Source organism: Flavobacterium sp. (assembly GCF_028689845.1).
Lineage (GTDB): Bacteria > Bacteroidota > Bacteroidia > Flavobacteriales > Flavobacteriaceae > Flavobacterium.
Genome location: NZ_JAQVCH010000002.1, coordinates 115,343 through 167,095 on the forward strand (window position 1 = coordinate 115,343; position 51,753 = coordinate 167,095).

A 51,753-nucleotide genomic window follows, 5' to 3' on the forward strand; every position below is an offset into this window, starting at 1 on the left:
AATCATGAAGATTATCTCTTAACTGAATTACATTGACCACACGTACCGAGCATAGCGAACTGACGAAGTAATCCTTTCATGCGGTTTTAGCTAATAAAGAAAGTTTTTTACTATTTTTGAATTAAAAGAACAACAGGAGTGGGAACTCTAAATTTTAAACCGGAAAGGATTTATTTACTTTGAGGCCAAACGAAAGGATTCGGGAGACAGCGGGGGAAAGTAAATTAAAAATACGATAACCATCCAAACCGCGTTACTAGTAAACAGTATAACCGTTTTTTGATTTTTAAACCACATCAAAAATCAAATCCTAAAATGCTTATATTTGACAAACCCATAAATACCGTTTAATGAAGTTGTTTCCGTTAAAAATTAGTACAAATTTATGTTGTTACGGAATAACTTTGGTTATGGCTTTCGTTTTAATGACCAGCTGCACCACCTACAAATCCAAAATGGGGAGTTCGGCAACTTCTTTTTATGATAACCAATCCCTAGATACGACTACGATTGTTTACTCTGTTTTTCTGACTGGCAATGCCGGAAATTCTTTAAATGATCTGGCGACTCCTTCTTTACAAAACTTTAAACGAAGGCTAGACAAAGCTTCCAAAAATAGTAGCGTTTTATTTTTGGGCGACAACATTTATCCGCTTCATGGATTTGGTGAAAACCGCATGAAAGCAGAAGAAAAAATCAACAAACAACTTGATTTAATTCCTTCTTTTGGTGGCAACGTGTTTTTTATTCCTGGTGATTATGATTGGCAGAATGGCATTCCTGGTTTAATGACTCAAGAACAATTTATTGCTAATTACAAAAAAAAGAAAAGTCAACTATTGCCTCAAAATGCCTGCGGAATGGAGTCTGTTTCGCTGAGTAAGAATGTGGAATTAATCGTGGTCGATTCGCAATGGTTTTTGGAAGACTGGGACGTTCAACCTGAAATCAATAAAGGCTGTGCGATTAAAACTAGAGAACAATTTTTAGAAGTTTTAGATAAGCATTTGTTGGAAAATCAAGAGAAAACTGTGCTTTTAGCCATGCATCATCCGCTCCTTAGCAATGGCGTTTATGGCGGGCAATATTCGTTAAAGCAGCAACTTTATCCTTTTGACAATTCTATTCCGCTCCCCATTGTGGGAAGTTTTGTGAACTTGTTTAGAAAAGCCAGCGGTTATGACACGAATGATTTGCAAAATAGTCGGTATCGCGAAATGGCGAATCAAGTGAAGTCGGTGATTCAAAAATACAATCATGTGGTAGTGGTTTCTGGACATGAACAAAACTTGCAATACATTCAAACAGACGGAATTCAACAAATTATTAGCGGAGCGGGTGCTCATTATTCGCCAGCACGAGCTGTTAATCCAAAGGATTTTAGTTTTGGTGGCAACGGTTATGCTGTGTTTGATGTGTTTGACAATGGTGCTTCAACGGTTTCGTATTATACCACTATCAACCGAAAAGAAGTACTGCTGTTTAAACAAATAACGAGAGAACCGGACGCATCTTATCAAACAAAAAAGTATCCGAAAGAAGTGGAGACGGAAGTTCGAAAATCCATCTTTGGGCGTCCGATTAGTAGCAACGGCATCTTTTATGAATTTCTATGGGGAAAGCATTATAAAAAATATTATCAAAAGACGATTGCGGTTAAAACGGCCTCCATTGACACCCTTTATGGCGGTTTGAAACCGATTGGATTGGATAAAATGAACACCAATAGTTCGCTCATTTTATCAGATAAAAAAGGAAAGGAATTTATTTTGACACCCTTAGAAAAAGATGCTGCTTCTTTTTTTAAATCAATCGCTTATAAAAATCAACCTTTTTCTTCGCAAGATGAGAATGAAATGACAGAAGAGTTTTTGCGAGATTATTTTACAACTATTCATCCGTTTACCCCGCTTGTGATTCCAAGTTTATCCAAAGCAATTGGTCTTCGTTCTACCGAGCCAAAATTATATTATTTGCCCAAACAAAATCAATTAGCTTCTTACAATGTCGACTTTGGGAATGCGTTTTATTATTTGACAGAACAACCTTCGAGTGCATACAAAAATAAAAATGAATTTGGAAAAGCAACGACTATCATCAGCACTGATGAAATGCTTAAATTAATTCGTTCTGATAAAAACCATCGGGTGGATACCGACAATTATATTCGGGCTCGTCTTTTTGATATGTTGGTTGGCGATTGGGATAGAGGGGCAAACAATTGGCAATGGGCCGCTTATGAAGAAAACAACAAAACTATTTACCGTCCTATTTCTTCTCAAAGAGATCAAGCTTTTGCTAAATATGATGGTCTTTTTTTAGGATTGTTAAAAAGTATTCCCGCAATGGGACAAATGCATTCGTATCGCTATAATTTCTCAAATGTAAAAGCTTTTAATCAACAAGCATATGCCTTAGATTTGGCTTTGCTTCCTGATACCGAAGAGAAAAATTGGGTTAAACAAGCTAATTATATTCAAGAACAACTGACCAACGACCTCATCAATGCTTCGTTTTTAAAAATGCCTTATGAATTGCAAGATGAGACGACTTCAAAATTAAAACTTCATTTTAGAAATCGCCTAAAAAAATTAAACGAAACTGCTCGTAGCTATCATAAACTACTAGAGAAAAAAGCGATTGTGGTTGGCACTCAAAAAAATGACGTCATTGTAATTACACGTTTAAACAAAGGAAGAACGGTAGTAGTGGTTTATAACGGCATGAAAACGCCAAAAAATATTGTTTTTGAAAAAACATTTTACAAAAAGAACACCAAGGAAATCTGGCTGTTTGGACTAGAAGGCAACGACGAGTTTAGCGTTGAAGGAAATCAGAAAAAAAATATTCGTATTCGGTTGATTGGTGGGTTAAACCAAGATTCGTATGTAATTGAAAATGGTAAAAACATCAAAATTCATGATTTTTTATCCAATTCAAAGACAATTACTGCCGATGGAAAAACGAAGGTTTTACTTTCTAATAATTATGAAACAAATACTTACAACTATAAAAAACCAAAGTTTAATTCGTTTTCAGCCATACCGATAGCTGGTTATAATCCCGATGATGGTTTGCGATTAGGAGCTCGTTTCAATTTTACTCAAAATGGTTTTTTAGGAAATCCATACACCCAAAACCATCTTTTAATGGCCAATTATTATTTTGCCACGAGCGGTTATGATGTTAGTTATTCGGGTAATGCAAAGAAAATATGGGATAATTACGATTTGATTGTCGATGCTTCTGCCACGAGTTCTAATTTTGCTCAGAACTTTTTTGGCTATGGAAATGAAACCGTTTATAATGAAGAGGAATTTGGCATTGATTATAATCGGGTTCGAATTGCCTCTTTAAAACTGAGTCCCGGTTTGGTTTGGCTAAGAAGCAATGGCAGTTCTATAATTGGGCGGATGAATGTAGAATCTTTTCAAGTAGAAAATACGCCAGACCGCTATATTTCAGAAAGCGAACAAGATTCTAGGTTTTTTGAATTTCAAAACTTTGCAGGTATTGGTTTAGAATACCATTTTAAAAATTATGACAATGCTTTTATTCCAACACTAGGTTTCGGATTAAAAGCCGTTGGGAAATGGTCAAGCAATTTGGGCGATTTTTCAAGACAAATTCCGTTTATAGAAACGGTGGTAAACTTTGTTTATAAACTCGATCCAAAAGCCGATTGGGTTTTGCAAACAACTATTAAAGGAAAAACAATATTTACTTCGGATTTTGAATTTTATCAAGCCGCATCTTTAGGTGGCGATGCCGATTTGAGAGGATTTCGAGATAATCGTTTTACGGGAAAATCTGCTTTGTATCAAGGTTCCGATTTGCGATATAGCATCGGTCAAATTAAAAATCCGTTTGCCCCTATTCAGTACGGAGCTTTTCTTGGATATGATTACGGACGGGTTTGGTTACCTTCTGAAAGTTCATCAAAATGGCACCAATCAACAGGGTTTGGGCTGTGGTTAAACAGCAGTAATATGGTGTCTTCTGAAATCACCTATTTTCACTCGAGTGATGGCGGACGAATTGCTTTTGGGATGAAGTTTAATTTTTAGAATTAACCTTAGCAGTACTTTTTACTTAAGTTTGTTTAGAATAACGCCTATTATTAAAAAAAATACGAATTTTAATATCATTTTCATTCGTGTATTTATACGTTTGGTGGCATCTTTAAACTGATAAATCGCTGTTTTACCATTCAACTATTTAACTATATTTGAAACGAATAAATAAAGGTTTTTTCTCGAACAGCCTTTAGCGATAAATTTTAGCGAAGGCAAAAAGTAATCTCTTTTATTCTAGAGCAACTAATAGATCATCAAGAAAGGAATGACGGCAAACAAAGACGTTGAAAATAATTTTACAGCAAAAACAGCTTCATTAGTAGCTATATTATTAAAAGGTTTTGGACAAATAATGCTTCAAGAAAATTCTATTACTGGTTTTCTCTTGTTGTTTGGTATTTTCTATGGCTCATTCATAATGGGTGTTGCTGCACTTTTAGCAGTAATAGCTGGAACGGCCACTGCAATGTTGCTTAAATACGACAAATCAGAAATTGACAAAGGATTATATGGATTTAGTGCTGCTCTAGTAGGTGTAGCTGTGCTTCTGTTTTTAAAGCCCGTCATTTTAAGCTGGCTTTTAATAATTCTTGGTTCGTCATTAGCAACCATAATCCAACACTTTTTTATAAAAAGAAAAATACCCGTATTCACGCTTCCGTTTGTTTTGGTTACTTGGGCAATAATTTTGTTTGCCCGCACTTATTTCACTGAAACCATGTTATTACCGTCAACTTCAATTAACTCAACCCACGATTATTTTACGTTCGGTTTCAAAGGCTTTGGGCAGGTAATATTTCAAGACAATTTAGTGTCTGGAATATTATTTTTTATCGCAGTCTTTATCAGTTCACCCATTTCTGCATTGTATGGTCTTGCTGGAGGAATAGTGTCTGCAATTATTGCATTCAAATTCTTTGTTCCTATCCATGATATAAGCATGGGACTATTTAGTTATAATGCTGTATTATGTACTATTGTATTTACAGGTGGTCAACTTAAAGATGGCATCTGGGTTTTGTTTTCCGTCTTGTTCTCTCTTTTAGTAAGTTTATTCTTGGCAGCTTTTGCTATTATACCACTTACATTTCCATTTGTTTTAGCATCTTGTATTACGCTCTTTTTAAAAAGAAAGCTTATCAAAAACAGACAAGTTATAGCACTAGAAAAGTAGTTTTTAAAAAAGTTGTCCGTAATCCGATTGCATTTAACTAAATTTGAATCAAATAAAAACCTAAAAATAGTCAACGCGTTTTAAGACATGTCAAAGACTTAAATAAACTCACGTAAACTCGAATGAAAACAAGCCGATTAGAAGCATTTAGTGATGGTGTTTTAGCAATAATTATAACTATAATGGTTTTGGAACTTAAAGCTCCCGACGAAACCGATTTCAATTCTCTAATCGCAAAAACGCCAGTGTTTTTAAGTTATGTTTTTAGTTTTATCTATGTAGGTATTTATTGGAATAATCACCATCATCTTTTTCAAATTACACAAAAAGTAAATGGTAAAATACTTTGGGCAAATCTACATTTGCTTTTTTGGCTATCCTTAATTCCTTTTACTTCAGCTTGGATAGGCAAAAACTTTAACGAGAAATTACCCGTCATTGCTTATGGTGTAATATTATTATTCTGTGCAATTGCTTATTTTATCTTACAATCAGAAATTATAAAATCACACAACGATGAATTTGCTTTAAGAAAAGCTATTGGTTCTGATACAAAAGGAAAAATATCCATCGTTTTTTATATTCTCGGAATCGGGTTTGCTTTTTTAAACACATGGATAGCAATAGCTTTTTACGGCATTGTAGCCATTATGTGGCTAATACCAGACAGGAGAATAGAGAAAAGTGTTTAATTAATTTTACAAAAAAATGCTTGCAGCCAGCTGCCTTTACAACATTATAAAAACAGTTGTCGAGGCGGCATTTTTGGAAACGTATTTTCATTATTGGAGAGGTAATTATTAAAAAATGATAAAAGCAATTTAAGATGTGCACCGTTAAAACATACAAAAAAGTAGACGCCGAAAAGGAAAGTGTTAGTTTTGGAATTTCCAAAATGGAAGATATTTACTCCAAACGAAACGGAAAAGCTGACGAACCGCATAGACATAACTACTATACGGTTTTAATTATTAACACCGCAAAAGGACTACATAAAATCGATTTCAACACCTATGCGTTAAGTAACAATCAAATCTTCTTTGTGGCACCTGGACAAGTGCACCAAGTGATAGAAACAGAGAAATCTTTTGGCTATGCTATGACTTTTTCTAATCTGTTTTTAGTCGAAAACTTCATTCCATTATCATTTATTGATAGTTTAAATCTTTTTCAAAATTATGGTCAAAGCCCACCTTTATTACCCAATAAAGCACAATTTGATTCCATAAAGGATTTTGCAGACCAAATCTTTAACTTATTCAACAGTGATGCAACCATGAAGCATTTGTCTATCGGTTCCTTTTTAAAGCTTTTGCTGATTGAATGTAATAACATTTGCTCCATTAATCCAATCGAAACAGACATTGATACTACTGGCGACAACTTAATTAGAAGTTTTAAAAGTGCTGTGAATGCCAATTATAAAAAAGAACATTCTACTACTTTTTATGCCAACCAACTTTTTATCACACCAGATCATTTAAACAGAACCGTTAAATCAAAAATTGGTAAAACAGCAAAAGACTATATTCAAGCAAGAATTATAACCGAAGCCAAAAGACTACTCTATTTTACAGATTTAACCAACAAAGAAATTGCGTATGAACTTGGCTTTAATGAACCGGCCAACTTTAGTGCTTTCTTTAAAAAAAACACCAAAGTTTCTCCTTCAATCTTTAAAAAAAACGAGTTTAAGTCCTAATTATCAATCACAGATCGGATTTTCATACGTTTCTCCCTCTTTTTCATATTCCACAGTGGTTTAAATAGTTGCACCTTTGTAGTATACTTTTAAAGCATGGATATGAATCGTAAAAAGTTTATTAGAGCTCTATTTTTAACAGGTGTTGCGGGCACAATTGCTCCACAAATACTGAAAGCAAAAAACAATAAATCAATAAAATCGACTTATGATTCATTACTGCAACAAGTAGGATTTAATCATTTACCTAATAAAGAAAATATAACGATGAACACCGTAATTCACAAAGCAGCAACAAGAGGAAGTGCAAATCATGGTTGGTTGAACTCACACCATACCTTTAGCTTCGCAAATTATCACAATCCAGAACGAATGAGTTTTGGAGTACTTCGCGTCTTGAATGACGATATCGTTCAAGCAGGAATGGGTTTTGGAACACATCCACATGACAATATGGAAATCATATCCATTCCACTCGAAGGCGATTTAGAACACAAAGACAGCATGGGAAATATAGCTGTCATTCAAGAAGGAGATGTACAAGTTTTAAGTGCAGGAACAGGAGTCACACACTCTGAGTACAACAAAAACAAAGATAAAGAAGTGAAGTTTCTTCAGATTTGGATTTTCCCAAAAGAAAAAAATGTAGCACCTCGTTATGACCAAATCTCTATCAGAGACATTGCAAAAAACAATGAATTCTACCAAGTACTTTCGCCTAATCAAGATGACCAAGGTGTTTGGATAAATCAAGACGCTTGGTTCCACTTAGGGAAATTTGAAAAAGGAACTTCCGATATTTACAAAATCAAAAAAGAAGGAAATGGCGTTTACGCATTCATTCTAGAAGGCGACGTAGAAATTGATGGTGAAAAACTATCCAAAAGAGATGGCATGGGCGTTTGGAACACCGATTCCATCCAAGTAAAAGCAATCGAAAATGCCCGTGTCCTTTTAATGGAAGTACCAATGTCTATGTAATTAGACTTGTTTAATCATGATATAATCAACTAAAAAACATATAAAATGGAAATAATAATAAAAGAAAGAGAAAACAAAGGCTTTGCCATGGCTACAGAAAATCACATGAAAGCCGGAATGATGACCTATTCTGTTGCAGGAGAAAATCATATAATTATCGACCATACAGAAGTAGAACCTGAGTTTAAAGACAAAGGAATAGGAAAACAACTGCTCTATAAAATTGTAGATATGGCAAGAGAAAAAAACATAAAAATAACACCATTATGTCCGTATGCCAACGCAATGTTTAAAAAACTAGCAGACATTCAAGACGTATTAAAAAAATAATATAACCCTTAAAAACAAAAAAATGAACAATAACACAAATTGGTTAATCGACAGTACACATTCAGAAATTGCTTTTAAAGTAAAGCATATGATGATTTCAACCGTAACAGGTCATTTCGAAGATTTTCATTCCTCAGCAAAAACGAATGGCGATGACTTCAACGGAGCAAGTTTAAACTTCAGTGCAAAAACAGCGTCTATCAACACCAAAAACAAGGATAGAGATGCCCATTTAAAATCAGATGATTTTTTCAACGCTGAAAAATTCCCTGAAATGACATTTGTTTCAAAATCATTTAGTGGCGAAAAATTAGTGGGCGATTTAACCATTAGAGATGTAACCAAAGAAGTTACACTAGAAGCCGAATTAAATGGTATTGCCGTTGACCCTTATGGACAAACAAAAGCTGGTTTTGAAATTAGAGGCGAAATCAACAGAAAAGATTTTAACTTAACCTGGAATTCCATTACCGAAGCAGGAAGCATTGTAGTTTCTGATAAAGTAAAATTGGTTGTTGATGTTCAATTTATTAAACAATCCTAAGACCAAACCTCTTTGTAGTATAAAACATAATTGATGTTATTCTAGAGAAAATTTAAAAGGATATAAGAGTTTAAAAGTTTGTTCAATAGAATAATTTACTATCAAAAAATGTAGTAGCTAAAACGGTTTGGGTTTATATTCAAACCGTTTTTTGTAGCTCTATGAGTAAGAGGTAACGATTATTTCAACGTTCTCATTATTTGGCAGTCTTTTTGTAGAGCAACTCAGGATGTTTTGTTTCACTAATACAAAAATCAACCATTATTTCAACTTTAATTAAAAAAAATGACTAAAAAGATTTTAACACTTACCCTGCTTTCTGCACTATTTTTAACTTCCTGTAAAGACAATCCAAAACAAGATTCTATAGAAACAGAAACCGTTGCTGACGATATCGTAATTGCGAACTCAACAGACAAAGACGGAAAAAAAATAGAGATGACCTATAACAACACCCAAGGAATGGCGACCGTCAATTTTGAAGGAGAAACCATCGTTCTGAAGGAACAAAAAGCCGCATCAGGAATTTGGTATAGTAATGAAAATTACGAATTGAGAGGAAAAGGCAACGACATTGAATTGAAAAAAGACGGAAACATCGTTTTTGAACATAAAGACGATATCGTGATAACTTCGCTAAAAAACAAAGAAGGACACACGCTAGACATGACCTTTAATAATACCCTGAATACGGTAAAAGTTTATGTAAACGGTGGAGAACAGATTGAGTTATCAGGTGAAAAAGCTGCTTCAGGCATTTGGTATAAAAATGACACTTACGAATTAAGAGGAAAAGGTGACAACCTAGAACTAACCAAAGACGGACAAACGGTATTTAAAAATTAAATTTATTCCAACAAGAATAATGCCTTTTGTGCATTTTCTCCCGAACGACGACGCTTCTTTTCATCCCGAAAAAAAAGCAAAGAATCATGAAGGTTATACTTCTGTTAATACTTTGTAGAATCATATATTATGTAGTTAAAATTTTGTAACTTCATGCTTTGAATAACCAATTTAAACACACATACGTATGGAAGAGAAAAACGCAAAACTCACGAGACAAACTGGTGCTCCTGTTTCAGACAATCAAAACGTACAAACCGCTGGTCCACGTGGCCCTATGTTGATGCAAGATGCTTGGTTTCTAGAGAAAATGGCAAACTTCGATAGAGAAGTAATACCTGAACGAAGAATGCATGCCAAAGGTTCAGGTGCTTTTGGAACCTTTACCGTAACACACGATATTTCAAAATACACCAAAGCTAAAATTTTTAGCGAAGTAGGTAAAAAGACAGAAATGTTTAGCCGTTTTTCTACCGTTGCAGGAGAAAGAGGTGCGGCAGATGCAGAACGCGACATCAGAGGTTTTGCCTTGAAGTTTTATACAGAAGAAGGTATCTGGGATTTAGTGGGAAACAATACACCTGTATTTTTCTTTCGTGATCCGATGAAGTTTCCCGACTTAAACCATGCGGTGAAACGTGACCCAAAAACCAACCTACGAAGTGCTAACAACAATTGGGATTTCTGGACATTGCTTCCTGAATCTTTACACCAAGTTACCATAACCATGAGCGATCGTGGAATTCCAAAAGGTTACCGACATATGCACGGTTTTGGAAGTCATACATATAGTTTTATCAATCAAAAGAATGAAAGACATTGGGTGAAATTTCACTTTGTCACACAACAAGGCATTGAAAACCTTTCGGATGCAGAAGCGATGAAAGTAGTAGGAATGGATAGAGAATCTTCACAAAGAGACCTTTTTGACGCAATCGACAGGAAAGACTTCCCAAAATGGAAAATGTTTATTCAAGTAATGACAGAAGAACAAGCAAAAACCTATCGCTTCCACCCTTTTGACCTAACGAAAGTATGGTCTAAAAAAGACTTCCCACTTATTCCTGTTGGAGAGTTTGAATTAAACAGAAATCCAGAAAACTATTTTCAAGATGTGGAGCAAGCTGCCTTTAACCCAACGAATATAGTTCCGGGTATTGGCTTCTCTCCAGACAAAATGCTACAAGGAAGATTGTTTTCGTATGGCGATGCACAACGTTATCGATTAGGAGTAAACCATTATCAAATTCCGGTTAACAAACCAACATGTCCTTATCACGCTTACCATAGAGATGGTGCTATGCGGGTAGATGGTAATTATGGTGGAGAAAAACATTACGAACCAAACAGCTATGGCAAATGGCAAGAACAACCTGAAGCACAAGAGCCGCCTTTAGCATTGGATGGTGCTGCTTATGCACATAATTTTAGGGATGATGACGAAGATTACTTCACCCAACCAGGCGATTTGTTCCGTATTATCAAAGCCGACGGCAAAGAAATGATGTTGTTTAACAACACGGCTGCTCAAGTGGGTGGTGCGGAAAAATTTATTCAAATTCGCCATATCAGAAACTGTTATAAAGCAGATTCGGCTTATGGAGAAGGTGTAGCAAAAGCACTTGGTTTAACGATGGACGAAGTAAACAGCTTCGACATGACGCCTTATGATAGATGGGCACCAAGACCAACTAAGGTTTAGGTTTTTTCAACAAATCAGTAAATGGACAAACCATTGCCATGAAAGACGGAAAGTCGCGTATTTATGGCAATGGGGAAATCCAGCACATAAAAAATATTTATTCACCAATTAAAACTTGTATAATGAACACTATATTAAAAAAAATAAAAGACATTAATTCTGAGAATTGTATTACTATTTTAATGAATTCCCACAGAACAATGCCAGATTATCAAAAAGACGAAATTGTACTAAAAAATCTGATCAAAGAAGTTGAAAATAGACTTTTGGCAACTACTACAAAGCAAAATGCGACAGCCTTGGTTGATAAATTAAAATCCCTTGCAGACCAAATTGACCATAGTCACAATTTAGATAGTTTACTGCTTTTTGTTAACCATGATATAGCAGAATACACAAGATTACCAATTCAAGTAGTAGATCGTGTGGTTATTGATGACACCTTCTCCACTAGAGATATAATTAGAGCAATGCACACTGAATCTACTTATTATGTGTTGGTTTTAAGCCAAGACAAAGTGCGATTAATTGAAGCTTTAAATGATAAAGTGATACAAGAATTTGGTTCGCCATTTCCAATTGAAAACAACTCATTTTCTACTAGATCCAATGCAGAAGCAGCGGCTTCATCAAGAAAAAGCAGTTTACTGGCCGAGTTTTTTAATCAAGTAGATAAAGAGGTCAATAGTATTAGAAACCAAAATCCATTGCCTGTTTTGATTTGTACCGTGGAGGAAAATTATCCTGAATATGTAAAAGTAGCCGATCAAAAAGAAAGCCTATTCACTACTTTTTTAAATAGTAATCGAATTAATGAAAAAGACCATGCTATCGTTACAGAAGCTTGGAAAATTGTTGAAGCACATGAAACTCAAAAAAACAAGGAACGAAAGTCAGAATTACTAAAAGCAGTTTCTGAAAATAAGTTTTTGAGTGACACCAATGAGATTTGGAAAGGTATTAAAGAAGGAAGAGTTCAAACTTTATTTATAGAACAAGGCTTGTTTCAACCGGCTGTTTTAGAAAATGATGAAATTACTTATGTGTCAGCTAATCAGAAAAGTGACAAAAACGTAATTGATGATATTTATGACGAAATGATTGAGGCAAATAGTCGATTTGGTGGTGATGTTGTATTTCTTCCAAAAGAATCATTAACAAAGTTTAATGGCTTTGGTGCAATTACAAGGTATTAATAAAACTATTTAAAACACTAATATGAAAGCACATAAAAAACTAATCGTTATTACTGGAGGTGCTGGTGGCATAGGACAAGCTTGTGCTAGAGCTTTTAAGAATCAACCTTTAATTATAACCGATTATGCACAAGATAAGGTTGATGAAACGGTAGATTTATTATCCAAAGAAGGGTTTGATGTCGCCGGGATTGCTTGTGACATTACGGATAAAAAAGACATCGAAAAACTAACCCAATTTGTTTCAGAAAAAGGGACATTGAAAGCCTTGGTTCACACTGCTGGCGTTAGTGGTACGGTGAAAGACTTAAAAAAGGTATACAGCATCGATTTGATTGCTACCGAACTTTTAGTGGATGCTTTTTACAAGATTACTGAAAAAGATTCGGTTGCGATTTTACTTTCTTCCATGATGGCTTATGCTGTTCCTCCCAATACGGCTTATGATGAGGCACTTGCTAATCCGCAAGCAGCAACATCATTTGAAACCGTGCGTCAGTTTGTAAATAATGATTCCGATACGATGTACAATTTTGCAAAACGAGGCGTACAATTATTAACGCACAAACACGCTTCAAAATGGGGCGAAAAAGGGGCACGAATTGTATCTGTCTCTCCAGGCGTTATTGAAACGCCAATGGCATTAAAAGCATCCGAAGAACATCCAGAACGAATGAAAATGATAAAGCAATTGACGCCTTTGAAACGTAACGGACAACCAGAAGATGTTGCCGATGTTATCTATTTTTTAACAAGTGATGCGGCACGTTTTATTACCAGTACAGATATTTTGGTTGATGGTGGCGTGATTCATAATATTAAAAAAATGTGGTAAAGCTATAAATCATCCCAATTCTTGTATTAAAAAACTTAAAAAACGAAAACAACTATGTTTAAATCATTCCAAGATGTCGTAAAAAACTGGTATATTCCATTACTAGTAGGTTTGTTTTTTGTGATTGTAAGCATCATAGCTTTTACTTCGCCGTCAAGTTCACTCATGGCATTATCAATGTTTTTTGCATTATCCTTTTTATTTGGCGGACTTTCAGAAGTTGTTTTTTCTGTTGTCAATAGACACCAAATGGAAAACTGGGGCTGGACGCTAGCATTTTGACTTATCACTTTTATTATAGGTCTTTCCCTAACCATTCATCCAGCACTTTCACTAAGTGTGTTGGCGTTTTATATTGGTTTTGGCGTGCTTTTTCGATCCGTGGCTGCTATAAGTTTTGCCTTAGATATAAAAAAATATGGAAGCAAGAATTGGGGCGTATTGTTAGCTTTGGGAATTATAGGCTCTATTTTCTCCTTCATCCTAATCTGGAATCCGGTTTTTGCAGGATTGAGCGTCGTGGTCTTAATTGCGTTAAGCTTTATGTTTGCTGGGCTTTTTAGTATTTATTTCTCGTTACAATTACGAAAGTTGAACAAAGCACCTAAGAAAATTTCCGCGAAGCTAAGAGAACGCTACGATGATATTTTAAAAGAAATTCAAGAAGAGTTAGAAAATTAACTATTTATATTTTTTCAAACTTGTTTATGAAAAAATATAAATATAAAACATATCAAAATTATGAAAAAATATAAAATTGGAGTAATCGTTGGAAGTCTTCGTAAAGAATCCTTCAACCTGAAAACAGCTAAAGCACTAATGGAATTAGCACCAGAATCGTTATCGCTAGAGCTAGTAAACATTGCGGATATTCCAATGTTCAATCAAGATTTAGAAGAAAACCCACCAAAGGAATGGGTAGCCTTGCGAGAAAAAATCAAGAGTGTTGACGGACTTCTCTTCCTAACTCCAGAATATAATCGTTCAGTACCAGCTGTTCTAAAAAACGTAATCGATGTAGGTTCACGTCCTTATGGCAAAAATGTTTGGACAGAAAAACCAGGTGCTGTTGTAAGTGTATCAACTGGAGGGATTAGCGGTTTTGGAGCGAATCATCATTTGAGACAATCATTAACTTTTGTTAATGTTCCCACCATGGCCCAGCCAGAAGCCTATATTGGCGGAGCAGCAACTCTTTTTGATGATAAGGGACAGCTAATGAACGACGGCACCAAAAAATTCCTAAAAACCTTTATGGAAGCTTTTGAAAAATGGGTTACTACTAATGCAAAGAAATAAAACATTAAATATTTAATCAACAGTAATGCATACAGATAACATTTAAAAATTTACTATCATGAAAAATATACTATCATTCATCGCAGTACTATTCTTGTCACTGTCATCCGCTGCACAAACCAAATGGAAAGTAGATCCATTACATTCTTCTTTAAACTTTAATATTTCACACTCTGGAATCAGTATTGTCAATGGAAAATTCATGGATTATACTGGAAATCTAACAACAACTGGAGAACAACTTGATAATGCTAATTTCGATTTTTCGGTAGATGTAAAAAGTATCAATACAAATGTTGAAGACAGGGACAATCACTTGAGAAGTGCTGATTTCTTTGATGTAGAAAAACATCCTAATATGTCTTTTAAAAGCACCAAAATTTCACCTACTGCTAAACCCAATCAATATTTATTATACGGCAAATTAACCATAAAAAATGTCACAAAAGACGTGGTTTTTGATGTTTATTATGGTGGAAAAGCCAAGAGTCAACAGGGTGAAAAATTAGGCATGAAAGCCGAAACAACTATCAATAGGTTTGATTACAATATTAATTTTGATCCGGCTGCTGCTGGTGTTGGAAAAGACGTAAGCATAATTGTTCATTTACAGTTTGCAAAACAATAACATTAAAACAAAGAGCTATGAAAAATACAGCAAAAAAAATAGTTGAAGAAATGTTCTCTGCTTTTAGTAGTGGCGATGTGGAAAAATTTGTAGCTACGGTTTCAGAAGATACTGTTTGGATTTATCACGGTACACAAATTATTCCTGCAGGAACTTTTGAAAAAAAAGAAGGTGTAAGAACTTTTTTTACGAATATCATGGAAAGGACTGAAATCATCAACTTTGAGCCACTACAATATATTGTTGAAGGAAATAGGGTTGTCGTACTTGGTAAAGAGCATCAAAAAGTAAAACGATCAGGAAGAGAACTAAAACAAAAATGGGTACAGATTTATACGGTCGAAAACGACTTGATTACAAAAATGGAGGAGTTTGCAACTTCCGAAGAAGTAAACTAAATAGTATTATGAATCTAAAACAAAACACCATTGTATTACTAATTTCATTGTTAAGCGTTACAGCTTCACGAGGTCAATTAAAAACTAAAAATATGAATAACGAAACATTAAAAACGAATCCGCTTTTATGCGATATAGAAACCGGAATGTGTGAAACTGGAGAAGCAACTTCAGATAAAGCCTCTCAAAATAATTTACAATCCACAAAGAAAGCTGTAAAGTTAGTTTATTACACAGATCCTATTTGTTCTTCGTGTTGGGGAATAGAACCTCAATTGCGTAAACTTAAATTAGAGTATGGAAACGCTGTAGAAATCGAATACCGAATGGGAGGTTTATTGCCTGATTGGAGTTACAACAGCGATGGAATTGGAAAACCTTCAGACGTTGCTGGTCATTGGGATGAAGTAAGTGTGCATTACGACATGCCAATTGACGGAGATTTATGGTTGGAAGATCCTTTAGACTCTTCTTATCCCCCATCTATTGCTTTTAAAGCTGCTCAGATGCAAAATGAAGAAAAAGCCAACTTATTTATGCGTGAAATTAGAGAAATGGTTTTTTTAAAGAAGAAAAACATTGCTAAATGGGAACATTTAGAAGTTGCTGCTAAAAAAGTAGGTTTGGATAGTGAAAAATTCAAAACAGATTATGAAAACAATGCAAAAACGTTGTTTGAAGAAGATTTAAAGTTAGGAAAAGAACTGGGTGTAAGAGGTTTTCCAACTATATTTTTTATGGACGAATCTGGAAATAAAGAAATTGTTTATGGAGCAAGACCTTATGCTTTTTATGAAATGGCAATTCTGAAATTAAATCCAAATGCAACAAAAAGTGAATACAGTAAGAATTGGGAAAGCCTATTCGAAAAATATCCTTCACTAACAGCAAAAGAGTTTTCTGAATTATCAGGAAATCCAAGAATAGTAAGTGAAAAATTATTGAACGAACTTACAGAAAGTAGAAAGTTAGAAAAACTAACCACAAAAAATGGGTCAATGTGGACACTTAAATAATTATTAATTAAAAAAGAGAAATTATGACAATGATGAAAGCAGCTCGCTGGTATGCAGCGAAAGATATTAGAGTAGAAGAAACCATAATTCCAACTCCCAATGATAATCAAGTAAAGATTGCCGTAAAATTTACTGGTATCTGTGGGTCAGATTTACACGAATATACTAATGGACCACAATTAATTCCTGTAGACAAGCCATACTCACTGAATGGACATCAAGGAACAACAACACTAGGACACGAATTTTCGGGTGTTGTAGAAGAAGTTGGTAAAAACGTAAAAAACATCAAAAAAGGAGACCGGGTAACGGTAGAACCTATTTTTAAAAACCCTGAAAGTCCCTTTATAGCTACTGGAGAATATAATCTTTCGGAACCACTCGGTTTTGTGGGCTTAACATCAAACGGTGGTTTTGCAAAATATGTAGTGGTCGAAGATTATATGGTACATAAAATGCCCGATTCTATGACTTTTGAACAAGGTGCAATAGTAGAACCGGCTGCTGTTGCTGCTTATGCAATACAACAGAGTAGAATGAAAATGGGTGACACTGTATTAATAGCTGGTGCTGGACCAATTGGTTTGCTTACGGTTCAGGTTGCATTAGCTTCTGGAGCGTCTCAAATATTTGTGTCAGATCTTTCTGAAAACAGATTAAGAAAAGCAAAAGAAATTGGAGCTACACAAACTTTTGATGCTAGAGATGAAGAAATTCCTCAAAAAATTAGAGAAATAACCGGCAAAGGTGTTGACATTTTTATTGATGCGGCAGGTGCTCAGGCTTCTTTTGATACAGGAATAAACAGTCTACGAAATGGTGGAACGGCAGTTTTAGTGGCTTTGTTTGGTAAAAAAGTGACTCACGATGCACTAAATCAAACTTTAAGGGAGTTGACTATAATAGGAACTGCTGCTTATCGTAATATTTTCCCTCAAGTTATTGCTTTAATCAATAGCGGAAAATTACCTGTTGAAAAATTAGTAACTAGTGTCATCTCCTTAGATGAAATTGTTGAAAACGGATTTGAAACACTCGTTAATGACCCATCAGAAGTAAAAATATTGGTTGATATCAACCGCAAATAAAGTATAACACAATTATTAATCTTTAAAATAAAGAAAATGACAAAATTAAATTCAATCGGTTTGGATATTGAAAAATCCAAAAAACTTGCAGAAAAACTTAATGAACTGTTGGCTGATTATTCTGTTTTTTATCAGAATGTTAGAGGATATCATTGGAATATCAAAGGAGATAAATTTTTTGAATTGCATGATAAATTTCAAGAACTTTATGAGGATTTATTCATAAAAATTGATGAAGTAGCAGAACGAATTCGTACGTTGGGTCACACTCCAAATCACAAATTCTCTATCTATATTAAAGAAGCAAAAATCAAAGAAAGCTCTGAAGTAGCTGATGGAATTGAGGACATGAAAGATACGCTTGAATCCTTTAAAATTATTATTACCCTTCAACGAGAGCTTTTAGATTTATCCGCAGATGCAGAAGATGAAGGAACAAATGCGTTAATGAGTGATTACATTCGTGAACAAGAAAAATTGGTCTGGATGTATTCTGCATATTTAAAATAATAGCTGAAAGCGAATTCTACTTATAAAGAAATCGCTGAAAAAACAATAACTTTTAACAAAACAAAATTATGAAATACACAGAGAATAACACTGGAATTAAAATCAACGTTGAAGCAGTTGATATTACCATCGATGAAGAGGTGAAGGACACCATTCGTAAAATAATTACACGACTAAGTCGGTTTTATGATAAAATTGAATGGGCAGATGTATATTTAGAGGATAAAAAAGATAAAGCGACGCTACAAAAGCAGGTCAGTATCCGACTTGGAATTCCTGGCAATGACCCTTTTGCCTCTGAATATGGAGATAATTTCCACGCACTTTTAACTGATGTAGAAGACAAGTTACAAAGACAATTGGAGAAGCGATAAAAACATTGCTCAACTAATTCTTTAAAGAAGAAGAAGAAAATTAAAAAATTTTAAACCAAAGTATATCATCGCTTTATGCCTTGATATACTTTGTTTTAGCAATCGTTAGAGCAGTTACAGAACAGTGAAAAATTGGAGCCTTAGATTAACCTAAATAACAAGTAACATGGAAAAAACATATACCACCTTATCCGAAGCGGTGAATGACCTTACAAAAAGGGGCTATACATTCAATTTTAATATTCAAGAAGATTGTATCATTTGTGCTGAAAACAATGCTCAGCTACAACCGGACGAATTTGAAATTGACCAAGTATATCGTTTTCAGGAAATGTCAGATGTAGACAATGAAAGTATTTTATATGCCATTTCATCATCACAAAATAATGTAAAAGGACTGCTCGTAAACGCCTATGGTATTTATGCAGACACTGCTTCATCAAAATTGATTTCGAAACTGCATAAACCTCAACATTAATTCACATCCATTATGTCAAATGTTAAACTAATTATAGAAGAAAGAGCCGCCAACATTGGAAAGTTTATGGTAGGACGCTTATTGCCTTTCAGACAAAAAAGAATGGTCGGCCCATTTATTTACATTGATCATATGGGACCAGTTAAACTCAATGAAAGGGAAAACTTTGACGTATTGCCACATCCACACATTGGTCTTTCAACCCTTACGTTTCTATTTGAAGGAAGTATTATGCACCGTGACACTTTGGGAAATAATGTGGAAGTAAAACCAGGAGCAGTCAATTGGATGACCGCAGGAAAAGGAATTGTACATTCCGAAAGAACTCCAGAATACCTAAGAGATTCACCTTTATTTATGCATGGGTTACAAATCTGGGTTGCCTTGCCAAAAGAACTCGAACAAATGGAACCGCAGTTTTCTCATATTGAAGAACATGAAATTCCAAGTTGGACAGAAGGTGATTTGCAGTTTAAACTAGTAGCAGGAGAAGCTTTTGAAAAAAAATCACCCGTTCCAGTATTCAGCAAATTATTCATGATAGAAATAAAAAGCAAAACAAAACAGTCTGTCAATATTGGTCAACATCTTTATGGTGAAGCAGGTTTGTATATTCTTAAAGGAGCTATTAAAAGTGATGGAAATGTTTATGAATCCAAACAGTTATTAGTGGCGAAAGACAGCACGCTTTGTGAATTTACTATTCATGAAAACAGCAGTATCTATATTTTTGGGGGAGAACCCTTTCCTGAAGAACGCTTTATTGATTGGAATTTTGTTTCCTCAAACAAAGAACGTATTGAAGAGGCTAAACAGAAATGGATAGCACAATCGTTCGATAAAATTGAAGGTGACGAAGTTGAGTTTATTCCTTATCCAACATTTAATAGGAAATAAAGAACTCTTTAAATGTCAATTAGAAAACTTTTCATTCTTTAAAAACTTTTTTTGATGTATTATAAGTATGTAAACTCCACAAAATGCTAGTAATGACAAGGCCTACATTAAAGAATCAACATCAATCTAGCTTAACTGTTGCGGCCAATTTATGCATTTTACCACTTATAGAAAACAACCATTGCAGTTGTTCCCCTACCAAATGGGCTTCTTGAAGATTGCGTTTGTTTACTTCATTTTCGGATGTCAAATGCTGGCTATCCAAAAAATTAAAAGAAGGCAACTTTTCTTCAAAAGACGATTCCTGTTCAGAAGAAACTATCAAACAATTGCAATTATTCTCTTTTAGGCATTGGAGTACTTTTTCTAGATTTCTCTCTATTTTTTCTGTTGCGATTCTAAATTGCTCGGATGCTTCTGTAGTATGATGATACTGAATATAAGTGCTTAAGGAAGCCAAGGAAGATAAAAAAGTATGGTTTAAAACGACCAATTCATAAACTTTATCTATTTCCTTTTGTTTCGACTTAGGCTCTTGTGCCATACGCTGAAAAGCAGAATTTAGATTAGAAGTTTCCAAGAACGCTTCCTTACGAGCTAAATTATAAGCGGTTGGTATTTTTCCTTTCTGCTGATAATAGTCACTTATTTTAAGGAGAAAATCTTTATTGGCTTTCACGCTTTTTTCAATATACTCTTTAATTCCTACAAATTCCCAAGTAGGCCATAGCCACAATATAGCTACATAAGAAAGAACTGAACCTACTATGGTGTCCAAAATTCGGAATTTTATGACCTCTAGCACATCAGGCTGTAAGATCGCATAGATAAAAACAACGCTCAACGTTACAAAGGTTGCAGAAGCTTTATAGTTTTTTTGCACCATTGAAACGGCAATTACCAAAGAAACAATACCTAAGATTGCATATACATACGGATTCTGAATCAAGAAAACCATTCCAACGGCAATGGCTCCGCCAATTAAAGTGCCGATAATCCTATCTTTTGAACGCGTCTTGGTAAGTCCGTAGCTGGGTCGCATAATTACAATAATGGTTAACAAAATCCAATACGGATTCTGAAAATGGAACACATTTCCGAGCGTATAACCAATCATTAATGTAACGGCCAGACGAAGCGAATGCCTAAAAATAGCAGAACGAAAACTAAGATTTCGCACCAACAACATCGGATCATAATCTTGTGTGACCAAAAATTGTTTGGTAACGTCTCTGGAAATAAATTCATCCGAATCGATTTCCGGATTTCCCAAAAGCCATTTCATCTTTTTTAGTTTTTCAAATTGTTTTTCTTGATATTCAAACAAATTCTGGAGCATCAAGAAATCTTCATAATTATTGGTTTCATTTCTTATTCCAAAGAAAGAAATTTCTTTTTCTAATTTTGTAAAACACGTTATCAACGCTTTGTTTTGTGGGAGTTTATTTGGTTCATTTTCAGCTTTGGCAATCATTCGAAGTTGGAAAGCCATTTCAAAAATTAGTTTTTGAAAACGCTGAACTAATTCAGGATGCTTCACCAATAAGGCATCCATCTTATTATAGTTTACCGGATTAGCAATTGCCGTTTCTAACATTTCTACTAATAACACAAAAATCAGTAGGCGTTTATCCTCATCATTTGACCAGCCTGTGGTCTTTCTAGATCGGATTAAAATTTCTCTCAGGTTCTCATGATTCTTGGTTAGCTCACTTTGCAGGTTTTGTAATTTGGCTTGCAACTTTTTACTCTCTTCATTTGGACCAACTAACTTTCCTCTTGTTTCTATAAATTCAGCCGTGAGTAAATAGGTTTCAGACAAAAATTCTTCTGCCTCTGCTTTCGGATTAATAAGGTGTCGGATTTTTGCCAATAACAAATACCAAAGTCCGCCAACACCTACCAACAAAGCATATTGATAGATTTCTAGTTCTTTTGAATTATGAGAAAAGCTTAAAACTAAAGCCAAAAGCCCTGAAAAACTAATTAGCGAAGCTCGAAAGCCATATACCGATAAAAAGGCAATTCCGAAACTAAGTATTCCTAAAACAGGTAGCGATAGCCATGTTTCATAATGGAGATATCCTCCTATAAAGCTGATAAAAACCACCAAGATAGCAGAAACAAGAATGCCAATTTTTTTATGTCGAAAACTGCCACTAATATCACTGGGCGAACTCCAAAAAGCACCAAAACAAAGTGCTAATCCCGCCTCAAAATAACCCAATTGTATACCAATCAATACGGGAAGGGTAACTGCAATTCCGACTAGTATAGCCCTAGAAAAACTAGTGCTTTTCAAGAACTGATGTAGTTCCTTAAAATTCTCGGAAATAAAAAAGGTCACAGTACTCAAAACAGAACGGTTTAATTGCAAAGATAGGATTTATTGCAGTAAGGGTGATGACCTAAAACAAAGTTTAGAATGTAATTATTTTATCTTTTTTTTCTTTTATACTTTAGCTTAAAATACATTTGTTTAAATATTCATCACTTAGATTTAAATCTATTAATGTTCTTATATTGCACAATTAAGCAAAAAATTAATTGAAATGACTCTACTCATTTTATACTGTATTTTTTCAACCAACCATTTGATAACAAGTTGTCTTTTTAACTATAAAGACTACAAATTGCCTTTATAAATCTTCTATCCAATAAAACAAATGAAACAAAAAGAACTGTCAGAATTAACAGATTTGGAACTGTTAGACGAAGCAAAAAAAACAAAATCAACACCAATAATTAATGCTGTTTTTATTGGAATAATGATTGGAATTGTAATCTACAGCATTGTAAAAAATAGTTTTGGCTTTTTCACATTAATACCGTTATTCTTTGCCTATAAACTATTTGATAATTCAAAAAGAAATAAAGCCTGAGAAAAACTATTAAAGGAAAGAAATTTAAAATAAACAAGAGTTCAAGAAAAGCAATAAACTGAAAACAATACGCTAGTCCAATGTCAAGAAATCAGTGTGAACTATTATTTAAGAACTCTTAAATTGCACAAGCATACAAGCCGCTTTTTTGATAGAAATATAGTTTTGTAGTATTAGATTTCGATTTTGAAATAATTATCGTTTTTTATCGTATTTTCGTGTAGCCAGAAATTCTCTTCTTTCAATTTTACAGTCGTGAAAAGTTGCGAATCGAACCCAATATTAAACAATCAATCGTGAAAAAAATTAAATTGGAAGATTGGAAAAAATACAGCTTTGAATTTTTGTCAATCTTTATAGCAGTTGTCGCTGCATTTGCATTAAATAATTGGAATGATAACAGAAGAGACAAAAATTCTGAAAGTAAAATTCTTATCGAGATTTCAAATGGCCTTGAAAAAGATTTGGAAGACATTAGACTAAATATAAGCGGACATAAAGCCGGAATTTCTGCTTGTAATTATTTTAGAAAAATAGTTGCAGGCAATACAACAGAACCTGACTCGCTAATGTATAACTATTTTAATCTTACCCGCGATTTTGTATCTATTCAAAATGTTGCTGGCTATGAAACCTTAAAATCCAAAGGCCTTGAATTAATCAAAATGACTCGTTGCGACTTAAAATTATTTCTCTTTATGAATATGACTTTAATACTTTACGAAAATTAGAAGAAGAATATTATGAATTACAATTTCAAGAAAACTATTTCAAAGAAATTAATCAAGAACTAGCTCCAAATTTTGTTTTTGATGACAATGGAAATATATCTGGATTTGATTTACCTATCAAAATTTCAGAAAACAAGAAAAAAGAATTATTACTTTATTTGTGGAAAATCCAAACAAATAGAGTCTTTATTCTACAACTTTATTCTGGAATTGAAAATAAAATAAATGAAGTACGAAAAAACATCAATAATCAAGACTAACAAAAAGTGTTTAAAAAATTTCAGAACGATAGATGCAAATTACTTCAATTCAGTAAAACGCTCTAAAAACTCAAAACTTTTTCTATATTTGTGATAGCACGCAATTCATATCAAAACCTTGAATACTAGCACTTATTGACGAAATCTTTAAAGAAAACATCATGAAAAAACGATTTCAATTAAACTTACTTATAGCATTTTTACTACTTTCATTCAGCTTTATAAATGCTCAAACTGCCACAAAAGCAGTTCCTATATTTGAAAATGGAGAAGCTCAAATTGTTCCTGAATTTAAAGATGCTGAAAAATGGATTAGACATGATCTTTGGGTTGAAACAACGTTTGATACCGATGGCGATGGCAAACCAGACCGCATGTATGTTGGTGTAACTAGACCTTCTCAAACCGAAACAGATGGTTTAAAACTTCCCGTGATTTACGAATCGAGCCCGTATTATTCTGGCGTTGCTCCTGACTTAGAAGGTAGTTTTTGGAACGTAAATCATGAATTGGGTCAAATGGGAAAAGAACGCATTCACCCGGAGGTTGTTCGCACCGGCAAACGTCCAATTATATCCAATTCACAAATTGCAACTTGGTTACCAAGAGGTTATATTGTCGTGCATTCTTGTTCGCCTGGAACGGGTTTGTCTCAAGGTTCTCCAACAGTGGGTGGCGATAATGAATCGTTGGCTCCAAAAGCAGTAATTGATTGGCTAAACGGTCGTGCCAACGGCTATACTTCTCCCGATGGTGATGAAAAAGTAGTCGCCTATTGGACAACTGGAAAAGTGGGAATGACAGGAACTTCATACAACGGAACGATACCTTTAGCTGCGGCAACAACAGGCGTTGAAGGACTTAAAGTAATTATTCCTGTGGCTCCAAACACTTCCTATTATCACTATTATCGTTCAAACGGATTAGTACGTTCGCCAGGTGGTTATTTAGGAGAAGATATCGATGTATTATATGACTTTATTCATAGTGGCGACGAATCGAAACGGGCTTATAGCAATGCGACAATTCGTGATACAGAAATGAAAAACGGCATGGATAGAATTACGGGGGATTATAACGATTTTTGGGCTGGCCGTGATTACCTCAACGATATGGCACCAATGAAAGCAGCAATGTTGATGTCGCATGGTTTTAATGATTGGAATGTGATGCCAGAACACAGTTACCGAATCTACAAAAAAGCGAAAGAAATGGGCTTGGAAACCAGTATTTATTACCATCAATATGGTCACGGTGGTCCGCCACCTGTGAGTATGATGAACAAATGGTTTACGCATTATTTATTTGGAATTGATAACGGTATCGAAAAAGAAACAAATAAAGCTTGGATTGTACGTGAAAATGACGACATCAGCAAACCAACAGGATACAAAGATTTTCCGAATCCAGAAGCAAAACCAATTCCCTTTTATTTAACTTCTGGTGCTCCAAAAGCTGGAGGATTATCCACAAAAAAAACAAAAAAACAAGGAAAAGAAATCGTTGTTGACAATTATAACTTTACAGGCGAAAGTTTAGCAAGAGCAGCAACCTCCCCTAATCGGGTTTTATATGTTACGCCAACGTTTACAAAAGATGTTCATATTTCGGGTGTACCAAAAATCACCGTTAAGTTAGCAAGTAGCAAACCCGCAGCAAACTTATCGGTTTGGTTAGTCTCACTTCCGTGGAATGAAGATAGTAAAACAAAAATAACCGATAACATCATTACGCGTGGTTGGGCCGATCCACAAAATCATCGTTCTTTAACCGAAAGTGAACCGTTAGTGAAAGGAAAATTTTATGAAGTTACCTTCGATTTAATGCCTGATGATCAAATCATCAAAAAAGGACAGCAAATTGGGTTACTGATTTTTTCGAGCGATAAGGAATACACCCTTCATCCAGAACCAGGAACAGAATTAACAATAGATTTAGACGGAACCTCTTTAATATTACCAATTGTGGGCGGAATTGAGGCCTTTAACGAGGCCTTATTAAAAGAAAACTAACTGAACGCTCTCAAAAAAGGTAAGTAAGCAATTTTTCATAAAATGCTCTTTTTAGCAACAATATAACGCATTCTTATTCGTTCAAAAAGAAACAAACAAAACAAAATCATGAAAAAAAGATTTATAAACATCCTTTCTATTGCCGCCATTATTACTACAATTGGTTTTATAATGGATGGCGATGTTAAAGAACCCAGTATGGCCGTGCGATTTTTAGAATTTTTTTTAATGTTAACCATCCTATTTATACTAACTTTTGTACTTTATAGTGCGTATAGTTTTGCTAAACGAAAACTTCAAAAAGCATAAAATAGCGATTTGAAAAATTTGCTCAACCATTGATTTTTTTAAGATAAAGCGGATTTTTTAACGAACTACAATATAGTTTCTTTTTAAATATTTTTTTAAATTGGTATTATTTATTAGAGAAGACTCTAGTCTAGAAATGCTTTTTTAATAAAGGGCTGTTCGTTTTTGGTTTAGAACCTGTCTCAAAATTCTCGGGATACAATCAAATGAAAAAAATGTTGAAAATCGGTCATCGCGGTGCAATGGGTCACGAAACAGAAAACACAATTGCTTCTATCCATAAAGCGATAGCCCTTGGAGTCGACATCATTGAAATTGATGTTTTTCAACTAAAAAGTGGTGAATTAGTGGTATTTCATGATGAAATGCTAGATCGATTGACAAATGCAACGGGTAGAATTGAAGATTTTACGCTAGACGAACTTCAAAAAGTGATTATAAAAGGAAATCATCACATTCCAACTTTAGAAGAAGTCATCCAAACGATTCATCAATCCGTTCCGTTGAACATCGAATTAAAAGGAAAAAACACGGCAAAACCTACTTTTTTTCTTTTAGAAAAATTCTATCCAAAAGGTTGGACGAAAGCTGACTTTATTATTTCCAGTTTTAAATGGAATGAATTGGAGATTTTTCGGAAACTTGACAACCAAATTCCAATTGCTGTTTTAACCGAAGAAAATCCGCTCGATGCACTTGCCATCAGTAAAAAACTAAAAGCTGTAGCTCTTAATCCGTTTTGGAAAACCTTGACTAAAGAAAATGTGGAACGCATTCAACAAGCAGGACTGAAGGTTTTTACGTTTACCGTTAATGAACCCGAAGATATTAAAACAGTGACAACACTGGGAGTTGATGGAATTTTTTGTAATTTTCCCGAAAGAATTTAAGCATGTATGATGTACTTCTTGTTGGTGGCGGAGCAGCAGGATTTTTTACGGCGATAACCATTGCAGAAAAAAATCCAAACTTAAAAATCGGCATTTTAGAACGCGGGAAATCGGTGTTAGAGAAAGTCCGAATTTCTGGCGGTGGCCGATGCAATGTAACCCATGCTTGTTTTGTTCCCAATGAATTAGTGAAATTCTATCCGCGAGGAGAAAAAGAATTGCGTGGTCCGTTTCATCAGTTTTGCACGGGTGATACGATTGAATGGTTTGAGAAACACGGTGTTGAATTAAAAATTGAAGAAGATGGACGTATGTTTCCAACTTCTGATTCGTCACAAACCATTATTGATTGTTTTCTTTCGTTGGTAAAAAAACACAAAATAGACGTACTCACGACCCAAAGTGTGCAATCGCTTTATAAGGGCGATGGATTTTGGCAAGTGGATACGCCAAACCAAAGTTACCGTTGTACTAAATTAGTGATGACCACCGGAAGTAATCCGAAGATTTGGGAAATGCTAGAAAAACTTGGTCATACGATTGTTCCGCCCGTTCCTTCTCTTTTTACCTTTAACATCAACGACAAACGCATTTCGAATTTAATGGGATTGTCTGCTGTGGCTACCGTAAAAGTTAAAAACACGAAACTGGAAGCCGCTGGTCCTTTATTGATTACGCATTGGGGAATGTCTGGCCCGGGGATTTTGCGACTTTCTGCTTGGGGAGCTCGCACGCTGGCCGAAAAAAAATACCAATTTCATATTGAAGTGAATTGGCTACATGAAACTACATTCGAGGAAGCCATGGAAGCACTCAAATCACTCAAACAAGAACAGGCCAAAAAAGTGGTAGGAAAGAAATCGCCTTTTGATTTTCCGAATCGTTTGTGGGAAAGTTTGGTGTTGCATTCTGGTATTGCAGAAGATACCAAATGGGCCGATTTGTCTAAAAAACAATTGCATGATTTGGGAGGCCAACTGACGCAAGGCGAGTTTCAAGTTAACGGAAAAAGCACATTTAAAGATGAATTTGTAACCGCTGGCGGCATCGATTTGAAAGAAGTAAATTTCAAGACGATGGAGAGTAAACTTTTTGCTAATTTATTTTTTGCTGGTGAAATTGTAAACATCGATGCAATTACTGGTGGGTTTAATTTTCAAAATGCGTGGACGAGTGGGTTTATTGTGAGTGAAGCCATCACTTAATATTTCGATTTGTATTATCGTATAGTTAATTAAAAATAAATTATATTTGATATTCAAATCAGTATCCGATGAAAAAAGCAGTACTCTTTTTCTTATTATGTATTTCTGTTTCCTATTCGCAAACATTGCCTTCCTTAGAAACGTGTATCAATGATTTAAATCAACCAGTTTCTTTTGATTTAACTTTAAAATATGCTGAAATTTTAGGAAGCAATAATTCATCGAACTATCAAATTACGTTTCATTATAGTCAATTTGATGCTACAAATGGTGTTGGTGCAATTCAAAATCCCGAAGTTTATTTCCCCTCTCCGCAATCCCAAGTGATTTTTGCCAGAAGTTTTAATACCGTTAATTATACTTTTTATATTGAAAGTTTTAATTTTATTGTCAATCAAAATCCTATTGTAAATCCTACAAGTTTATTGTTTTGTGGAACTCCTGAATTGGCTCTTTTCAATCTTGAAACAAGTATTCCGGGCATCATTGGCAATAATACAGACCCGTTAACGATTACTTTTTTTTTATCTGAAGCAGATGCTAATGCCAATATAAACCAAATTCCAAGTGGTCCATTTATTCCGATAGCATTTCCGTCTCAGGATGTTTTTGCTCGTGCTGAAAACAATGTAACTGGTTGTTTTTCTATTAAAACAGTAACATTAGTTGTTTCTCCAGATTGTGTTCCCATTACATGTCCAACTGCTAACCAATTAACACTTTCCAATAGCACTGGCACTTCAGCTGATTTAAATTGGTCCTATCAAACTGCACCAAATATCTATATTGGATATTGGCAAATTTCAATAGTCCCTTTAGGTCAGCAGCCAGATTCAAACTCAGCTATACAAACTCAAAGTGCTCCATTTAGCATTACTGGACTAACTCCAAACGTATGTTATTCAGTTTACATCAGAACTGCATGCTTCTGGAATGGTATTACAGTTCTTAGTGATTGGTCTGCACCTTTTGACTTTTGCACAATGGATTGTACAAATAATGGACAATGTCCAGAACAATTAACCTGCATTGCTTTTATTGACGAGAACAATAACGGCGTGATGGATTCGGGCGAATTAAATTTTAGTAGGGGTTCCTATGTTTATGAAATGAATAATAGTGGCGAACTAATTTATGGAAGTTCAAATAATGGATCGCTAACTATTTTTGAACCGAATCCGACGAATAGTTTTGACATCCATTTTGAGGTGAATGAAGAATTTTCAATGTATTATTCCTCACCAACTTCTTATACTGATATTACTGTTCCGACGGGAAGTGGTAGTACAATCTACTATTTCCCAATTACGATTGTACAGGAATATGTTGATGTGGAAGTGAGTTTGGCGACATTCGGAATCTCGCCACGACCAGGTTTTACGTATACGAATAAATTAATTTATAAAAACAATGGTTATACCAACATTACCTCTGGCCTTCTTCATTTTACCAAGGATGATGCTGTTTCGATTGTTTCTGTTTCACAAGATGGTACTTTGGCAACGTCCACAGGTTTTGATTATACCTTTACGGATTTAGCTCCGTTTGAAACAAGAACAATGACCATCACAATGGAAGTTCCAACCATGCCCACGGTTAACTTAGGAGCTGTTTTAACGAATGTTGCCTCAATTGAACCTTTAGACAACGAAGAGAATATAGAAAATAATACTACTTCTCTTTCACAAGTTGTGATTGGCTCGTATGATCCAAATGACAAAAACGAATCGCATGGTGGGAAAATTGAATTTGAAAATTTTACTGCTGATGACTTTTTGTATTATACCATTCGTTTTGAAAATACCGGAACGGCTGCTGCTGAATTTATTCGTGTTGAAGATAGTTTAGAGTCTAGTTTAGACGAAACTACTTTTGAAATGCTTAATGCCAGTCATTCGTTTAATGTGAGAAGAACAGGAAATCAGTTAGTTTGGCATTTTTTTGACATCAACCTTCCACCCTCTGTTGAAAATTCCGAAATAGGAAAAGGTTTTGTTCAATTTAAAATCAAGCCAAAAGCTGGGTTTGCCATTGGTGATATTATTGAAAATACCGCCGAAATTTATTTTGATTATAATCCAGCTATTATTACCAACACGATGGAAAGCCAATTTGTAGAAAGCTTATCGGTTGCTGGTTTTTCAAGTTCATCAGTTGTTTTATATCCAAATCCAACAAATGATACTTTTTACATTCAACTTAACGGAGCAGATGTGATCAAAACAATTGCTGTTTATGATGTTGTTGGCAAACGGATTCTTCAAAAAGAAAACGTAAATCTCAATTCAACTTCAGTTGCTGTTTCTGGTTTTAATCAGGGAATATATTTTGTGGAAATTACTACGATTACAAATGCAAAAGCTCTAAAAAAATTGGTAATTCGATAAAAGCAGAAAATGTTTTTTTATCAAATTCTAATTTATATCCATAATATTCTCGATTAATCAAATATAATTCACTAAAAATAAATTATATTTGATATAACTAAAACCAGTTTTTCATGAAAACAAAACTACACTTCAGCTTGTTGTTTGTTTTGTTTATGTCCTTTTTGGGGCATACACAAACCCAATTAACAGCTTGTGACACAAACTATAATAGCTCACAAACCTTTGACCTAACATCAGCAATCCCGTACCTTTTAAACGGAAATGATCCACAACAATACACCTTTGCTTTCTTTCTTACTGAAACAAATGCTATGGCGAATGTAAATCCGATTACAAATCCTAACAGTTATGTAAACACCTCTAATCCACAACTTATTTGGGTTAGTTTGGTGAATATTCAAACGAATGAAATAACAATTGATGCTTTTTCCTTACAAGTAAATCCGTTACCCACATTAGCAACAGAAGTTGCCTTTGCTTGTGACGACAACAACGACGGCTTTGCAATTTTTGATTTAAATGAAGTCATTCAAACTACCTTGGCGGCTAATAATGCCACTCCAAACACCATGCTCGTGACGTTTTATTTAAGTCAAATAGACATGGAAAATCAGACGAATCCAATACCCACTATTTTTCAAAACATGAACCCTAATCAAGTTATTTATATTCGTATTGATAATTTAATAACGGGTTGTTTTTGGGGTGGCGAATTTTATTTATTGGTCCAAAATTGTACTAATTCCTGCTTTACACCTACCGATTTGTCCGCTATGACCATCACTGAAACAACGGCTACTCTTAATTGGACAAATACAAACGGAACAACCACTCATGAAATTTTTGTTGTTCCTGCTGGTTCTCCGGGTCCAGATGCTAATTCACAAGGGATAATATCCAATTCTATTCCGTATGTATTGGTTGGCTTAAACTGCAACACTTCGTATACCTATTATGTCAAAGCATATTGTAACAATCAAACCGTTTCGGAATGGTCTGTTGGAAGCACTTTTATGACTGCCGAATGTGGAAACACAAATATTCCTTTTGTAACGGTAAACACCAATTCATTTACAACGGAACAATTGCTCAACAATGTGATTCTAAATTCAAGTTGTGGCGACATTTCAAATGTGATTACGCAAGGGCAATGTGGCGTGGGTTATTTTAACAGTAATCAAGGTGATTTTCCTTTTGAGCAAGGAATGGTTATTCGAAGTGGACAAGCTAATTTTACCGAAGGAGTATATAATAGTGGCACGAGCTCATCAACTTGTTCTCAATTTACAGACCCTGATTTAACAGCTATTATGCAAGCTATGGGACAAACGGGAAGCATCAATGATGTTACTTCTGTTAAATTTAACATTGTTCCTACGGGAAATATTTTGAGTTTCAATTTCCTTTTTGCGTCTAATGAATACGGCCTATACCAATGTCAGTTCTCAGATGTATTCGGGTTTATTTTAACCGATTTAACCACTGGTCAATCGCAAAACATTGCCGTTGTTCCCGGAACGGATACACCAATTTCTACAACTACAATTCGAAATAATGCTCACAACTTGAGCTGTCCGTCTGCGAACGCACAATTTTTTAGCACCTACAACATCGACAATCCTTTAAGTGCGGTAAACATGGCGGGATATACGGTTCCGATGACCGCAATTGCTTCGGTTATTCCAAACCGTGAATATTCGTTGAAATTAGCGGTGGGCGATTTTCAAGATACTGCTTTTGATTCGGCTGTATTTATTGAAGGCGGAAGTTTAGCTTTAGGAAATCAATGTAGAAATAACATTCAGGTTATTGCCTTTTTAGATGCCAACAACAATGGTGTAAAAGAGGCAAACGAACCTAATTTCACAAACGGAAACTTGCTTTATCAAATGAATAATACGGGAGAAACGACTACGGCTACAGCTTCGAATGGTGTGTTTTATGTTTACCCAGAAAACGAAACGGATAGCTATGATTTTACCTACGAAATTTATAGTGAACTTGCTGGTTATTATGCTACTCCAATTTCGTTTGACGATATTGTTTATTCGGATTCAAGCGAAAACGTGTATTATATTCCGATTGTAAACACTTCGCCTTATAACGATGTGGCAGTTTCGTTGGTTGGAACGAATCAACCGGCTGCTGGATTCACCTATCAAAATAAAATTTATTATACCAATAACGGTATTGCTTCCGCTTCTGGCACATTGACTTTTGAAAAAGATGCCGCATTAACTATTAGTTCTATATCTGTTTCAGGAACGGCTACTAATCCAACTGGGTTTACTTATGATTATGCAAATTTGATGCCGGGTGAAATGAGAATAATTACAGTATCAATGCCAGTTCCGCCAATTCCAACGGTTGCTATTGGTGATTTGGTCACAAATATGGTTTCTATCAGTGCTTCTACGGCTGATGTAAATTCTGAAAATAATATGGCTTCGTTAACGCGTCCGATTGTGGCGTCGTATGACCCAAATGATAAAAACGAAACGCACGGAAAGAACATAGAATTTAGTTCATTTACATCGGATGATTATTTGTATTACACAATTCGTTTTCAAAACACAGGAACGACGAATGCTGCTTTTGTTCGTTTAGAAGATGTCTTGGATGCTCAAGTTAACCCTGAAAGTTTACGTATGGTTTCTGCTAGTCATCCTTATACATTGGAACGCGTTAACAATCAATTAGTTTGGAAATTTGACAATATCCAATTAGTGCCACAACTCGTTAATGAAACTGCGAGTATTGGTTTTGTTCATTTTAAAATCAAACCGACAGCTGGTTTTGCTGTTGGAACGGTTATTCCGAATACGGCCGAGATTTATTTTGACTTTAATCCAGCGATTATCACCAATACGTTTGAATCCATATTTGTAGAAAATTTAAGTACCCCTACTTTTATGAATTCAACGGCTGTGCTTTCGCCAAATCCAACGCACGATAACTTGCAAATTCAGTTGAAAGGAAATGATTTTATTAGTCAGCTTACTGTTTTTGATCTTCTTGGAAAACGTATTTATTTTAAAGATAAAATTGATTTAAATACGACTTCTATTGACTTTTCAAGTTATAAAGAAGGCGTTTATTTTGTGGAAGTGGTTACTACTTCGCAACAGGTAATTCGGAAGAAAGTGATTAAACAATAAATGATAAACTAAACCGTCTCCAATGAGGCGGTTTTTTTTGCTTTTGGGTTGTTGTTACTGTGAAGTGGAAGGATTTTGGGAACTAGAACCACTTGAAGGGATTACTTCGTTTGTTTGCTACGCTAGTGTCGTGCGGCAGTGGTGCTCCTTTTGCTGAGATTCCTCCTTCGTCGGAAAGACAAAAAAACAGTTTGCTTAATGACTTTGTTCGTGCGATAGCGAGTTAAGATTGATGGTTGCGAAGTCGGGAGACTTCGGAGAGCTTGGTTAGTTTGAATTGTTGAAATGAAATTATTACTCGTCAAATTCTTAACGCTTGCTCTTCAAAAGTGAATGTCATTTTTTTTAGGAGAGCGTGCTTATTTAAAAAAGAAGCGTTTAAGTATTCCGCTTTTTCTTGATGTGATTTTTATGCAAAGAGAAACTATCATTTTTAAGTTAAAAAAACACCGCTCTATATTCCCAAACCTTAGCCAAATAAATCCCGAAGAAAATGATGGCAACCACAAACTTCATAAAGGTAGAGGCCAGAAAACCCATAAAAGAACCAGTTGCGGCTTTCAATGCTTTTTTTGGATTACTGGTTTCGGCAAGCATTTCGCCAATGAATGCTCCTAAAAAAGGACCAATAATAAACCCAAAAGGTATGGGTGCTACTAAGCCAATGAGTAAGCCAATGTTGGTTCCCCAAATGCCGTATTTGGTTCCGCCAAAACGCTTGGTTCCTTGTGCGGGAATGACATAATCCAAAATAGCCACGAGTAAGGCAATCACTAAAGTTACGCCCAATAAAGCATAGCTCATTGGGATTGCCTCTGTAAAATACAACAGCAATAAACCGAGCCAACTAATTGGTGGGCCGGGCAAAACAGGAAGAAAACTTCCAAGAATACCAACCAGCATGCAAAGGAAACTAAGTAGAAGTAGTGCTGTATCCATAAAATATTTATTACATTTGACTTATTAAAAATGGTCGCAATTGGATTATAAACGCAACATAAACAAAATTCTATCTTTTTTTTCGCTTATCCTACTTTTAGGCTCGTGTAATTACTTTGACAAACACGTTCCTTCCGAAGCTGACTTATTAGAGCAACGCTTGAAAGAAATTGATTGGAATGAAGTCACCGTTTATCCTTGTGTGGCCAGTTGTGACAGTATTTTAGATAAAGAGCAAAAAAAAGCATGCTTTTTTACGTTTATGACCACCTTAATTCAGCAAAAAATTTCAATCGATTCTCTTCCGCAACAAGCTCGAATCATCGATACCATTCAAGTTCGAGTTAAAGTAAGTGCCACTTCAGAAATTACGTTTGAACCGCTATTTAAAACCGACAGTTTGCCTTATTCTAAAACAAAAATTGACAGTTTAATTCAAACGCGTTTAACTAATTTTCCTAAAATTGAACCCGCTCAAAAAGAGGGAATTCCGGTGAAAACGGAATTTATCTTACCCGTAATCATCAAATTAGAATAGCCTACTTTAATTTGTGCAAATACATATTTACCACGTTTTCAATTCCGAGATAAAGCGATTCGCAGATCAACGCATGACCGATAGAAACTTCTAACAAACCGGGAATGTTTTGTTTAAAAAACTGAATATTATCCAAACTCAAATCGTGTCCTGCATTAATTCCTAATTCTAATTGAGTAGCTAAAACCGCGGCATCAACATAGGGTTGAATTCCATTCTCGTTTCCCAATCCATATTGGTGAGCAAAATGCTCGGTATATAATTCGATTCGGTCTGCCCCGATGATTTTTGCACCTTCTACCATTTCTAAAACAGGGTCGACAAAAAGCGAAGTTCGAATGTTATTTCGTTTAAATTCCTGAATAATTTCAATCAGAAAATCTTTGTGTTTCAAGGTATCCCAACCCGCATTAGAAGTCAAGGCATCATCCGCATCAGGAACTAAAGTGACTTGCGTAGGTTTTACTTCCAAGACCAAATCCATGAATTTAGCAACGGGATTACCTTCAATATTAAACTCGGTATACACCACTGATTTTAAATCGCGAGCATCTTGATAGCGAATATGGCGTTCGTCTGGACGTGGATGAATGGTTACGCCATGAGCCCCAAATTTCTGAACATCTTTGGCTACTTGAACGACGTTGGGCATACTTCCGCCTCGAGAATTTCTGAGGGTTGCAATTTTATTAATATTTACACTTAACTTTGTCATAAGGCTTTATCGATTAAATTATGTATCGATTACAAAAATACGAAGTTAAACGACCTAATTTATCGGTTTTTTTGATTAATTTGCAACGAAAATAAAAGCTATGTTAGAAATAACAAATTATATCAACAACGACTTCAAAGCGTTTGAGAGTAGCGAAAAAGTAAGTTTTGTTCAAGATTTTTTTTCCGATTTAACTTTTTCTCATTTTCCAATTATTGAAGAGAACATTTATATTGGCAGTATTGCCGCCGATGATGTTGTAACTTTTGAAAAGCATAAAACCATCCAAGAGTATCGCTATACACTTGAGGGTTTTTTTGCCCGAAATACAATGATTTGGCTCGATGTTTTAGAAGTTTTTGCTCAAAATCACACCAATTTAGTTCCGGTTTTAAATGAACAAAACAAGTATATTGGCTATTATGAATTAAGCGATATTGTCCAGTTTTTTGCAGAAACTCCCTTTTTGCGAGAACAAGGAGGCATTATCATTGTTAAAAAAGCAATTACCGATTTCTCGATGAGTCAAATTGCCCAAATTGTAGAAACCAATAACGGAAAAATGTTAGGCTTATTTATTTCGGAGGCCAATGCTGATTTTATTCAAGTAACGATTAAAATTTCGTTGGGCGGAATGAATGAAATTATTCAGACTTTTAGACGGTTTAATTACGAAATCATCTCAGAACATCAAGAAGACAGCTATCTGAACAACCTCAAAGAACGTTCGGATTATTTAAACAAATACTTAAACATATAACGTATGAAAATTGCTATTTTTGGTCAATATTATCAAAATGATACGCGACCAATCATTAAAGATATCCTTGTTTTTTTTAAGAAAAATGCAGTTGATTTAGTGATTGAGCAATCCTTTTTAAGTATTTTATATCAAGAAAACATTCTAAAAAAGGAATACCAAACTTTTTCATCACATCAAGATTTAGATGCAAGTTTTGATCTTTTGATTAGTATTGGCGGAGATGGAACTATCTTAAGAGCAGTAACTTATGTCCGAGATTCAGGCATTCCGATTATCGGTATTAATGCCGGAAGATTAGGCTTTTTAGCCAAAGTAAAAAAAGAAAAAATCGAGCTTTTTTTACAACTTATATTAGACCGAAACTACACGGTTTCTTGCAGAAGCTTAGTGAGCATCGAAAGCAGTCCTAAAAATGAAGCGATAGAAGACATTAATTTTGCTTTAAATGAAATCGTGGTAAGTAGAAAAGATACCACTTCGATGATAACGGTAGAAACCCATCTAGATGGTGAATACCTAACGTCATATTGGGCAGATGGCTTAATTATATCTACCCCTACTGGCTCTACAGGCTATTCTCTCAGTTGTGGCGGCCCCGTTTTAACACCTACCGTTAAAAGTTTGGTCATTACCCCTATTGCTCCGCACAACCTCAATGCCCGTCCGTTAGTAATTCCAGATGGCACCGAAATCAAATTACGCGTCATTAGCAGAGAGCCACACTATTTGGTTTCTTTAGACAGTCGGATTGCCACAATGAACAACAATACGGTATTGACCATTAAAAAAACACCTTTTACCATTAACATGGTCGAAATTCAAGATGAAACCTTTATCAGTACGCTTCGAACCAAACTTTTATGGGGAATGGACCAACGAAATTAACCGATTTTTTAAAAAAATAGTGATATAACTATACTACTCGCTATTTATTTCCGTTTTTTTTGAAATTAATTTGTGATAAATAAGCGATTTAATGACTTTTACCTAGTCATAATTGTTATATTTGCACGCTATTTCAAAACCGATGAATAGATTGTTTATTTTATTGTTTTTTCTCTTGTCAAGCACCTTAATAAAAGCTCAAATTAATGAAATTGGCTTTTTTTTAGGAGGAAGCAACTATATTGGAGATGTTGGTCCAACAACCTACATTGCTCCACACGACGTAGCCCTTGGTTTTGTATATAGATGGAACAGAAGTACGCGTCATTCATACCGATTTTCCTATACGTATGGCAAAATTTCATCAGACGATTTAGACTCTGATATGCCAGACAGATATGAAAGAGGACTGAGCTTTAAAAACAATATTCATGAATTTTCGGCTGGTTTAGAATTTAATTTTTTCGAATTTGATTTACATAAGTTAGGTTCTCAATTCACACCTTATGTTTACACCGGTATTAATTATTTCTCCTATAAAGAATTATATTATATTGATAAGGAGGTTAAAGAAGATTATACAGCTGGAGCTCTTGCTATTCCGATGGTTTTAGGGGTAAAAGCAAAACTGAACAGACGTTTTATCCTAAGTTTAGAAGCGGGTGCTCGCTTTGCTTTTACAGACAACTTAGATGGTAGCAATCCCAAAAATGAAAACTTAACTTCCTTACAGTTTGGAAATATAAATAGTAATGATTGGTATGTTTTTACTGGTTTTATGCTCACATATACCTTTGGAGAAAACCCTTGTTATTGTCCCGATTAATAAAAATGTTAGAAGAACAGATAAATAAACACAACTTACCTAATCACCTGGCCATTATCATGGACGGCAATGGCCGATGGGCCAAACAAAAGGGATTGATTAGAGCAATAGGTCATGAAAATGGCACTAAATCCGTTCGGCAAACAGTAGAAAGCTGTGCCAAACTGGGAATAAAAAACTTGACATTATATGCTTTTTCGACAGAAAATTGGAATCGCCCTAAAATAGAAGTAGATCTTTTAATGAATTTATTAATCAAATCGTTAAAAAGCGAATTGAAAACACTGCAAGAGAATGAAATAAAGTTAAATTCTATTGGAAACTTGGCCTTGCTACCTAAGTCGGCTCAAAAAGAACTTTTAGAAGTAATTAACAAAACCAAAGACAATCAACGCATGACATTGACCCTCGCTTTAAGCTACGGAGCCAGAGAAGAGTTGATTTCTGCAATCAAAACAATTAGTGATAAAGTTAAAAATAATATAATTTCATCAGAGAGTATTGATGAAACAATTATAAATCAACATCTTTACACGCACAATTTGCCAGATGTAGATTTATTGATTAGAACTAGCGGAGAACATCGAATTAGTAATTTCTTGCTTTGGCAGATTGCCTATGCAGAATTATATTTTACAGATGTTTTATGGCCTGATTTTACAGAAGAAAATTTATATGAAGCTATTATTAGTTATCAAAAAAGAGAAAGACGGTTTGGAAAAACAAGTGAACAAATTAAATAATAACGTATTGTTGAGAAATAGTACTACCTTTATTATGCTACTTCTTTTGGGAAGTATTTTTCAAGTAAACGCACAAGATACAACCCCTTATGAAAGAGGTTCTCAATACATACTAGGTAATGTAGAAGTAACGGGCAAACTTACTTTTAACCAGCAAACCGTAATTACTTTTGCGGGACTTGAAAAAGGGCAAAAAATTATTGTCCCAGGTGAAGAGATTAGTTCGGCTATCAAAAAACTAGGAAAACTAGGTCTTTTTAGCGATATTGATGTGTACATCAATGAAATAAGAGGCGACAGTATTTTTCTTGAACTAAGCTTAGTGGAACTTCCTAAATTAAGTGAAGCTAAAATTATTGGTTTAAAAAAGAAGAAAAATGAAGAATTACTCAAAGAACTCGCTTTAACAAAAGGCAAAGTGGTGAATGAGAATTTAATTACGACTTCTAAAAACTTTATTGAGAAAAAATATCAAAAAGACGGTTTTTATAACACAAAAGTGGCCGCCAACATTATTCCAGATACAACAAATGGCAATTTAGTAAAAATGGTCATAAATGTTGACAAAGGCAGTAAAGTCAAGATTTCTAATATCGATATTGAAGGAAACCAAACCTTGTCTGATAAGAATATTAAATCTGCTATGAAAAAAACAAAAGAGAAACTCTTTGTTCGATTCTGGAAAGGCTCAAAATTCATTCCCCAAGATTACAGTCAAGATTTAATTAGCATTGTCGATAAATACAAAAGTATCGGTTATCGTGACGCCCGTATTGTATATGACAGTGTTCAATATAAAAAAGAAGACAACACCATTGCCATTAAAATGAAAATTGAAGAAGGCAGAAAATATTATTTTGGTGATATTAAATTCTTAGGAAACACGATATATACAGACCAAGGTCTAAACCGTTTATTAGGAATTAAAAAAGGAGATACTTATAATGGTGTTTTGTTGCAAGATCGAATAGCCAACAAAAAGAGCCCCGATGCAGATGATATTACGAACTTATACCAAAACAACGGTTACCTTTTTTCAACTATCAACCCGGTAGAAGTTAGAACCGTAAATGACACTATTGATTTTGAAATCAGAATCATGGAAGGTCCGTTAGCATATTTTAATAAAATTACGGTAGTTGGAAACGACAAAACCAATGACCACGTAATTTACCGTGAATTAAGAACTAAACCTGGACAAATTTATAGTAAAGAATCGTTGATTAGAACCATTCGTGAGATTGGTCAATTGGGCTTTTTTGACCCAGAAGCGATTGACCCAAAATTCAAAAATGTAGATGCTGCAGCGGGAACAGTTGATATTGAATATAATTTAGTTGAAAAAGGTTCGAGTCAAATTGAATTACAAGGAGGTTATGGTGGCGGCGGATTTATTGGTACATTAGGCCTTTCTTTTAATAACTTTTCTGTCCGAAATATTTTTAATAAAGATGCCTACAAACCTTTACCAATGGGTGATGGCCAGCGAATGTCTTTGCGTTTACAAGGAAGTACCTTTTTTCAAACCTATAGTTTGTCTTTTTCTGAACCTTGGTTTGGCGGAAGAAAACCAATGCAGTTTTCAACTTCGATATCGCATAGTAAGCAATTCTTAAATAATTTCCAGAGTAACCGTGTCGATAAAAGTAGAAGTTTTAACATTACTTCGTTAGCAGTAGGAACAGCCAAAAGATTACAAGTACCAGATGATTTCTTTACTTTATCTCAAGGAGTTAGCTTTCAATATTATCAATTAAATAATTATACGACCAATCTATTTACTTTCCCTAATGGAACTTCTCGAAATCTTTCTTATTTTATTTCGTTAAGTAGAAATAATAAAGGTGTCAACCCAATATTTCCGGTTTATGGATCTGAATTTTCTGTTACAGCAAAATTCTCTCCTCCTTATTCGCTCTTTAATAATATAGATTACAAAGATTTACCGAATCAAGAGGAATACAAAGTAAAAACAACTACAGTTGTTCAAAATCCAACAACAGGAGACAATATGCCTATTGGAACTTATCTAGACGAAACAGGTAACCCAGTAGAAAATTATCAAGATGCAGCAGTTGATATTGGAAAAGTAGATCAAAAATCATTTTATTGGTTAGAATTTTATAAAATTAAATTAAAAGGTGATTGGTATACCAAACTAGCCGGAAACAATCAAAATGCGTTAGTATTGAGAACGTTAGGTGAATTTGGATATTTAGGAGCGTACAACCAAGATAGAGGTGTTATTCCGTTTGAACGATTCTTTTTAGGCGGAGATGGCTTGGCCAATATTACCCTAGATGGCCGTGATGTAATTCAATTGCGAGGTTATCCAAACTTCTCTTTATCTGGACAAGATGGAGGCGTAGTTTATAATAAATTCTCGATGGAACTTCGGTATCCATTAACTTTAAAATCGGCGGCATCTATTTATGTATTAGGCTTTGCCGAGGCAGGAGCATCTTATAATTCGCTTAAAGAATACAACCCATTTGTGATGCAACGCTCTGCTGGTTTTGGTTTGAGAGTATTTATGCCAGCGTTCGGATTATTAGGAATTGACTTTGGTTATGGCTTTGATGCGATACCAGGACTTACACAAAAAAATGGGTGGGAGACACATTTTATCATTGGACAACAATTTTAATTGTTAATTTCTGTTATATTTACATTATAATTATTAAAGTATGAAGAAATTAGTTTTTATCCTGTTTTTGACTTTGACAAGCACAATTAGTATTGCTCAATCTCGAGGTATTCGAATTGGGTATATCGATATGGAATATATTCTCCAAAATGTTCCCGATTATACCGAAGCTAAAAACCAACTAGAACAAAAAGCTCAAAAGTGGAAATTAGATATTGAGACCAAAAAAAATGAAATCAGTACCGTAAAAGAAGCTTTAAATAGCGAAAAAGTGCTATTAACTAAGGAATTAATAGAGGAAAGAGAAGAAGAAATCACCTATCTAGAAAATGAACTTTTAGCTTATCAGCAAAAAAGATTTGGTCCTAATGGCGATTTGGTCGTTCAAAAAGCGGTTTTAGTTAAACCTATTCAAGATCAAGTATTTACTGCGGTTCAAGATATTGCTGAACTTAAAAAATATGATTTTATTTTAGACAAATCTTCTGATTTAACTATCCTATTTGCTGCGAAAAGACATGACATCAGCGACCAAGTTATTCGCTCTTTAACCAGAGCCTCTAAGCGTGAGCAAATGAGCAAAAAAGAATTGAAAGCGTTAGAAGAGAAAGAACGAATTCAAGATTATGCCGAAGACACCAATCCTGATAAAGAAGCACGTCAGAAAGTATTAGATGAAAGACAAGCCAAACGCGACAGTATTGTAGAAGCACGTAAAAATCTTACCGAACAAAAGAAGAAAGATTACGAAGAGCGACGAAAAAAACTCTTAGATGATCGGGAAGCTAAAAAGAATGGCACAGTTTCTGATAAAGAGAAAACAGATACGGATGTTGAAGGAAAAGAATCGGGTGAGAAAAAATCCGAAACGGAAACTACAGAAGAAAAAACAGCAGACCCAAAAGCAGCAGCCGCTGATGTAAAGAAACAGGCAGACGCAGAGAGACAACGAAAATTGGATGAACGTAAACAACAATTGGAAGATCGGAAACAAAAAATTCTAGCGGAACGCGAAGCCGCTAAAAAAGAAAGAGAAAAACAAAAAGAACCTACCGAAGAGAACAAAGAAGAAAACAAAAACAATAATTAATTATAATAACTAGAAATGATGAAACAAATGAAGACTTTTTTAATTGCTACTTTTTTATTCATTGGTGCAAGCCAAACGATAACGGCACAATCTAAACTTGCCCATGTAGACACAAATGAGTTGATTAGTAAAATGCCAGCTATGATTGAAGCTCAAAAACAATTAGAAAATTTAAGCAAACAATATGATGCAGAGTTTAAAACGATGGCTGATGAATATTATGCTAAATTGAAAAAGTATGACGAAGAATCTTCAACTGTAACTGTTAAAGTAAACGAAGATAGAGCTAAAGAAGTACAAGACATGGAAAAAAGGATCCGTGATTACAGAGAAACAGCTCAAAAAGAATTACAGAAAAAAGAAGGTGATTTAGCGAAACCATTAATGGATAAAATCAAAGCATCGATTGCAAAAGTAGGAAAAGCAAAAGGATACAATTACGTATTCGACGTGAATTCTGCTATTTATGCTGATGGTACAGATTTAACCTCAGATGTAAAAAAAGATTTAGGTTTCTAAAAAAACTTAACTTAAATAAAAAAACTGCTCAGCCATGTAGATGGAATTGAGCAGTTTTTTTTTAATTTTGTCAGATGCATCATTCAAACCCAATTGGACTATTTGATTCTGGTATTGGCGGAACCTCTATCTGGAAGGAAATTCATGCTTTGCTACCAAATGAAGATACTATTTATTTAGCCGACAGCAAAAATGCACCTTATGGTCTAAAATCAAAAGAAGAAATTATTCATTTGAGTAGAAAGAATACCGAATTTTTACTTAATAATAATGCAAAAATAATTGTAGTAGCATGCAACACTGCCACAACCAATGCGATTAAAGAATTAAGAAGTTCTTACGATGTTCCTTTCATTGGAATTGAACCGGCCATCAAGCCAGCAGCAAATAAGTCGAGTACAAATACTATTGGAATTTTAGCAACAAAAGGCACTTTAAACAGCGAGTTATTCAATCAAGCGGTGCTCAACTATCCCAACACTAAAATAATTGAACAAGTCGGCCATGGTCTCGTTCAGCTAATCGAAGAAGGTCAAATTGAATCGGAAGAAATGACGCAATTACTGATAAAATATATTAGTCCGATGATTAAGAAAAACATCGATTACCTTGTATTGGGTTGTAGTCATTATCCGTATTTGATACCCCAAATCAAGAAAATTATCCCTAAACATATCCAAATTATAGACTCGGGTGAAGCAGTGGCTTTACAAACTAAAAATGTTTTATCAGAGAATAATAATTTAAGTAATGCCAAGACTAGTTCGGCTATTTTTTATACCAACACCAATCCGAGTGTTCTAAAAAAGATAATTGGTTCTTCTTATATTATTATCGAAGCCGATTTTTAATCTTCTTTAAACCAATTAGAATACATCACATAATTGGTAGAAATTCGTTCAATTTCACCTGCAAAATCAGATTGATTAATTTCTTTCACTTTTTTTGCCGGAACACCAGCATAAATTGAACCCGATTCAACACGTGTGTTTTGAGTAACTACAGCACCCGCAGCAATGATTGAATTGCTTTCTATCACACAATTATCCATTACAATGGCGCCCATTCCAATCAAAACATTATCGTGTATTGTACAGCCGTGCACAATGGCATTATGACCAATTGAAACATGGTTTCCAATAATAGTTGGATGTTTTTGATAAGTACAATGAATAATCGCTCCATCTTGAATGTTCACTTTATTTCCAATTTTAATAAAATGAACATCACCACGAACTACAGCATTAAACCAAACACTACACTGCTCGCCAAACTGAACATCGCCAACGACAGTAGCATTTTCAGCAATATAACAATCGGCTGGAATTTGAGGAGCCTTTCCGTTAACAGCTTTTATAATCATAATTAAAAAATAATTAAAAATCCCTATGCTTTTTCAAACATAGGGAAAATAAGTTTTTGTATTTCTACTAGTTAATGGCAGGACAATTACATTGATATTTCTCTCTTTTACAGAATAAATTCATCCCCAGAGTAATTTGATGGAAACCAGCGGTATCAAAACGCACATTTCCAGTCAAATAAGAATACGTATAGGCAAACATAAACTGATTGTAATTTACCCCAATAATAGGTGTGATATACTGTAAACGTTGATCAGAAACAGAAGCTCCATCTTGATATTGAGCTCCATCCATACTTCTTCTATAAGATAATCCACCCCACATTTTTCCGAATTCTAAATCTTTATATACTTTTAAATTCAAATCAATTGATTTCTCTTTGGTTTCTTCTACTAATTGAAATAAAACAGAAGGCTCCCATTGCAATTGGTCACTATTACCAAATACATAACCTGCACTAAACAAGTATTTTCTCAAATTATCCGATTCAAACTCCGTGTAAATTTCTCTTCTTACGTTTGCCATCGCATTTTTTATAGTAAAGTGAGTGTAAAACTCCAAATAGTTATACGAAGCTCCTAAGTCGATATTGAAATAAGAATCTTTTTGATAAATTCCGCCAATAATTGGGTCAAATTCTTCAAAACTCGTTTCGTCCAATTGGCTTTGTATTACTGCTCCACTAATACCAAAAGAAAGTTGATTTAAATCTAACTCACTTCTAGAAAACATAATATGGTGAGCATAAGTAAGTTTTACTCCTTTTTGTGAATGATATCCATTTTTATCTGAAAACAAAATGGCACCTACTCCAGAACGTTCACCTACACTAGTATTGAAACTTAAAGTACTCAATCGTGGAGCATCTTCTTGTCCAAACCACTGTCCTCTCCCGGTTAATCGTAGTTTTCCACAATTAGCGGCACCTGCCATTGAGGGGTGAATTAAATAATAATTATCGGTTAAATAATCTGAATACACAGCAATTCCCTCTTGCGAATAAACCGCTTGTGTAAAAATAAATAATAGTAATAAATACTTTTTTTTGAGTTTAAGATTCATGGGCTTTTATCTTTTTAATGAAAAATGTGCTCTAAACACTTTTGCGTCTCCTTGCTCTTCATATTCAACGCTAAACCAGTAATCGGTTGAAGGAAGGGCCTCTCCGTTGAAGGTTCCGTCCCATCCTACTCCTAATGGACTAATTTGCTTGATGAATTTTCCGTAGCGGTCAAATATATAAATTTTTGCGTTAGGATTAACGTCCCGAAGGCTAAATATATTCCAAGTGTCATTTTGTCCATCACCATTTGGCGTAAAGAACTTTGGATAATCAATGATAAAGGCTTGGATAGTCGTATCTAAACAGCCATTGGTATCCTGAACCGTAATATAATGCCAGCCTGAGCTAACATTAGTAAACACATTACTAGTTTGGAAAGGGCCATAATCAATACTATACAAATAATTACCGTTATTCTGGTTTGGCGTGGTAACTCCCGTAGCAATCACCGTGATGGTTTGGTTCTCGCTAAAGTAATTGCTCACCTGATAGGTGACCACCGCTTGTTGTGAATAAATAACCTCTGCTGTTGTTGGCTCAGAAACACAGCCTGTTACACTGTTGGTTGCCACAACTGTATAAACTCCCGGCTCGGTGACCGTAATACTTGCTGTTGTGCCTACTTCTACTCCTTGTGCATCAGTCCATACAAAAGTATGGGTCAGCGGATCTAAATTACTGTCTAGTGTAAAATCGTTTAAAAGTTCTCCCGTTTCAGGGTCTAAACAGATGGTTCCGCCTTCTGGTGTTGGTTCTGGTAATAAATAGATGGTAAGTGGTATCGGTATAATCGTTGGACAACTGCTACTAGTAGCTGGATTAACGAGCACTGCATAAATGGTTTGCTGTTGTGGCGTTGTATTATTATACGCTTCTGGCGTAGCAATCGCTCCACTGTAATCGTTATCAACCGTGGCTTGTTGTGCATCGGCTAAATTTTCATAATAATAAACCGTGGTGCCCACCGGGTTGTTGGTTCCAATCAGTAGCGGACTTACTGTTGCTGTTAAATCAAAGGTGTAAATTCCATCATTATCGCCGATTGTATCACACACTGTAGTTTCTGGGGCATCAATTGGTAGCGGATTGGCTTGTGTGCCTTCTTCTACTTCCAAAATAACTTCTCCCGTAGCATTCACACAACCTGTGTCGTTGTTCACTACGCGCACATAAATGGTTTGAGGCGAACTAATATTGGTATACACGTTTGGAAGCGATGGTGTTCCTGCTAAAGCATCTGCCGCTGTTAAATAATAACTCACCGTATAATCTGCGGCTGCTTGTGTTGTTCCTAAAACCCTAGGATTCATCGTACTAAGCACAAAAGCCATCGCAAAATCATCTATCGGTTCACATTGGTAAAAGGCTATTGGACTCTCAGCAATGATTGGAAGCGGATTCACAATCAATTGTAATTCGACTAATTGATAACAACTCGGCTCGTTTACTCCTGGGATTCTAGTAACCCGAACCCAAATCGTTTGCGTGTTTGGTGTCGTATTACTATAATTCGCTGGGTCTAGAATTTCATTAATGGCAGCATTGGCATCCGACTCATTTTCATAATAGGTCAGTGCAAACTCTGTTAAACTCGCTCCATTTAAAATATAATTGGCCCGAAGGGTTAAATCAAAAACCTCAATTCCATCACCTGGATTATTATCATCACAAGCCTCTAACGCTTCTGGCATAGTGCGTGGCTCTGGAAGTGGTAACACCCGAATGGTCAAGGTCGTATAACTATGACAACCCGCTGGCGAAGTTACCCGAACCCCTAAAGTCTGAACCGTTACAATGGCATTGGTATAGGTTTGTGGGTTCTGTATCGCATTGATATCATCCAACGCATTTTGATAATTTGGATAATACGTTACCGTATAGCCGCCTAATCCTTGGGTAATGTCATTATCTCGAATCGTTAAATCAAATAACGTAAAGCCATCATTTGGCAACGACTCATCACATAAACTAAGTGGTGTAGGGAAAGTTAAGGCTAGTGGAATATCCACAATAAGCTCAAAACTACCCGTTTCAAAACAACCCGTTGCTAAATCAGTTACCCGAACCCAAATCGTTTGTGGATTACTCGTATTGGCATAACTTGCTGGATTGGCAATCCAAGCTATATTATCCACCGCATTTTGCTCTGTCGTATAATAACGTACCTGATAAGCAGAAGCTCCTTGGGGTTGTGCCGCTAAAATTACTGGTGTTTGAACCGTTAAATCAAAGCGACTTAATCCGTTTTGTGTATTGTTATCCGTATCACACAGAGTTAGGTTGTCCAATGTAGGCATCTCCGGTCTTGGATTAACCACCAAGCTTATCGCTCGGATACTAAAACATCCCGTTAGATTATCCTCGGCCCGAACATATAAAGTCTGTTGACCTTGTTCGATACTGGCGTATAAAATAGTCGTGTCAATGCTATCTGAACCATCCTGAGCTTGTTGCTGGGTTTCATGGAAGGTTACCGTAATATCCAAAGGCGAAGCTCCGTTGAGCAGTGGCGCAATTAATGCCGCTAAATCAAAACTTGCCAAGCCATCATTATTCTCATCACACAACTCCGTTGGTGCTATTGGAAATAAAAACGGTAAAGGCTCTACCCGTAAATCCAACAAGGTCGTTGCATAACATCCCGTTACCGGATCAAAGACCCGAACATGAATAGCTTGTGCATTCGACGTATTGGTATACGTGGTTGGTAAAGCATCCGTACCCGCTTGGGCTTGGGCTAAGGTTAAGTGAAAACTCACCTCTAAGCCTTCTTGAGCTCCAACAATATCATCAATAGCTAACGTTAAATCGAAAGTCTCTCGCTCATCGCCTGGGTTATTGACATCACAAAGCGATAAAGGCGTTGGAATGTTTGCAATAGGTAAAGCATTAACAATAAGCTCTAAAGGAGCTACATCATAACAACCCGTGGCAATCACCTCTACCCGAACCCAAATGGTTTGGGAACTGCTTAAATAAGCAGCGATGCCCGTTAATTGCGGAGTTGCTGCTTCTGCCTCTGCTTCTGTGGCATAAAACGTAACCGTATGTAAGGCCGGGTCTAATCCGTCTAAAATACCTGTAATGGTGGTCGTTAAATTAAAGACCTCTTGGCCATCTGAATTCCAATCGCATAATGGATAAGCTGTTGGAGTGGTATTAATTATCGGATACGGATTCACAATTAAATTAAAAGTTGTCACCGATGGACAATCTGTCGTGCCCGTATTGACTACTCGTATATAAATAATCTGTACACTCGGAGTTATCGAAGTGTAATTCCCAGGAGTCGGTATTGGAGCTCCTCCTAACAACGCATCTTGCATGGTTTCATGAAAAGTAACCGTGACATTAGGATTGCCACCCGTGATAAAAGCAATGGTTTGCGTTAAATCAAAAATACTTATCCCATCGTTATTATCATCACAATTTACTAAATCCGCTGGCGTATTAATCACCGGTGCTGGTGAAACCGTAAGGGTTACACTTTGGTTTAAAACAGCCGAACAAGTAGGATTTGTACCACTAAAAACACCTACTAAAGTAATAACTGTAGTAGTTGTATAGGTATCGGTTAACGATCCAAAACCAGAACCGTCTAGCTCTAAGGTTTGAACTGCTGAACCATCAACGGTATATTCTACGGTAGCTCCTGGTGTTCCGTTAAAAGTAACGGTCGCCTCTGTGGAAGGACAAAGCACACTATCGCCTGCAATACTCGCCGTAGGTACTGGACGCACGGTGACACTCACTGTAAAAGTGGCTAAACATTCTATAGGAGCAACACCCGAGGTAGCCGTAACCGTGTACACCACTGTAAGGGGACTAGTAGTTGTATTCTCTAAAGTCTGACTAATGGTGGTTTGTGGTGTGGTCTGATTCGATGCTCCTGTTATTCCTGTTGGTGCTGTTACACTCCACGTATAGGTTGTTCCTGTTGGAACAACATCAGGTGCTGTATTGGTTGGTAGAACCGTAAAGGTGTCTGCCGAACAAATCGTTTGTACCGTGTTGGCAATACTTGGTCTAGGGTTAACAGTAACCGTAATGGTAAAACTTCCCGTACACGTATTTGGTGCCACGCCTGAAGTAGCCGTTACTGTATAAATTACATTTATCGCTGCACTTGTTGTATTGGTTAACGTCTGACTGATGCTCGTTTGTGGTGTTGCTTGATTTGACGCTCCGGTAATTCCTGTTGGCGTAGCAACGCTCCACGTATAGCTCGTGCCTGTTGGAACTACATCTGGAAGTGTGTTAGTCGGAGTAACCGAAAAGGCCGTAGCCGAACAAATCGTTTGGGTGATATTGGCAATAAGCGGACTCGGATTAACGGTAACGGTGATGGTAAAAGTACTCGTGCATGCCGTTGGTGTAATTCCCGAACTAGCAGTCACTGTATACACCACATTTATGGCCGTGTTTGTCGTATTGTTTAAGGTTTGACTGATGTTTGCTTGTGGTAGTAGTTGATCGGCTGCTCCCGTAATTCCTGCTGGTGCAGCAACTGTCCACGTATAGGTTGTTCCTAGTGGAACAACATTCGGCGGGGTATCCGTGGGGCTTATCGTAAAGGTAGAACCCGTACAAATAACCGCTGTTTGATTGGTAATACTCGGTTTTGGATTCACCGTGACAGTTATAGTGAACGTATCGGTACAAACATTCGGAGCCGTGCCTACCGAGGCAGTGACCGTATATACCACATCAAGAGCAGAACTCGTGGTGTTGGTTAGCGTTTGACTGATACTCGTTTGTGGTGTTGTTTGATTCGATGCCCCCGTAACTCCTGCTGGTGCAGCCGCACTCCACGTGTAGGTCGTTCCTGTGGGAACCACATCTGGAAGCGTGTTGGCTGGCGTAACTGTGAAAGTGTCCGTTGAACAAATTGTTTGGGTGACATCCGCAATTTGTGGATTTGGAGTCACACTCACCGTAATGGTAAAGGTACTACTACACACATTTGGAGCCACACCAAAACTAGCCGTGACCGTATACACCACATCAAGACTTGCTACCGTGGTATTGGTTAGGGTCTGACTGATGCTCGTTTGTGGTGTCGCTTGATTCGATGCTCCTGTTATTCCTACTGGTGCAGTTACACTCCACGTGTAGGTTGTTCCTGTGGGAACTACATCGGGTGCCGTATTGGTTGGCGTAACGGTGAAGGTTTCCGCAGAACAAATACTTTGGGTTACCGCCGCAATTTGTGGATTTGGATTAACCGTAACAGTAATGCTAAAGCTGTCCGTACAAATAGTAGGAGCTGTACCCACCGAGGCCGTAACAGTATACACCACATCTTGTGGGGTTGCGTTTGTATTGATGAGCGTCTGACTGATACTCGTTTGTGGTGTTGTTTGATTTGATGCTCCCGTAACTCCTGCTGGTGCAGCCACACTCCACGTGTAGGTCGTTCCTGTTGGAACAACATCTGGAAGCGTGTTTGTTGGCGTAAACGTAAAAGTATCCATTGAACATATCACTTGAGTGACATCCGCAATTAGTGGTTCTGGATTAACCGTGACCGTGATTGTAAAACTCGCTGTACAAACGGTAGGTGTTGTACCCACTGAAGCCGTAACGGTATACACCACATCTAGTGATGTTGATGTGGAATTCGATAAGGTTTGGCTGATACTCGTTTGTGGTGTAGCTTGATTTGATGCTCCACTCACTCCTACTGGTGCAGTAACTGTCCAGGTATAAGTCGTTCCCGTTGGAACCACATCTGGAGCCGTGTTTGCTGG

Annotated in this window: 46 protein-coding genes; 40 read left to right on the top strand and 6 right to left on the bottom strand. The window is 35.7% G+C overall.

Going from position 1 to position 51,753, the window contains the following annotated elements:
• Positions 1 to 410: 410 nt before the first annotated feature.
• The 22 genes from PHR76_RS01685 (at position 411) to PHR76_RS01790 (ending at position 20,074) form a co-directional block, all read left to right on the top strand.
• Positions 411 to 4,067, top strand: a complete 3,657-nt coding sequence (locus tag PHR76_RS01685) for a metallophosphoesterase (protein ID WP_300057756.1) — start codon at positions 411 to 413, stop codon at positions 4,065 to 4,067.
• Positions 4,068 to 4,341: 274 nt separating this feature from the next.
• A complete protein-coding gene (locus PHR76_RS01690) occupies positions 4,342 to 5,250 on the top strand; it encodes an urea transporter (protein ID WP_300057759.1) in 909 nt (302 codons plus the stop codon).
• A gap of 122 nt (positions 5,251 to 5,372) precedes the next feature.
• Positions 5,373 to 5,942, top strand: a complete 570-nt coding sequence (locus tag PHR76_RS01695) for a TMEM175 family protein (protein ID WP_300057762.1) — start codon at positions 5,373 to 5,375, stop codon at positions 5,940 to 5,942.
• A 134-nt stretch (positions 5,943 to 6,076) separates the two neighbouring features.
• On the top strand, positions 6,077 to 6,952 hold the full coding sequence (locus tag PHR76_RS01700; protein ID WP_300057765.1) for a helix-turn-helix transcriptional regulator: 876 nt from the start codon (positions 6,077 to 6,079) through the stop codon (positions 6,950 to 6,952).
• Between the two features lie 267 nt (positions 6,953 to 7,219).
• Positions 7,220 to 7,933: a pirin family protein gene (locus tag PHR76_RS01705; protein WP_300057876.1), complete on the top strand. Its 714-nt coding sequence runs from the start codon at positions 7,220 to 7,222 to the stop codon at positions 7,931 to 7,933.
• A gap of 45 nt (positions 7,934 to 7,978) precedes the next feature.
• A complete protein-coding gene (locus tag PHR76_RS01710; protein ID WP_300057767.1) occupies positions 7,979 to 8,263 on the top strand; it encodes a GNAT family N-acetyltransferase in 285 nt (94 codons plus the stop codon).
• A 22-nt stretch (positions 8,264 to 8,285) separates the two neighbouring features.
• Positions 8,286 to 8,807, top strand: a complete 522-nt coding sequence (locus PHR76_RS01715) for a YceI family protein (protein ID WP_300057770.1) — start codon at positions 8,286 to 8,288, stop codon at positions 8,805 to 8,807.
• Positions 8,808 to 9,092: 285 nt separating this feature from the next.
• Positions 9,093 to 9,653: an MliC family protein gene (locus tag PHR76_RS01720; protein ID WP_300057773.1), complete on the top strand. Its 561-nt coding sequence runs from the start codon at positions 9,093 to 9,095 to the stop codon at positions 9,651 to 9,653.
• 187 nt (positions 9,654 to 9,840) lie between these two features.
• On the top strand, positions 9,841 to 11,355 hold the full coding sequence (locus tag PHR76_RS01725) for a catalase (RefSeq protein WP_300057776.1): 1,515 nt from the start codon (positions 9,841 to 9,843) through the stop codon (positions 11,353 to 11,355).
• A 122-nt stretch (positions 11,356 to 11,477) separates the two neighbouring features.
• Positions 11,478 to 12,551, top strand: coding sequence for a hypothetical protein (locus tag PHR76_RS01730; protein WP_300057779.1), 1,074 nt, complete (start codon positions 11,478 to 11,480; stop codon positions 12,549 to 12,551).
• A 22-nt stretch (positions 12,552 to 12,573) separates the two neighbouring features.
• Positions 12,574 to 13,386 (top strand): SDR family oxidoreductase, encoded by an 813-nt coding sequence (locus PHR76_RS01735; protein ID WP_300057782.1) that lies wholly within the window; start codon positions 12,574 to 12,576, stop codon positions 13,384 to 13,386.
• A gap of 54 nt (positions 13,387 to 13,440) precedes the next feature.
• Positions 13,441 to 13,668 carry a DUF308 domain-containing protein gene (locus tag PHR76_RS01740; protein ID WP_300057785.1) on the top strand — a complete coding sequence of 76 codons (228 nt, stop codon included), beginning with the start codon at positions 13,441 to 13,443 and terminating at the stop codon, positions 13,666 to 13,668.
• 15 nt (positions 13,669 to 13,683) lie between these two features.
• Positions 13,684 to 14,067 carry a DUF308 domain-containing protein gene (locus PHR76_RS01745; RefSeq protein WP_300057879.1) on the top strand — a complete coding sequence of 128 codons (384 nt, stop codon included), beginning with the start codon at positions 13,684 to 13,686 and terminating at the stop codon, positions 14,065 to 14,067.
• A 60-nt stretch (positions 14,068 to 14,127) separates the two neighbouring features.
• Positions 14,128 to 14,685 carry an NAD(P)H-dependent oxidoreductase gene (locus PHR76_RS01750; RefSeq protein WP_300057788.1) on the top strand — a complete coding sequence of 186 codons (558 nt, stop codon included), beginning with the start codon at positions 14,128 to 14,130 and terminating at the stop codon, positions 14,683 to 14,685.
• A 58-nt stretch (positions 14,686 to 14,743) separates the two neighbouring features.
• Positions 14,744 to 15,313, top strand: a complete 570-nt coding sequence (locus PHR76_RS01755; RefSeq protein ID WP_300057791.1) for a YceI family protein — start codon at positions 14,744 to 14,746, stop codon at positions 15,311 to 15,313.
• 17 nt (positions 15,314 to 15,330) lie between these two features.
• Positions 15,331 to 15,711: a nuclear transport factor 2 family protein gene (locus tag PHR76_RS01760; protein WP_300057794.1), complete on the top strand. Its 381-nt coding sequence runs from the start codon at positions 15,331 to 15,333 to the stop codon at positions 15,709 to 15,711.
• 92 nt (positions 15,712 to 15,803) lie between these two features.
• Positions 15,804 to 16,727 carry a DsbA family protein gene (locus tag PHR76_RS01765; protein WP_300057796.1) on the top strand — a complete coding sequence of 308 codons (924 nt, stop codon included), beginning with the start codon at positions 15,804 to 15,806 and terminating at the stop codon, positions 16,725 to 16,727.
• Positions 16,728 to 16,750: 23 nt separating this feature from the next.
• The gene (locus PHR76_RS01770) at positions 16,751 to 17,815 is read left to right on the top strand and encodes a 2,3-butanediol dehydrogenase (RefSeq protein ID WP_300057799.1); all 1,065 of its coding nucleotides are present in this window, start codon (positions 16,751 to 16,753) and stop codon (positions 17,813 to 17,815) included.
• Between the two features lie 36 nt (positions 17,816 to 17,851).
• Positions 17,852 to 18,325 carry a Dps family protein gene (locus tag PHR76_RS01775; RefSeq protein WP_300057802.1) on the top strand — a complete coding sequence of 158 codons (474 nt, stop codon included), beginning with the start codon at positions 17,852 to 17,854 and terminating at the stop codon, positions 18,323 to 18,325.
• A 68-nt stretch (positions 18,326 to 18,393) separates the two neighbouring features.
• Positions 18,394 to 18,699 carry an HPF/RaiA family ribosome-associated protein gene (locus PHR76_RS01780; protein WP_300057805.1) on the top strand — a complete coding sequence of 102 codons (306 nt, stop codon included), beginning with the start codon at positions 18,394 to 18,396 and terminating at the stop codon, positions 18,697 to 18,699.
• 166 nt (positions 18,700 to 18,865) lie between these two features.
• Positions 18,866 to 19,177: a phosphoribosylpyrophosphate synthetase gene (locus PHR76_RS01785; RefSeq protein WP_300057807.1), complete on the top strand. Its 312-nt coding sequence runs from the start codon at positions 18,866 to 18,868 to the stop codon at positions 19,175 to 19,177.
• Positions 19,178 to 19,189: 12 nt separating this feature from the next.
• The gene (locus PHR76_RS01790; RefSeq protein WP_300057809.1) at positions 19,190 to 20,074 is read left to right on the top strand and encodes a pirin family protein; all 885 of its coding nucleotides are present in this window, start codon (positions 19,190 to 19,192) and stop codon (positions 20,072 to 20,074) included.
• Positions 20,075 to 20,195: 121 nt separating this feature from the next.
• On the opposite strand, the gene PHR76_RS01795 is transcribed toward PHR76_RS01790, so the two are convergent.
• A complete protein-coding gene (locus PHR76_RS01795; RefSeq protein WP_300057882.1) occupies positions 20,196 to 22,421 on the bottom strand; it encodes an FUSC family membrane protein in 2,226 nt (741 codons plus the stop codon).
• Positions 22,422 to 22,740: 319 nt separating this feature from the next.
• Here PHR76_RS01795 and PHR76_RS01800 point away from each other — a divergent pair, with 319 nt between their 5' ends.
• The 9 genes from PHR76_RS01800 to PHR76_RS01840 all read left to right on the top strand — a co-directional run bounded on the left by PHR76_RS01800 (position 22,741) and on the right by PHR76_RS01840 (position 33,911).
• Positions 22,741 to 22,956 (top strand): FUSC family protein, encoded by a 216-nt coding sequence (locus PHR76_RS01800; RefSeq protein WP_300057811.1) that lies wholly within the window; start codon positions 22,741 to 22,743, stop codon positions 22,954 to 22,956.
• Between the two features lie 296 nt (positions 22,957 to 23,252).
• On the top strand, positions 23,253 to 23,687 hold the full coding sequence (locus tag PHR76_RS01805) for a hypothetical protein (protein WP_300057813.1): 435 nt from the start codon (positions 23,253 to 23,255) through the stop codon (positions 23,685 to 23,687).
• Complete coding sequence (locus PHR76_RS01810; RefSeq protein ID WP_300057816.1) at positions 23,630 to 23,947, top strand: hypothetical protein; 318 nt, start codon at positions 23,630 to 23,632, stop codon at positions 23,945 to 23,947. The genes PHR76_RS01805 and PHR76_RS01810 overlap by 58 nt, the downstream gene beginning before the upstream one ends.
• A 161-nt stretch (positions 23,948 to 24,108) precedes the next feature.
• The gene (locus PHR76_RS01815; RefSeq protein WP_300057818.1) at positions 24,109 to 25,959 is read left to right on the top strand and encodes a Xaa-Pro dipeptidyl-peptidase; all 1,851 of its coding nucleotides are present in this window, start codon (positions 24,109 to 24,111) and stop codon (positions 25,957 to 25,959) included.
• Between the two features lie 108 nt (positions 25,960 to 26,067).
• Positions 26,068 to 26,268 carry a hypothetical protein gene (locus PHR76_RS01820; RefSeq protein WP_300057820.1) on the top strand — a complete coding sequence of 67 codons (201 nt, stop codon included), beginning with the start codon at positions 26,068 to 26,070 and terminating at the stop codon, positions 26,266 to 26,268.
• A 206-nt stretch (positions 26,269 to 26,474) separates the two neighbouring features.
• Positions 26,475 to 27,158: a glycerophosphodiester phosphodiesterase family protein gene (locus PHR76_RS01825; protein WP_300057822.1), complete on the top strand. Its 684-nt coding sequence runs from the start codon at positions 26,475 to 26,477 to the stop codon at positions 27,156 to 27,158.
• Between the two features lie 2 nt (positions 27,159 to 27,160).
• A complete protein-coding gene (locus PHR76_RS01830; protein ID WP_300057824.1) occupies positions 27,161 to 28,363 on the top strand; it encodes an NAD(P)/FAD-dependent oxidoreductase in 1,203 nt (400 codons plus the stop codon).
• 68 nt (positions 28,364 to 28,431) lie between these two features.
• Positions 28,432 to 30,750 (top strand): T9SS type A sorting domain-containing protein, encoded by a 2,319-nt coding sequence (locus PHR76_RS01835; protein WP_300057826.1) that lies wholly within the window; start codon positions 28,432 to 28,434, stop codon positions 30,748 to 30,750.
• Positions 30,751 to 30,863: 113 nt separating this feature from the next.
• Positions 30,864 to 33,911: a choice-of-anchor L domain-containing protein gene (locus PHR76_RS01840; RefSeq protein ID WP_300057828.1), complete on the top strand. Its 3,048-nt coding sequence runs from the start codon at positions 30,864 to 30,866 to the stop codon at positions 33,909 to 33,911.
• Between the two features lie 438 nt (positions 33,912 to 34,349).
• Here the strand turns inward: PHR76_RS01840 and PHR76_RS01845 are convergent, their stop codons facing one another.
• Entirely contained in the window at positions 34,350 to 34,850 is a 501-nt protein-coding gene (locus PHR76_RS01845; protein ID WP_300057831.1) for a DUF456 domain-containing protein, read from the bottom strand.
• 40 nt (positions 34,851 to 34,890) lie between these two features.
• On the opposite strand from PHR76_RS01845, the gene PHR76_RS01850 reads away from it, so the two are divergent.
• The gene (locus PHR76_RS01850; RefSeq protein WP_300057834.1) at positions 34,891 to 35,388 is read left to right on the top strand and encodes a hypothetical protein; all 498 of its coding nucleotides are present in this window, start codon (positions 34,891 to 34,893) and stop codon (positions 35,386 to 35,388) included.
• Between the two features lies 1 nt (position 35,389).
• Here PHR76_RS01850 and PHR76_RS01855 read toward each other — a convergent pair whose 3' ends face one another.
• Positions 35,390 to 36,103 carry a pyridoxine 5'-phosphate synthase gene (locus PHR76_RS01855; RefSeq protein ID WP_300057836.1) on the bottom strand — a complete coding sequence of 238 codons (714 nt, stop codon included), beginning with the start codon at positions 36,101 to 36,103 and terminating at the stop codon, positions 35,390 to 35,392.
• 100 nt (positions 36,104 to 36,203) lie between these two features.
• On the opposite strand from PHR76_RS01855, the gene PHR76_RS01860 reads away from it, so the two are divergent.
• The 8 genes from PHR76_RS01860 to murI all read left to right on the top strand — a co-directional run bounded on the left by PHR76_RS01860 (position 36,204) and on the right by murI (position 44,427).
• Positions 36,204 to 36,863 carry a CBS domain-containing protein gene (locus PHR76_RS01860; RefSeq protein WP_300057839.1) on the top strand — a complete coding sequence of 220 codons (660 nt, stop codon included), beginning with the start codon at positions 36,204 to 36,206 and terminating at the stop codon, positions 36,861 to 36,863.
• Between the two features lie 3 nt (positions 36,864 to 36,866).
• Positions 36,867 to 37,751 (top strand): NAD kinase, encoded by an 885-nt coding sequence (locus PHR76_RS01865; RefSeq protein ID WP_300057842.1) that lies wholly within the window; start codon positions 36,867 to 36,869, stop codon positions 37,749 to 37,751.
• A gap of 142 nt (positions 37,752 to 37,893) precedes the next feature.
• Positions 37,894 to 38,577 carry a DUF6089 family protein gene (locus tag PHR76_RS01870; RefSeq protein ID WP_300057845.1) on the top strand — a complete coding sequence of 228 codons (684 nt, stop codon included), beginning with the start codon at positions 37,894 to 37,896 and terminating at the stop codon, positions 38,575 to 38,577.
• 5 nt (positions 38,578 to 38,582) lie between these two features.
• Positions 38,583 to 39,320 (top strand): isoprenyl transferase, encoded by a 738-nt coding sequence (locus PHR76_RS01875; RefSeq protein ID WP_300057848.1) that lies wholly within the window; start codon positions 38,583 to 38,585, stop codon positions 39,318 to 39,320.
• The gene (locus PHR76_RS01880; protein WP_300057851.1) at positions 39,253 to 41,967 is read left to right on the top strand and encodes a POTRA domain-containing protein; all 2,715 of its coding nucleotides are present in this window, start codon (positions 39,253 to 39,255) and stop codon (positions 41,965 to 41,967) included. The genes PHR76_RS01875 and PHR76_RS01880 overlap by 68 nt, the downstream gene beginning before the upstream one ends.
• 40 nt (positions 41,968 to 42,007) lie before the next feature.
• The gene (locus tag PHR76_RS01885; RefSeq protein WP_300057854.1) at positions 42,008 to 43,057 is read left to right on the top strand and encodes an OmpH family outer membrane protein; all 1,050 of its coding nucleotides are present in this window, start codon (positions 42,008 to 42,010) and stop codon (positions 43,055 to 43,057) included.
• Positions 43,058 to 43,075: 18 nt separating this feature from the next.
• The gene (locus PHR76_RS01890) at positions 43,076 to 43,576 is read left to right on the top strand and encodes an OmpH family outer membrane protein (RefSeq protein WP_300057856.1); all 501 of its coding nucleotides are present in this window, start codon (positions 43,076 to 43,078) and stop codon (positions 43,574 to 43,576) included.
• 74 nt (positions 43,577 to 43,650) lie between these two features.
• On the top strand, positions 43,651 to 44,427 hold the full coding sequence (gene murI, locus PHR76_RS01895) for a glutamate racemase (protein WP_300057858.1): 777 nt from the start codon (positions 43,651 to 43,653) through the stop codon (positions 44,425 to 44,427).
• On the opposite strand, the gene PHR76_RS01900 is transcribed toward murI, so the two are convergent.
• The 3 genes from PHR76_RS01900 to PHR76_RS01910 all read right to left on the bottom strand — a co-directional run.
• Positions 44,424 to 44,939 (bottom strand): gamma carbonic anhydrase family protein, encoded by a 516-nt coding sequence (locus tag PHR76_RS01900; RefSeq protein WP_300057861.1) that lies wholly within the window; start codon positions 44,937 to 44,939, stop codon positions 44,424 to 44,426. The genes murI and PHR76_RS01900 overlap by 4 nt on opposite strands.
• 67 nt (positions 44,940 to 45,006) lie before the next feature.
• Entirely contained in the window at positions 45,007 to 46,002 is a 996-nt protein-coding gene (locus PHR76_RS01905; protein WP_300057864.1) for a type IX secretion system membrane protein PorP/SprF, read from the bottom strand.
• 6 nt (positions 46,003 to 46,008) lie between these two features.
• On the bottom strand, positions 46,009 to 51,753 hold a 5,745-nt coding region (locus PHR76_RS01910), incomplete at its 5' end, for a PKD-like domain-containing protein (RefSeq protein WP_300057867.1).

Excerpts from the sequence above, each read along its gene's own strand:
- PHR76_RS01785 (WP_300057807.1), top strand. The coding sequence starts at position 18,866 with ATGGAAAAAACATATACCACCTTATCCGAAGCGGTGAATGACCTTACA.
- PHR76_RS01720 (WP_300057773.1), top strand. The coding sequence starts at position 9,093 with ATGACTAAAAAGATTTTAACACTTACCCTGCTTTCTGCACTATTTTTA.
- PHR76_RS01715 (WP_300057770.1), top strand. The coding sequence starts at position 8,286 with ATGAACAATAACACAAATTGGTTAATCGACAGTACACATTCAGAAATT.
- PHR76_RS01790 (WP_300057809.1), top strand. The coding sequence starts at position 19,190 with ATGTCAAATGTTAAACTAATTATAGAAGAAAGAGCCGCCAACATTGGA.
- PHR76_RS01890 (WP_300057856.1), top strand. The coding sequence starts at position 43,076 with ATGAAACAAATGAAGACTTTTTTAATTGCTACTTTTTTATTCATTGGT.
- PHR76_RS01830 (WP_300057824.1), top strand. The coding sequence starts at position 27,161 with ATGTATGATGTACTTCTTGTTGGTGGCGGAGCAGCAGGATTTTTTACG.
- PHR76_RS01870 (WP_300057845.1), top strand. The coding sequence starts at position 37,894 with ATGAATAGATTGTTTATTTTATTGTTTTTTCTCTTGTCAAGCACCTTA.
- PHR76_RS01685 (WP_300057756.1), top strand. The coding sequence starts at position 411 with ATGGCTTTCGTTTTAATGACCAGCTGCACCACCTACAAATCCAAAATG.
- PHR76_RS01845 (WP_300057831.1), bottom strand. The coding sequence starts at position 34,850 with ATGGATACAGCACTACTTCTACTTAGTTTCCTTTGCATGCTGGTTGGT.
- murI (WP_300057858.1), top strand. The coding sequence starts at position 43,651 with ATGCATCATTCAAACCCAATTGGACTATTTGATTCTGGTATTGGCGGA.
- PHR76_RS01885 (WP_300057854.1), top strand. The coding sequence starts at position 42,008 with ATGAAGAAATTAGTTTTTATCCTGTTTTTGACTTTGACAAGCACAATT.
- PHR76_RS01900 (WP_300057861.1), bottom strand. The coding sequence starts at position 44,939 with ATGATTATAAAAGCTGTTAACGGAAAGGCTCCTCAAATTCCAGCCGAT.
- PHR76_RS01770 (WP_300057799.1), top strand. The coding sequence starts at position 16,751 with ATGACAATGATGAAAGCAGCTCGCTGGTATGCAGCGAAAGATATTAGA.
- PHR76_RS01905 (WP_300057864.1), bottom strand. The coding sequence starts at position 46,002 with ATGAATCTTAAACTCAAAAAAAAGTATTTATTACTATTATTTATTTTT.
- PHR76_RS01725 (WP_300057776.1), top strand. The coding sequence starts at position 9,841 with ATGGAAGAGAAAAACGCAAAACTCACGAGACAAACTGGTGCTCCTGTT.
- PHR76_RS01730 (WP_300057779.1), top strand. The coding sequence starts at position 11,478 with ATGAACACTATATTAAAAAAAATAAAAGACATTAATTCTGAGAATTGT.
- PHR76_RS01865 (WP_300057842.1), top strand. The coding sequence starts at position 36,867 with ATGAAAATTGCTATTTTTGGTCAATATTATCAAAATGATACGCGACCA.
- PHR76_RS01880 (WP_300057851.1), top strand. The coding sequence starts at position 39,253 with ATGAAGCTATTATTAGTTATCAAAAAAGAGAAAGACGGTTTGGAAAAA.
- PHR76_RS01820 (WP_300057820.1), top strand. The coding sequence starts at position 26,068 with ATGAAAAAAAGATTTATAAACATCCTTTCTATTGCCGCCATTATTACT.
- PHR76_RS01755 (WP_300057791.1), top strand. The coding sequence starts at position 14,744 with ATGAAAAATATACTATCATTCATCGCAGTACTATTCTTGTCACTGTCA.
- PHR76_RS01860 (WP_300057839.1), top strand. The coding sequence starts at position 36,204 with ATGTTAGAAATAACAAATTATATCAACAACGACTTCAAAGCGTTTGAG.
- PHR76_RS01815 (WP_300057818.1), top strand. The coding sequence starts at position 24,109 with ATGAAAAAACGATTTCAATTAAACTTACTTATAGCATTTTTACTACTT.
- PHR76_RS01735 (WP_300057782.1), top strand. The coding sequence starts at position 12,574 with ATGAAAGCACATAAAAAACTAATCGTTATTACTGGAGGTGCTGGTGGC.
- PHR76_RS01690 (WP_300057759.1), top strand. The coding sequence starts at position 4,342 with ATGACGGCAAACAAAGACGTTGAAAATAATTTTACAGCAAAAACAGCT.
- PHR76_RS01775 (WP_300057802.1), top strand. The coding sequence starts at position 17,852 with ATGACAAAATTAAATTCAATCGGTTTGGATATTGAAAAATCCAAAAAA.
- PHR76_RS01835 (WP_300057826.1), top strand. The coding sequence starts at position 28,432 with ATGAAAAAAGCAGTACTCTTTTTCTTATTATGTATTTCTGTTTCCTAT.
- PHR76_RS01700 (WP_300057765.1), top strand. The coding sequence starts at position 6,077 with ATGTGCACCGTTAAAACATACAAAAAAGTAGACGCCGAAAAGGAAAGT.
- PHR76_RS01875 (WP_300057848.1), top strand. The coding sequence starts at position 38,583 with ATGTTAGAAGAACAGATAAATAAACACAACTTACCTAATCACCTGGCC.
- PHR76_RS01750 (WP_300057788.1), top strand. The coding sequence starts at position 14,128 with ATGAAAAAATATAAAATTGGAGTAATCGTTGGAAGTCTTCGTAAAGAA.
- PHR76_RS01710 (WP_300057767.1), top strand. The coding sequence starts at position 7,979 with ATGGAAATAATAATAAAAGAAAGAGAAAACAAAGGCTTTGCCATGGCT.
- PHR76_RS01840 (WP_300057828.1), top strand. The coding sequence starts at position 30,864 with ATGAAAACAAAACTACACTTCAGCTTGTTGTTTGTTTTGTTTATGTCC.
- PHR76_RS01855 (WP_300057836.1), bottom strand. The coding sequence starts at position 36,103 with ATGACAAAGTTAAGTGTAAATATTAATAAAATTGCAACCCTCAGAAAT.
- PHR76_RS01800 (WP_300057811.1), top strand. The coding sequence starts at position 22,741 with ATGAAACAAAAAGAACTGTCAGAATTAACAGATTTGGAACTGTTAGAC.
- PHR76_RS01695 (WP_300057762.1), top strand. The coding sequence starts at position 5,373 with ATGAAAACAAGCCGATTAGAAGCATTTAGTGATGGTGTTTTAGCAATA.
- PHR76_RS01780 (WP_300057805.1), top strand. The coding sequence starts at position 18,394 with ATGAAATACACAGAGAATAACACTGGAATTAAAATCAACGTTGAAGCA.
- PHR76_RS01740 (WP_300057785.1), top strand. The coding sequence starts at position 13,441 with ATGTTTAAATCATTCCAAGATGTCGTAAAAAACTGGTATATTCCATTA.
- PHR76_RS01705 (WP_300057876.1), top strand. The coding sequence starts at position 7,220 with ATGAACACCGTAATTCACAAAGCAGCAACAAGAGGAAGTGCAAATCAT.
- PHR76_RS01760 (WP_300057794.1), top strand. The coding sequence starts at position 15,331 with ATGAAAAATACAGCAAAAAAAATAGTTGAAGAAATGTTCTCTGCTTTT.
- PHR76_RS01825 (WP_300057822.1), top strand. The coding sequence starts at position 26,475 with ATGAAAAAAATGTTGAAAATCGGTCATCGCGGTGCAATGGGTCACGAA.
- PHR76_RS01765 (WP_300057796.1), top strand. The coding sequence starts at position 15,804 with ATGAATAACGAAACATTAAAAACGAATCCGCTTTTATGCGATATAGAA.